This window comes from Taibaiella koreensis (genome assembly GCF_003545715.1).
In the GTDB taxonomy this organism is placed as follows: Bacteria; Bacteroidota; Bacteroidia; order Chitinophagales; family Chitinophagaceae; genus Taibaiella; species Taibaiella koreensis.
Window position 1 is genome coordinate 57,672 of sequence record NZ_QVNU01000005.1, and the last position, 57,671, is coordinate 115,342.

Annotated in this window: 40 protein-coding genes and 1 tRNA gene (2 of these 41 cut by a window edge); 20 read left to right on the forward strand and 21 right to left on the reverse strand. The window is 49.4% G+C overall.

The genetic code is table 11. The features are described from left to right. The 4 genes from DZK30_RS16665 to DZK30_RS16680 form a co-directional block, all read left to right on the forward strand. Window positions 1-547, forward strand: the final stretch of a protein-coding gene (locus tag DZK30_RS16665) for a SusC/RagA family TonB-linked outer membrane protein (RefSeq protein ID WP_118975311.1). It extends 2,618 nt beyond the left edge of the window; the window shows 547 of its 3,165 coding nt (coding positions 2,619-3,165); the start codon falls outside the window, past its left edge; the stop codon is at window positions 545-547. Window positions 548-578: 31 nt separating this feature from the next. Beyond that, window positions 579-1,985, forward strand: a complete 1,407-nt coding sequence (locus DZK30_RS16670; RefSeq protein ID WP_118975312.1) for a RagB/SusD family nutrient uptake outer membrane protein — start codon at window positions 579-581, stop codon at window positions 1,983-1,985. 39 nt (window positions 1,986-2,024) lie between these two features. Beyond that, window positions 2,025-2,951, forward strand: coding sequence for a glycerophosphodiester phosphodiesterase family protein (locus tag DZK30_RS16675; protein WP_162903166.1), 927 nt, complete (start codon window positions 2,025-2,027; stop codon window positions 2,949-2,951). A 384-nt stretch (window positions 2,952-3,335) separates the two neighbouring features. Then, complete coding sequence (locus tag DZK30_RS16680; protein ID WP_118975314.1) at window positions 3,336-3,971, forward strand: response regulator transcription factor; 636 nt, start codon at window positions 3,336-3,338, stop codon at window positions 3,969-3,971. Here the strand turns inward: DZK30_RS16680 and DZK30_RS16685 are convergent. Further along, window positions 3,934-6,918, reverse strand: coding sequence for a ligand-binding sensor domain-containing protein (locus DZK30_RS16685; RefSeq protein WP_118975315.1), 2,985 nt, complete (start codon window positions 6,916-6,918; stop codon window positions 3,934-3,936). The two genes, DZK30_RS16680 and DZK30_RS16685, sit on opposite strands and share 38 nt — an antisense overlap. A 209-nt stretch (window positions 6,919-7,127) precedes the next feature. Between DZK30_RS16685 and DZK30_RS16690 the strand changes: the two genes are divergently transcribed. From DZK30_RS16690 to DZK30_RS16700, 3 genes are all read left to right on the forward strand, one after another. Continuing rightward, window positions 7,128-8,996, forward strand: coding sequence for a hypothetical protein (locus DZK30_RS16690; RefSeq protein ID WP_118975316.1), 1,869 nt, complete (start codon window positions 7,128-7,130; stop codon window positions 8,994-8,996). Between the two features lie 106 nt (window positions 8,997-9,102). After that, complete coding sequence (locus DZK30_RS16695; RefSeq protein ID WP_118975317.1) at window positions 9,103-10,599, forward strand: T9SS type A sorting domain-containing protein; 1,497 nt, start codon at window positions 9,103-9,105, stop codon at window positions 10,597-10,599. 308 nt (window positions 10,600-10,907) lie between these two features. Beyond that, the gene (locus DZK30_RS16700) at window positions 10,908-12,857 is read left to right on the forward strand and encodes an FG-GAP-like repeat-containing protein (protein ID WP_162903167.1); all 1,950 of its coding nucleotides are present in this window, start codon (window positions 10,908-10,910) and stop codon (window positions 12,855-12,857) included. A 684-nt stretch (window positions 12,858-13,541) separates the two neighbouring features. On the opposite strand, the gene DZK30_RS16705 is transcribed toward DZK30_RS16700, so the two are convergent. The 3 genes from DZK30_RS16705 to DZK30_RS16715 all read right to left on the reverse strand — a co-directional run bounded on the left by DZK30_RS16705 (window position 13,542) and on the right by DZK30_RS16715 (window position 25,817). Beyond that, window positions 13,542-20,054, reverse strand: a complete 6,513-nt coding sequence (locus tag DZK30_RS16705) for an Ig-like domain-containing protein (RefSeq protein ID WP_118975319.1) — start codon at window positions 20,052-20,054, stop codon at window positions 13,542-13,544. Between the two features lie 1,716 nt (window positions 20,055-21,770). Beyond that, entirely contained in the window at window positions 21,771-23,270 is a 1,500-nt protein-coding gene (locus DZK30_RS16710) for a T9SS type A sorting domain-containing protein (protein WP_118975320.1), read from the reverse strand. Window positions 23,271-23,399: 129 nt separating this feature from the next. Beyond that, window positions 23,400-25,817, reverse strand: coding sequence for a tail fiber domain-containing protein (locus DZK30_RS16715; protein WP_118975321.1), 2,418 nt, complete (start codon window positions 25,815-25,817; stop codon window positions 23,400-23,402). 214 nt (window positions 25,818-26,031) lie between these two features. On the opposite strand from DZK30_RS16715, the gene DZK30_RS16720 reads away from it, so the two are divergent. Continuing rightward, on the forward strand, window positions 26,032-29,028 hold the full coding sequence (locus tag DZK30_RS16720) for a sensor histidine kinase (RefSeq protein WP_205529475.1): 2,997 nt from the start codon (window positions 26,032-26,034) through the stop codon (window positions 29,026-29,028). Here DZK30_RS16720 and DZK30_RS16725 read toward each other — a convergent pair. Beyond that, window positions 29,022-29,651, reverse strand: a complete 630-nt coding sequence (locus DZK30_RS16725) for a response regulator (protein WP_118975323.1) — start codon at window positions 29,649-29,651, stop codon at window positions 29,022-29,024. The two genes, DZK30_RS16720 and DZK30_RS16725, sit on opposite strands and share 7 nt — an antisense overlap. Before the next feature lie 642 nt (window positions 29,652-30,293). After that, a tRNA-Ser gene (locus tag DZK30_RS16735) sits at window positions 30,294-30,378 on the reverse strand. 135 nt (window positions 30,379-30,513) lie between these two features. On the opposite strand from DZK30_RS16735, the gene msrA reads away from it, so the two are divergent. Then, on the forward strand, window positions 30,514-31,188 hold the full coding sequence (msrA, locus tag DZK30_RS16740; RefSeq protein ID WP_118975619.1) for a peptide-methionine (S)-S-oxide reductase MsrA: 675 nt from the start codon (window positions 30,514-30,516) through the stop codon (window positions 31,186-31,188). 144 nt (window positions 31,189-31,332) lie between these two features. Here msrA and DZK30_RS26600 read toward each other — a convergent pair whose 3' ends face one another. The 7 genes from DZK30_RS26600 to DZK30_RS16770 all read right to left on the reverse strand — a co-directional run bounded on the left by DZK30_RS26600 (window position 31,333) and on the right by DZK30_RS16770 (window position 37,193). Beyond that, window positions 31,333-31,578 carry a class I lanthipeptide gene (locus DZK30_RS26600; RefSeq protein ID WP_205529476.1) on the reverse strand — a complete coding sequence of 82 codons (246 nt, stop codon included), beginning with the start codon at window positions 31,576-31,578 and terminating at the stop codon, window positions 31,333-31,335. A 61-nt stretch (window positions 31,579-31,639) separates the two neighbouring features. Next, window positions 31,640-33,007, reverse strand: coding sequence for an RIP metalloprotease RseP (rseP, locus tag DZK30_RS16745; protein WP_118975325.1), 1,368 nt, complete (start codon window positions 33,005-33,007; stop codon window positions 31,640-31,642). Window positions 33,008-33,067: 60 nt separating this feature from the next. After that, window positions 33,068-34,237 carry a 1-deoxy-D-xylulose-5-phosphate reductoisomerase gene (locus DZK30_RS16750; RefSeq protein WP_118975326.1) on the reverse strand — a complete coding sequence of 390 codons (1,170 nt, stop codon included), beginning with the start codon at window positions 34,235-34,237 and terminating at the stop codon, window positions 33,068-33,070. A gap of 143 nt (window positions 34,238-34,380) precedes the next feature. Continuing rightward, window positions 34,381-35,748: a porin gene (locus DZK30_RS16755; RefSeq protein ID WP_240432942.1), complete on the reverse strand. Its 1,368-nt coding sequence runs from the start codon at window positions 35,746-35,748 to the stop codon at window positions 34,381-34,383. Window positions 35,749-35,874: 126 nt separating this feature from the next. Beyond that, window positions 35,875-36,204, reverse strand: a complete 330-nt coding sequence (locus DZK30_RS16760; RefSeq protein ID WP_118975327.1) for an MGMT family protein — start codon at window positions 36,202-36,204, stop codon at window positions 35,875-35,877. Between the two features lie 72 nt (window positions 36,205-36,276). After that, the gene (locus DZK30_RS16765) at window positions 36,277-36,459 is read right to left on the reverse strand and encodes a DUF5522 domain-containing protein (RefSeq protein WP_118975328.1); all 183 of its coding nucleotides are present in this window, start codon (window positions 36,457-36,459) and stop codon (window positions 36,277-36,279) included. Between the two features lie 80 nt (window positions 36,460-36,539). Continuing rightward, a complete protein-coding gene (locus tag DZK30_RS16770; protein WP_118975329.1) occupies window positions 36,540-37,193 on the reverse strand; it encodes a tetratricopeptide repeat protein in 654 nt (217 codons plus the stop codon). 359 nt (window positions 37,194-37,552) lie between these two features. Here DZK30_RS16770 and DZK30_RS16775 point away from each other — a divergent pair, with 359 nt between their 5' ends. Then, window positions 37,553-37,792, forward strand: coding sequence for a hypothetical protein (locus tag DZK30_RS16775; RefSeq protein ID WP_118975330.1), 240 nt, complete (start codon window positions 37,553-37,555; stop codon window positions 37,790-37,792). 79 nt (window positions 37,793-37,871) lie between these two features. On the opposite strand, the gene DZK30_RS26520 is transcribed toward DZK30_RS16775, so the two are convergent. From DZK30_RS26520 to nusB, 6 genes are all read right to left on the reverse strand, one after another. After that, window positions 37,872-40,124, reverse strand: a complete 2,253-nt coding sequence (locus DZK30_RS26520; RefSeq protein ID WP_118975331.1) for a collagen-like protein — start codon at window positions 40,122-40,124, stop codon at window positions 37,872-37,874. Window positions 40,125-40,171: 47 nt separating this feature from the next. Further along, the gene (locus DZK30_RS16785) at window positions 40,172-40,684 is read right to left on the reverse strand and encodes a T9SS type A sorting domain-containing protein (RefSeq protein WP_118975332.1); all 513 of its coding nucleotides are present in this window, start codon (window positions 40,682-40,684) and stop codon (window positions 40,172-40,174) included. A 1,218-nt stretch (window positions 40,685-41,902) separates the two neighbouring features. Further along, on the reverse strand, window positions 41,903-42,400 hold the full coding sequence (gene ribH / locus DZK30_RS16795; protein ID WP_240432943.1) for a 6,7-dimethyl-8-ribityllumazine synthase: 498 nt from the start codon (window positions 42,398-42,400) through the stop codon (window positions 41,903-41,905). A gap of 254 nt (window positions 42,401-42,654) precedes the next feature. Beyond that, a complete protein-coding gene (coaE, locus tag DZK30_RS16800; RefSeq protein WP_118975334.1) occupies window positions 42,655-43,233 on the reverse strand; it encodes a dephospho-CoA kinase in 579 nt (192 codons plus the stop codon). Between the two features lie 21 nt (window positions 43,234-43,254). Then, window positions 43,255-43,617, reverse strand: coding sequence for a preprotein translocase subunit YajC (gene yajC / locus DZK30_RS16805; protein WP_118975335.1), 363 nt, complete (start codon window positions 43,615-43,617; stop codon window positions 43,255-43,257). Between the two features lie 201 nt (window positions 43,618-43,818). After that, entirely contained in the window at window positions 43,819-44,844 is a 1,026-nt protein-coding gene (nusB, locus tag DZK30_RS16810) for a transcription antitermination factor NusB (RefSeq protein ID WP_240432944.1), read from the reverse strand. 137 nt (window positions 44,845-44,981) lie between these two features. Here nusB and DZK30_RS16815 point away from each other — a divergent pair, with 137 nt between their 5' ends. From DZK30_RS16815 to DZK30_RS16840, 6 genes are all read left to right on the forward strand, one after another. Continuing rightward, window positions 44,982-46,277, forward strand: coding sequence for a hemolysin family protein (locus tag DZK30_RS16815; RefSeq protein WP_118975336.1), 1,296 nt, complete (start codon window positions 44,982-44,984; stop codon window positions 46,275-46,277). Between the two features lie 6 nt (window positions 46,278-46,283). Beyond that, window positions 46,284-46,760 (forward strand): peroxiredoxin family protein, encoded by a 477-nt coding sequence (locus tag DZK30_RS16820; protein WP_118975337.1) that lies wholly within the window; start codon window positions 46,284-46,286, stop codon window positions 46,758-46,760. A gap of 392 nt (window positions 46,761-47,152) precedes the next feature. Continuing rightward, entirely contained in the window at window positions 47,153-47,524 is a 372-nt protein-coding gene (locus DZK30_RS16825) for a hypothetical protein (RefSeq protein ID WP_162903168.1), read from the forward strand. 356 nt (window positions 47,525-47,880) lie between these two features. Next, window positions 47,881-48,699, forward strand: coding sequence for an MbnP family protein (locus tag DZK30_RS16830; protein WP_118975339.1), 819 nt, complete (start codon window positions 47,881-47,883; stop codon window positions 48,697-48,699). Between the two features lie 6 nt (window positions 48,700-48,705). Continuing rightward, a complete protein-coding gene (locus DZK30_RS16835) occupies window positions 48,706-49,752 on the forward strand; it encodes a cytochrome-c peroxidase (RefSeq protein ID WP_118975340.1) in 1,047 nt (348 codons plus the stop codon). An 11-nt stretch (window positions 49,753-49,763) separates the two neighbouring features. Further along, the gene (locus tag DZK30_RS16840; protein ID WP_118975341.1) at window positions 49,764-50,687 is read left to right on the forward strand and encodes a transporter family protein; all 924 of its coding nucleotides are present in this window, start codon (window positions 49,764-49,766) and stop codon (window positions 50,685-50,687) included. A gap of 111 nt (window positions 50,688-50,798) precedes the next feature. On the opposite strand, the gene DZK30_RS16845 is transcribed toward DZK30_RS16840, so the two are convergent. Continuing rightward, window positions 50,799-51,449 (reverse strand): murein L,D-transpeptidase catalytic domain-containing protein, encoded by a 651-nt coding sequence (locus DZK30_RS16845; protein WP_205529477.1) that lies wholly within the window; start codon window positions 51,447-51,449, stop codon window positions 50,799-50,801. A 138-nt stretch (window positions 51,450-51,587) separates the two neighbouring features. Between DZK30_RS16845 and DZK30_RS16850 the strand changes: the two genes are divergently transcribed. The 3 genes from DZK30_RS16850 to DZK30_RS16860 all read left to right on the forward strand — a co-directional run bounded on the left by DZK30_RS16850 (window position 51,588) and on the right by DZK30_RS16860 (window position 54,496). Further along, entirely contained in the window at window positions 51,588-52,361 is a 774-nt protein-coding gene (locus tag DZK30_RS16850; protein WP_118975342.1) for a M48 family metallopeptidase, read from the forward strand. Between the two features lie 352 nt (window positions 52,362-52,713). Next, window positions 52,714-53,319: a beta-ketoacyl-[acyl-carrier-protein] synthase family protein gene (locus DZK30_RS16855; protein ID WP_162903169.1), complete on the forward strand. Its 606-nt coding sequence runs from the start codon at window positions 52,714-52,716 to the stop codon at window positions 53,317-53,319. Beyond that, complete coding sequence (locus DZK30_RS16860) at window positions 53,312-54,496, forward strand: beta-ketoacyl-[acyl-carrier-protein] synthase family protein (protein WP_118975344.1); 1,185 nt, start codon at window positions 53,312-53,314, stop codon at window positions 54,494-54,496. Before DZK30_RS16855 ends, DZK30_RS16860 begins: the two co-directional genes overlap by 8 nt. A 320-nt stretch (window positions 54,497-54,816) precedes the next feature. On the opposite strand, the gene DZK30_RS16870 is transcribed toward DZK30_RS16860, so the two are convergent. Next, window positions 54,817-57,303 carry a TonB-dependent receptor gene (locus DZK30_RS16870; RefSeq protein ID WP_118975346.1) on the reverse strand — a complete coding sequence of 829 codons (2,487 nt, stop codon included), beginning with the start codon at window positions 57,301-57,303 and terminating at the stop codon, window positions 54,817-54,819. Window positions 57,304-57,525: 222 nt separating this feature from the next. Here DZK30_RS16870 and DZK30_RS16875 point away from each other — a divergent pair, with 222 nt between their 5' ends. Continuing rightward, on the forward strand, window positions 57,526-57,671 hold the 5' portion of the coding sequence (locus DZK30_RS16875; RefSeq protein ID WP_118975347.1) for a hypothetical protein. It continues 112 nt past the right edge of the window; only the first 146 of its 258 coding nucleotides appear in the window; the start codon lies at window positions 57,526-57,528; its stop codon lies off the right edge, out of view.

Here is a 57,671-nt window from a genome sequence, read left to right on the forward strand (position 1 = left end):
CGGGAAGATCACGACGGCAGACAGAACAGGTTTCGGTACTTATGCGCCTAAGCTGGTGTATGGCTTCCAAAGTACCTTCAGCTATGGCAACTTTGAGCTGAGCATCGGGCTGAACGGAATTGCAGGAAGGAAAATTTATGATGCCGGTTTATGGTCTATGGAATCGGGCGAATCCTTTGGGTTGGCCGATGAGTACTACTTCAATAACCGCTGGGACCCCAACGATAATCCCAACGGCACGCTGGCGAGACCTACTACCAATCTCTCTGCGAACCGCCTGAATGCAAAGGCGAGCAATCAGTTTATATACAATGGTGATTATTTGCGTATCAGAAATATACAGCTGGCCTACCAGTTTGCTATCAGATCGGGTGTGATCAGGAGCCTGCGCGTGTATGCTTCGGCAAACAACCCATTTACATTTACCGGTTATCGTGGATTTAACCCCGATGGCACTACCACCGATAATGTACTGACTTCAGGCTTTGCTTACAGCAATTACCCCATTGCCAAGTCCTATATCCTGGGCTTTAATCTTACGTTTTAATCATTAGCATCCTCAAATAAAAAGATACAAAATGAAAAACCGGAACCTACTGCTTTTTCTGATCGCCGTTGTGCTTGTGGCCACGGCTTGTACCAAAGAACTGACACAGATCCCCAACACCTCAAAGGTGCTGAACAACTTCTTCACTACCGAAAGTGAGTCGGAAGAATATGTCAATTCCGTATACGCAGGCCTGCAGGCACAGGGCCTTTACGGGCAGTACCTGCCCTGTCTTGGCGAGCTGCCATCGGATAATACCTGGGACCAGGTACCTGCAAACGATAACGGATGGGCAGGCCAGCTCGATCTTTTCTCCACCATTCCATCCAATGGTATTTTGTCGCAAAACTGGAAAGATGCCTATGTTGCTATTCAGCGCGCCAACGTAGTGCTCAACAGGATCGGTACTATCGCCTATCAGAGTGATAGTACCAAAACAGCAAGAATGGGAGCGATGAAATTTATCAGGGCCTTGCTCTATTTCAACCTGGTAAATGTTTATGGCGATGTGCCGCTGGTAACACAGGAAACCACCGATCCCAATACCTATTTCGGCCAGGGCAGAACGCCAAAGGATTCCGTATACGCGCAAATCATCAATGACCTCAGAGACGCTATAACACAATTGCCGCTTAAAGCAGACAAGACAGGCGGCGCCAGGAGATCGGCCGCACAATCTTTACTGGGAAAGGTCTATTTGACCCGGGGCCAATACCAAGATGCTGTCAATGTGCTCCAGGATGTGGTATCCTCCGGACAGCACAGTCTTATGACATCGCCGGATAAGGTCTTTGCCCTGAACAATGAAAATAATGCAGAGATCATTTTCGCGGTCCAGTTCGCTTCCGGTGTTAATGGTGGTACCGAAGGAAGCGCCATGCAGCAACAATTCAGTCCTTCCGGTTTTGAAAGCGGGGCAAAAGGGCACAACCTGCCCAACCTTTCTCTCTATAAACTATACGGGGCAGGCGATACCAGGAAAGGTGTTTATGTAGACACGACGAAGCAAGGGGTACCCTACTGCAAAAAATATTTTCCGAACACGGCCAACCTGATCGATGGCGGGAGTGATTTTGTCGTATTGCGCTATCCCGATGTATTGCTGATGCTCGCGGAGGCTTATCATGAGCTGGGTAACGCTGGTAGTGCCCTGGCGGCCCTGAACCAGGTGAGAAGCAGGGCCGGTCTGTCAGATTATGAGTCGACCGACCCTACCCTGCTGGGCGCTGAGATCGCATTGGAACGTCAGTTGGAGCTGGTAGGCGAAGGGCATCGCTGGTTTGATCTGCTACGCAAGGGCAATGCTGTTTCTGTCATGAATGCATGGTTCACCAGTCAGGCCATTAATATACGGATAGACAACCATAATCTCCTGATGCCTGTGCCGCAGGATCAGGTCAATACCGATCCCGCCATCAGGCAAAATGAGGGTTACTAATTACACTTTACGACAACGATGCTAAAACAAAACAGCTCAATGAAAAAAATCGCTTTACTTATTGCCTTTCTGCAGGCTGGTGCACTTTTCGCACAGGGAACAAAAACACCGCAGAATATCTTAAACCGGTTCCTGCATCCCGGCAATAACTACGTTTTGGTAGCGGCGCATCGCGGCGACTGGCGAAACGCGCCCGAAAATTCGATACATGCCCTCAACTTGTGTCTTGAAATGGGTGTGGACATTATGGAGACCGATGTGGTCAAAACAAAAGACGGTGTATTGATCCTGATGCACGATCAGAAGATTGACCGTACTACTTCAGGAAAAGGATTGGTGAGCGAGCTCACCTGGGATTATTTAATGGAGCTTACGCTGAGGCAGGGCCATGGCGGCCCGACGGAAGAGCATATCCCCACCTTTGAAGCTTTCATGCTTGCTGTCAAAGGCAAACCGATCTTAATCAACCTGGACAAATGCTGGGATATTATTCCGGATGTATACGCCGTGCTCAAAAAGACCGGAACAGTAGAACAAGGCCTATTTAAAGGCAATCTTCCGTTGCCCGAATTACGCAAGAAGTTTGGCCCCGTAATGGATAGTATCCATTATATCGCGATGATCAGCCCGGGTTCCTTTGAAGGCAATCCTAAAGGCGATCAGGCGCCATTAAATCTGATCGATGGCTTTTTCAATCACTATCGTCCTGCCGGCTTTGAGCTGGGCTTTGATAAAGAGCACTCACCAGTAGTAACGCAATGTATTCCAGGTGTCAGGGCTAAAGGGGTTACCGTATGGCTCAATGCTTTGTGGGCGTCCCAAAACGCCGGCCACGATGATGAAAATGCGATGTCGGATCCTGATGCAAACTGGGGCTATCTTTTACAGCTGGGAGCCAATGCGATCCAAACCGACCGGCCGCACGAGCTGCTGGAATACCTGCGCCGGAAACGATTGCACGATTGATCACCGGACCAATAACCATGAAGCAGGAATAGACCATAAAAATGAATCTGATTATCCTGATATAGGAAACACGGGGTAAATTTGTTCCGACGATGGTTGTTGAGCTCGTCGAAGCACCATTTCCTCTCTGACAGGCTCAAAGGATCGGAGCGCACTTTATTTCTTGTACCAATATAGTCACGAAAACAAGCTCCTGATAAGAGCTTGTTTTTTATAAGTGGCCGGTTCACCAAGCTACGGTAGTTGTTGCATCCGCGACGTGACCGTTTTTCTGAAGAGCGGGGATTAACCACTGGCCAATAAAATGTTAAAACCTCCGGTACTTATTGTTTGCACGCAGGAACTCTTATCAAACTTATACCTTCGGGCTAAATAAACCAATACATGAAGCGCTTCCTGGTCGCAGATGACCATTCTATTGTGCGTTTTGGGCTAAAAATGATGCTGGAAACATCGTTTCCCGGCTGCACCGTCGATGAGGCCTCCCATGGTGAAGATGTTATGGCCCGGATGCGGGAGAACAGCTATGAGCTGATCCTTCTCGACCTCATCATGCCCAATACAGATACCAATAACCTGCTGCACTTTATCAGGAGCTTTCACAGTGAGACCAAAGTGCTTGTGGTTTCGATGAATGAAGAGGCCCTGTATGGCCTGCGTACCATCCAGCTCGGGGCGCAAGGGTACCTGAAGAAGGACGCTCCCAAGGAAGAGCTGGAACAGGCTGTAAGCATGGTACTGTCGGGTAAAAGATATATCAGTAGTGAACTGGCTGATCTGCTGATCGAATCGTCGCTCGAAAAAAAGCCTTTGAATCCCTTTGAACGCCTTACCCCAAGGGAGTTCCAGGTGGCGACGCTGATGCTGCAGGATCTGTCACCCAAGCAGATCGGAGAAGCGCTGCAAATACAATACGGTACCGTCAGCACGCTGAAGCACCGCATCTTTGAAAAGCTGCACATTACGAGCCGCAAACAGTTGGTTACACTTGCTTCAACTTATCCTGTTCCGGGACAATAGGCGATCCGGATATAACCTTCTCCGATATTTGCAGGTTCTTTATAGCTATGGTTGTGCCCTCCCCTTTACGGCTTTGGATTTCCAGCCTGCCCCCGATGCGGGAGGTAAAATCGGCGATGAACTGGAATCCCAGGCTGGCATCGGGCTCCGCCGAGTTGTCCCCCGGTGAGGCGGCTATAAGCCGCTCGATCCTTTGCAGCTCAGCAGCAGGTATACCGTTGCCTGTGTCTGTGATCACGATGCTCCCCAGATGCTCCTCCGAAAGGATACAGGAGATCGTTATGGTTCCGTTACGGGTATTTTTATTGGCATTGTCCAGGATATTGCGCAGAATGGCTTTCAGCAAAGACCGGTTTGTTTGTACTTCTATACGTTCATCTACCTGGAGCAGCATATCGTTGCCGTTCAATGCACAGAGCTCTTTAAAAAAGGCCAGCAATTCCTCCAGTAACCTATGCAAGGCTATGGCTTCCGACCTTAGCTTGTAGGCTTCGTCCTGTACCCGTGCCCAGAGCTTGAATTCCTCGACGAACGAAAATATCTTGCCGGAAGTATTTTTAATTTCAAGGCTTATCTCAGAGGCTTTGTCGTGTTGCTGCCCCTGCAGCACATCATAGTTGAGCTGCGACAGGTAACCGAGGAAATGCAAAGGCGATTGCAGGTCGTGACTCACCATCAGCAGCATTTTCTCTTTGAGCCGGTTGGCATTGCGCAGGCTGACCGTACGGGCATTGACCTCTTCTCCCAGCTGCCTGTTTTTCGCAGTAAGATAAGCATAGCGGGCTTTGATGAAGCCCCAAACCCCCAAACATAAAGCTAGAATAAGCCCTATACGGAATAGCCAGGTCTGGTAAAAAAAAGGCGTTACGGTAAAGGTCAGGGATTTTATAATTACCCGGTCGTCACCTTTTTCAAAACCGCTTTTTTTTCTGAGCTGCAATACATAATGGCCGTAGGCCAGCGTATTCAAAGAGATCACACGATCGTTCTTGACCGGGTACCAGTTATTGTCGAAACCCAGTAAATTGTATTCCAGTATCTGGTTGTCGGGATGACCATAAAACGGGGCGCTCAAGGCTATCTCCAGGCGTTTGAAAGAGGGTTCCAAAATAAGCGGCCGGCTCAGCGCTTGCTCTTTTCCATCAACAGAGAGCTGGTCTATAAATACACCATATACAGGGCTTTCCTTCTTTATACTGTCCGGATAAAACTGCACCAGCCCGTCCAGAGATGGCAATGAAAACCGGCCATCTCCTAATATAATACCGGAAGGGATACAGTTACCATTGAATTCGTTGGTATTGAACCCCGATTCTTTACTGAAATACTGATAGTATACATTCCTGCTCTTTTTACCGAGGTAGTCCAGCAGGTCTTGCTTCCGGCACCGGAACAAGCCGTTGTTGGAGCTCATCCACATAAAGCCGCTTTTATCCTCCAGGAAAGTATGGGTATTTTTCAGATAGCCCTTCTGGTCGAGGGGAAAGGGATAAACCTTATTGTCTTTCAAAGCAAAAAAACCATTGCCTGTCGTACCGATCCACAATATCTTTTGGGGATCCAGGTACAAGGTCTCTATCATGTAGGATTCCAGGGCTTTGAAATGGACCTCTTTGCCCGTGCGGACATTGAGCTTCAGCAATGTCTTATCGCCGGCAATCCAGATCATATCGTTATTCTCATGGAGGAAATAGGCAATAGCCTTATCACGCAGGCGCGTACTCAGCCATTGTATGGTATCTCCCTTTAGCGTACCGATCCTGTCGCCCTGCGCGGAGGATATCCAGATGCTTTTGTCGGGTGCTTCCCTGAAACAGCCTGCACACTCGTCCTTTATCGGTATTTTCTTGAGCAAACGGAGCGCCGTATCCAGCTCGATGATATGGTGCTCATAAGCGTATACGGCATTCATCCAGTAGTGACCGCGGCTATCCCGCAGCAGGCTTCTGAAGCCCCCATCATGCCGGAGCAACGGATGATCATAAGATCTGGAAGAAAATGCAATCCCCATCTGCGTAATGACTCCGGAATCCCGGTACAAGGCTTGTGGATAAAAGCTCTGGGATTCGGTCCCGATCGTTAGTACCCGGAATTGTTTTTCCCGGAACAGGTACAGGCCATGTGTTAAGGAACCTACTACTTTAAGGTTCAGTTCGGGATAATCGCGGTAGGTCCTTATTCCGGGAATGTCTCCTACTGTCAGCTCCAGGCGACAGTGTAACTCATCCTCACCCGATACTTCAGCCCGGTATATATCGGGTCCCAGCAAAATATATAGCTTGTCACCTTGCTGTATCAGTTTATGCGGTATCGGATCAGCTGCCGAAACCGTTACCTGTCCTATCGCCCCTGTCAGTTTTACCTTTCTTATTTTCTGCTGGCTGTCTACAGAACCTATACCCCCGCCGGTACTCCAGTAATATAGCTTCCCGCCCCAATTGCCATACCCGCCTTTTTGATCAGGGTCTATATCGGGAACCGGCAAACGCCACAACAGGCGCTCGTCCCGGGCACGTACGAACCTGACTTCTTTAACGCCCATTTTGAAGTAACGAAGCCCCGGTGGATTGACGCTTTCTTCAAGCTTCCTATCTGAAACGGCAACAGGTTGGCCATAGGTATCAAAAGTGTAGATATACCGGTGCTCGTCTCTGAAATAGATAGAGCCATCCTTCGCCCGGCAGACAAGCGGAATACGGTTAGAGGTCAATATGGGGTAATGCTCGCGGTCATACAGCTTGAATTTTTGTCCGTCGAAACGGACCAAACCGCCTTCGGTCGCTATCCACAAAAAGCCGTTTTTGTCCAGCTCTACATCATCGGCGCTATTCTGTGGCAAACCATTCTCATTGGTATAATGCGTAACGCTGAATGCCGGCTGCTGCTGAGCACACAGGTAAAAGGCATTCAGGAGAAAGACCAATAGGAACGCTACGGTTTTTTGCATTTGGTTATGGCTGTGGTAACGCAAAGGTAAGCAGGCCTTGCTGATTTACTACCCATTTGTAGCAATAATGGATACAAGGTTGTATAAGGCTTATTGCTGCCGAAATCTCAGGAATGCCATTGACATTGGTATGCTATTGATACAAATCGTTTTAAGAGGAGGCGACAACTTTGCTGTGCCAATATCGGCCTGAACCAAACAAATTAAGAATGAAAAAAACTTACATCCTGATGGCCGGGGCACTAGCGCTGGCCTGCATTGAAGCAAAGGCCCAGACCAAGATCGGCGGAGCAGGAGCGCCCGATAACAGTGCTATGCTCGAGGTAACCGGCGGCGCCGGCAACAATAAAGGCGTGCTGTTTCCGCGACTGACCACAACACAACGCGATGCCATTGTAAGTCCGGCTACGGGTTTAATGATCTACAACACGACGAGCAACCAATTGCAGGTGAATACCGGAACACCCGCGGCGCCTATCTGGAGCATTTCCAGTGGCAGCAATGCCTGGACCACCAGCGGCAACGCCGGAACCGATTCCACAACCAACTTCCTGGGCACTACAGATACACAGCCCCTGATCATGCGCACCAACAATACGGAGAAATTGCGCATCACAACCGATGGCAATGTGGGTATCGGTGTGGCGGCGCCTACAGCGCAATTGCAATTCAACAATAGCATACAGCCACGTAAAGTGGTGCTTTGGGATGGCGGCGCCAATAATCCCAACCGTTACTTTGGATTTGGTGTGCTGAATCACGAGTTTGCTTACCAGGTGAATCAGCCCGGCGATGATCATGTGTTTTATACTGGTGGGCTAACAGATAGCACTTCTATTGAGTTGATGCGCATAAAGGGTAATGGTAATGTAGGGATCGGAACATCGACACCTGCTGCGAACCTTGATGTTAATGGTACAGCCCGTATCAGCAGCAGTACAGGTACCCCGACTGCAATCACCGGCCGTGATACTGCCGGGAATATAGGCAATGTAACGCTGGGCGCCGGCCTGACACTCAGCGGCGGTACACTCGCTGCCGCTGCGACCCAACCCGGATGGGGACTGACCGGAAATGCAGGTACCGATTCCACTATTGATTTCCTGGGTACCACCGATGCACAGCCGCTAATCATGCGCACCAACAATACGGAGAAATTGCGCATCACAACCGATGGCAATATAGGTATTGGCGTGGCGGCGCCTACAGCGCAATTGCAGCTTAATAATGCGCTGCAGCCCCGCAAAGTGGTGCTGTGGGACGGAGATCCCGGTACTGCTAATCCTAACCGCTTCTTCGGATTTGGCGTGGAAAATCACCTGATGCGCCACCAGGTAAACAGCACTGCTGATGACCAGGCATTCTTTGCCGGCGCTACCGATACCAGCACCCTGGAACTGATGCGCATCACAGGTAATGGTAATGTGGGTATCGGTACCAGTACACCTGCTGCGAAACTTGATGTGAATGGTACAGTCCGTGTTGGGGGAAGCGCTCCCGGCAATACCATGACCAGCCTTACCGGTCGGGATGCTACAGGTAATATAGGCAATATAACACTCGGCTCAGGCCTTTCTTTGAACAGCGGCACGGTTTCCGTGTTAACTCCTGCTGTGCAGCTTATAAAGGGAATACTTGTACCTAATGGCGTAGATGTAACGGCAGCCGTTGGAGCCAGTTGGCTCAATACCGGCGCCACGATCACACTACCTGCCAACAGCACCTATGTAGTTACTGCCGACATGATCCTTTCCACTGTTGCTATCAGTGCACCCTCTTCGGGTTTCGTACCCGCTGATCAGAGCCTATGGGTACGGACGAGCTTTGCAGATACTCCTACCGGAGGATCAAGTGCAGATCTGGTAGGAAACAATGTCCTTATCAGCGGTACAATCAGCTCCGGTATGCGCTATAGCATGCTGCATGGCGCCGTAACCATTACGAATGCAACCAATGCACCTAAGACCTATTACTACATCGTAGGTCAGGTGGAGAGCAATGGCTTTACACCGACGCTGTACGGAATTGGCGCCAACCAATGGTCCGAAAACCAGATCTATGCCATTCCGATAAATTAAGGATGTGTCCGCATTCCTACCGGAGCACGGGCGGCAAAAATTACTGATCCATATAGCTCATGGCTTCGTGTGTTCCATACATCCGGGGCTTCTTAAAAAATCTATCATGCAAAAACATTTATTCATAGCTATAGCACTGGCTCTTGGGGCCGATGGACTACAAGCGCAAACCACAACTTATGGTGGCGGCAATGCGCCCTATAGCGTCGTTGGCGGTTACAACAGCGACTATTCGCCCGACGGCACCATCGTGCTGTCAGATGGTGCTGTGAGCCTTTCGGGCAACGCCACCTATGAGCACGGCAACAACCTGCTGCAAAACGACGGCAGCTGGACATCTGCCGGCAGCCTGGATCTGTTTGCCGGTACCGGCAGCAATACTATAGGCGGCAGTTCAGCGCCTTCTTTTTACGATGCACAATTCAATATCGGGGCGGGTAATATTATGGCCATTACCAATGCCCAGGGCATACAGGTGAGCAACGAGCTCCAGTTTAACAATGGGATCACCACCACAGTGCGCAGCAATACCAGCGCCGGCGCGGTTCATTTTGCCGCCGGCGCCACCTATACCGGTGCGGGTACCGATGCCCAGCATGTAGACGGCTATGTGAGCAAGGCCGGCACTACCGCGTTTATCTTCCCGGTAGGCAGTGGCACCGATCTGCGCACAGTTTCTATTACAGCTCCTGCAGCGCCCACCGAGCTCAGCACCGCCTGGTTTGCCGGTAGTCCCGGTACCATTGCCGACCCCTCCGACGGCAGCACACACAGCATTACTGCAGTAGCAGCGCCACTACAATCCATCAGCGAAGCCGGTTTCTGGGACTGGATACCTGTGAGCGGCAGCGATGATGGTATTACCGTAACGGTATCCATACCCGATATCGGTGGCTTCGGCAATAGCACCGATCTGAGGCTGGCCGGCTGGGATGGTACCCAATGGATCGATCTGAGCGGATCGGCTACAGCTACAGGCAACCTGGAAAACAACAGCCTGAGCGGTACCATACCGGCTGGCGTCAATATTACAGCACTTGCGATAGGTAGCCTCAGCACACCTTTGCCGGTTACATTCAGCGCTTTTAATGTCGCTGCGCAAGGCTGCAGGGTGCTTATAGGCTGGCAAACTGCGCAGGAAATCAATAACGACTATTTCCTGGTAGAACGTAGTCGTGACGGTCGCACCTTCGACGCGATCGCGAAGATGCAGGGGGCCGGCAACAGTGCAGAACCCAATAGCTACAGCGCTTCGGATGAGCAGCCCTTCAACGGCAGGAATTACTACCGTATACAACAGGTAGATAAAGATGGGAAAAGGAGCTACTCCGGTATAAAAACAGCCGAGGTATCTTGTTCTGGCAGGGATGACATTCAGATATTCCCTACCGTCAGCAGCGACGATATACAGGTGCGTCTGCCCCAACGGTATGAGGGAGCCGCAATTGACTTGCTGACCGCGCTGGGACAAAAAATAGTTGTGCCGGTAGACAAGGAACACCTGCAATACCGGCTACATGTAGACCGGTTAACAGCGGGCATGTATATTATCCGCATCGTAAAAGGAAATGAGATCCATAGTTATAAGATCGTGAAAAGGTAAAGTGCGGCACTATTGGTTATAAAACGGCAAAACCCTTTCCTGTAAAGGGTTTTGCCGTTTTATGATATAGGTCCGATTTCTCATTGGTTGGTAGCCTGCTGTACAGTAACGCTACCCCGGCATTCCTCATTTATTTTTTCCGGAATAAAAACAGTTACCGTCGAGGTTAAAGTATGGAAGAAATACCGGATACATCATATTTCGCTTTACATTTGCGGGGACAACCAATTAACCAATTTTCCGCGCAGGGCCTCCTGCCTATTTTTCAGCTCATGACCAACCCCTTTACACTTTTACAGAGAGTTCGTTTGTCCATCGCATTCTTTTTCCCGGTTTGGGTACTGGGCCCAATGGCCTTTGGACAATTGACCTACAGCAGCCAGACGCCCTTTTACGACTTTACCGGCGCCGGATTTGCGCTGGTGCAAGTTGCCGATTTCAACAAGGACGGCTATGTGGATATTGTTGTTGGCACGGGAGTAGGCAGCGGCATTACCTACCTGCAGAACAGTGGTACCGGCACTTTCAGCACACCGGCGACCAATCCTTTTGCTGCCTTTACAGCCAGCACACCTGCTGGATTTACCCTGAACAATGCCAGCACCACTGTTGCTGATTACGATGGCGACGGCGACCTCGATATATGGTGCCGGGTCAATGGCGCCGGCGGCGATGTTTACCTCAGGAACGACAATGGCGTCTACAGCAGCCAGACACCCTTTTATGACTTTACCGGCGCCGGATTTGCGCTGGTACAAGTTGCCGATTTTAACAAGGATGGCTATGTGGATATTGCTGTTGGCACAGGCGTAGGCAGCGGCATTACCTACCTGCAGAACAGTGGTACCGGCACTTTCAGTACACCGGCTACCAATCCTTTTGCTGCCTTTACAGCCAGCACACCGGCGGGATTTACTTTAAACAATGCCAGCACGAGTGTTGCCGATTACGATGGCGACGGCGACCCCGATATATGGTGCCGGGTCAATGGCGCCGGCGGCGATGTTTACCTTAGGAACGACAATGGCGCTTACAGCAGCCAAACGCCCTTTTATGACTTTGCCGGCGCAGGATTTGCACTGGTGCAAGTCGCCGACTTCAATGGGGACGGCTATGTGGATATTGCCGTTGGCTCGGGTGTAGCGGGTAGTATTACCTATCTGCAGAACAGTGGTACAGGTGCTTTCAGCACACCGGCTACTAATCCTTTTGCTGCTTTTACGGCCAGCACACCGGCAGGCTTTACATTATACAATGCCGAAACTACCGCTGCCGACTTTGACGGCGACGGCGACTTGGATATATGGTGCCGGGTTAATGGCGCCGGCGGCGATGTTTATCTACGAGGATCCGGCGAGGCCCCACGGCTGATTACCAGCATACCCGCCAATAATGCAACGAATTTTGCCACCAACGGTAATATGACGTTAACCTTTAGCGAGGCCGTTGCGGCAGGGACCGGTAATATTTACATCCGTCGGCTTTCAGACGCCGTCGCGGTGCAGACAATAGCGGCCAATAGCGCTGCCGTAACAGGAACGGGAACAGCTATCCTCACCATTAATCCGCCAGCCGACCTTGCCGCCAATACAACCTATTATATCACCTTTGACCGCAATGCCATTGCAGACGTGGATGAAGGTCTGATCTTTGGCTACATTGATCCCCAAAAGAACATAAGGGTTCCTTACACCCAAAATAATTTCCTCCGTTTTACGACAACAGCTCCCTTACCCGTAACGCTGATTGATTTTACGGTAAGCCTTTCCGGCGAAAAAGCCCTGTTGGAATGGCAAACCGCTACGGAAAGGAACAGCCGTGATTTTACCATACAATACGGCAATGACGGCATCAGCTGGTCTGCTATCGGGAAGGTTAAAGCGGCCGGCAATAGTACCGGTATCGTCAACTATCATTTTTCGGACCCACAGGTCCTCCAGGAAAAAAATTATTACCGGCTGATACAAACGGACATCGACGGCAAACAAACAGTTAGCCCCGTACGATCGCTGCTCATCAACGGGCCGGCCGCTATGCTCGTCTACCCCAATCCTGCCAGCAATGAAGTAACAGTAAGGCTTCCGGGGAACGGCACGGCGACTATAATCGTTTATAACAATATAGGACAAGAAGTATACCGGAAGCAAGCTTCTGCTGCTTCTGCTCAACTGTCGCTGGCAACATTGCCCTCAGGTAGCTATTACCTGGTAATGCTTCAAAACGGCAAACAGTATACCGCACGCTTGCAGCACCTGTAAAATAACGGCAATGAGGACTAAAAAGCCAATGTCGTTTAGTTGAGGAACAAGGTATCTATAATTTTGCCCAGCAAGGCAATCCCTTAAATTAAGGGAATAGTGTTCTTTCAACGTATGTAAATACTTTTGAACAACTTAAGATATTGCCTTAAAGGGTACAGATGATTGAGGCCCGTTGTTAGCTACCAGGATATCCCTATAGCGAGAAAATGTTCCTGGTGAAGCATTCGCATCAGTACTTTGTGTCCTTTGCGTATAGCTTAGCGTCCTTCGCGGTTAACTATCCTGGCTTTTCCTCTTAAAGATACTTAAAAACGACATTGAATTAAAAAAGCTACAATCAGCTATGGGTGCTGATTGTAGCTTTTTTTTGAGTATATGCCTTGCGATCATAAAACAAGCGCTATTTTTTCGACAAAGAAAAACGAGGTTGTCTCAAAAGGGATAATTTTTGTCATATTGAGCGCAGTCGAAATACGGCAAAAATTATGTTTCAAGCCTGTTTACATTTCGAATCGCTCAATGTGACAGGCTTGAGGTCTTTTGGAGACAGCCTCATTTTTCTTTGTCCGGCAGATCGAATGTTGCCATCACGGTTGCACTATCTAACCTTTTATTTTCCCTGGTGGCATTTCTTTCCATTTCATCCCGGATAGCCTTTCTTACAGATTAAGTAGCGAACGATTATTGCTTGCTGATCTTAAACGTTTGACTGCGCAGATCGTCCTGATACTGGATGATGTAATAGCCTGCGGCTAATTCACTTACCGGAATGTCTATTTCAGAGCCTGTCATCGCCGTCTTATACAGTTGTTTACCGGAAACATCCATGATCCGGATGCTAGCCGCGCCGCTTACAGGCTGGGAAGTATGCAGGGTTAGCCTGGCTTTTGCAGGGTTGGGATAAACCTCAACAACGAAGAAGCCTTCCTTCACAACGGCATACGCAATATTGCTGTACTTACCACTGCCATCTTTATCCATCATTCTTAAACGATAGTAATTAACACCCGTTGCCGGTTGCTCGTCGATGAACTGATAACCGCCACCGTCAGGATATTTAGCCGGAACCGTGCCGATGCGGCTAAAGTGCTTCGCATCAAAGCCGCGCTCTACCTCAAAATGATCCACATTGTATTCCCTAGCGGTAGACCAGGTTACTTCGTTGCGGCTTCCGATATTCTTAGCGCTGATCTCTTTCAGGCTAACCGGCAAGGGTGTATTAGTACCGGAAGTAATAAAAAAGCCGCTGAAGCCGGAAACAGGGAAAGCAAGGGTCCAGTAATTGCCATTCCATGTAGTCGTGATCTGGCTATTGGCAACAAGCTCCTGCTGCGCTGCATCATACTGCCCGCCAGGACCATCGATACCGGAAGAAGGCAGACCGTGGAATTGCAGCACACTGATATTGGCCTTGCCGGCAGTATCTGCCGGTCCTGTAGGCAGTAGAGGCCAGCCTGAAGAATGGCTGGCGATATAGGTATTGTACGCATCAAACTCCGATTGCAAGGCGTATATTTTCACCATTGCCGTACCATTGCTGGCGGGTTGCAGATCGTAGTGGCGCTGTACATAGGGGCGGGCGTTGAATGCCTGTACAGTACCATCAATGGCCAGACCCGCATTGACCTGTCCCAGCACATTGCCTCCGTTTGTATCCACGATAGCAGCAATGGGCTGACAGCTCGCGTTGGCATAATTGTAGTCCATACCGTCTATGTGCATATTGCTGGCTGTAGCATTGGCCGTGGGCAGGCTATTGCTCATCGTCGTTACAGCGACTACACTATTTGCCGAAGTATCGTTACAGCCATTACTACCTGTAGCAATAAGGCTATAGGCGCCGGCATCGGCACTTGTGCTACCAGGCTTATTGAACAGGGCCGACGTAGCCAATGGAATATCGGCGCCATCCTTTTGCCATTGATAACCGGTAGCATTGGTTGCCGTTGCATTTAATACGATCGGGTTAGAAGAACATACTGTTGTGCCAGCCAAAGGCTCTGTTGTGATTTTGGCAGTAAGACTCACCATTTTGGGGCTTGAAGTTGTTGCGCAACCGGCGAAGCTGGTAACGATGGCGGTATAGCTGCCTGCAGTGGTCGGTATATAGCTGGTATCTGTAGCCGGCAGATATTTTTGAATACGGTTGTTACCATTATCCGTTACGAACATATTACCTCCAGCATCCAGCATTACGCCGGCCGGGGTTGCTAATTGTGTTGCACCGTTGCCTGATATTCCTGTTCCGGCAATGGTAGTACCCGACGATGCCCCTGGTGTCCATCGCTGGATCCGGTGATTGTTCAGGTCGGAGATATACAAGTTGCCGGTGCCATCGATATAAACATCAGCGGGTGTATTCAATTGTGCAGGACTGTTGCCTGCGCTGCCATTACCGGCAATTACCGTACCAGCACTGGCGCCCGGCGCCCATTTCACTACCCGGTTATTGGCATTGTCGGCTACATAGATATTACCCGCTGCGTCGAGACGGGAAGCGTAGGGAAAGTTAAGCGAAGTATTGGCCGTACCCGAGGTACCGGCGCTGTTGCCAGCCACGGTAACCCCCGAAGTCGCACCCGGCAGCCATTTTGAAACACGGTGGTTGTAACATTCGGTCACATATAGATTACCGCCGGCATCCATCGTCACGCCTATAGGTTCGCGCAACAAATGAGGGGCGGCACCTGCGCTTCCGGTAACACCGGCAACGGTAGTACCTGTGATGGCGCCCGGCGTCCATTTCTGTACACGCTGGTTATTAAGATCGGCAACATATACGTTTTGCGCTGCATCTACATAAATACCTTGCGGCCCATTGAGCTGATTGGCGCCGCTGCCCGGACCGTTACCGCCGGCTACAACAACACCTGAAGATGCGCCCAGCGCCCATTTGACCACCCGGTTGTTGCCCGCATCGGCGATGTAGATATTGCCCGCTGCATCAATAAAGCTGCGATTAGGGCTATTCAGTTGCGTAGGCCCGCTTCCCATAGAGCCTCCTGCGACGGTGGCGCCACCGGTTTGCCATGCCGCATTAGTTTGCGCAACGGTGCTTCCCGACTGCCATTGTATTTGTGCCGGTACCGGTGTTGCGATAGCCATCAGCTGGCCATCAGTACAATTTGTGCCGGCAAGGGTAACCACGGGATAAGGGTTTACTTTCAGCTTGATATAGGCCTTAGCTGTCGAAGCGGCACAAACCCCTGTAGTATTGGTCACGATTACGGAAACAGAATCTCCATTGACAAATGCATTGTTAGAAAAACCGGCCGCATTGCTCATTGCAGTTGCGTTTTTATACCATTGATAAGATGGTGTAACCCCATTGGTAACCGTGGTGCTTAATGTTAGCGTAGTACCGGCACATATTTCGCTGCCCGGATTGGCGCCGATCGCTACGGAAGGCAGGCCATTTACGTTGATCGTAGTATTGCCGCTTGCGGTAGCAACACAGCCTGCGTTACTTTTTACACTGACAAGATTGTATTGATAGCTACCTGAGGTTGCTGTGGGTGCAGCAACCTTTATGATAGAAGGCGGCGTCACCGGCCATGATGTCGTATAGCCGTTGTTCTGGTTTTGATAGGCGTTGATCGGAGCAGAAGAATACTGCACATTGCTGGCATCGCTAAGGATCAGCTGAAGATTGGCTTCACGCTCCCAGCAACAATCCTGGCGGTTTACCAGCTCTATGTGATCGAGAAGATAAGCAGCGCCGAGATCGATCTGCACATATTCGTTAGCGCCGGTGTTCTGAGAGTGCCAGTAATTGGCCGTATTGTTATCGGTAAGGTTAGTGATCGGGTACGGGCTATTGGTACTGTTGGCTGTTCCGCCTTTACCAAGAGCTACGTTATTGCCCGTTACGGCTTCAATGGCGCGTAATTCAGCCAGGTGCAGGTAGGCATCTGCCGCTGTGCTGTTTTGTTTTACACGGACGTAACGGATAGGGGTGTTTGCAGGTGTAGTGATCGTTTGATTGGTACCACCATTAATGTTATAAGTAAAGGTATAAGGTGGTGTACTACCCGATCCCGTAAAAGTAACGAAAGGAGCTGTCGCATTCATGCAGACAGTAGCCGCGCCCGTAATGGTTCCGGCAGGACTGGCATCAGTTATAGCAGAAACGGTATCGCTGGCAAGGCCCGAACAGCCCGCGCGGCTTACCTTAACACTGTAAATGGTGGTACCGGCGGCGGCAGTAGTCGTTTGTTTTTCCAGATTGGAAGCGATAGGCATCGCGCCCGTACCCGACCAGGTGTACATGTAATAGTCCTGTTGCTGTGTATTGCTGATGGTGCTCCAGTTAGCTTGCGCCGGCGTTCCCTTATCGTCGGCCAGGGAACCGCCGTTGAAGGAATAACGGGCAACAAGCGTTTTACCTGGAATAACTACATCTGACTTATTCTTAGCAACCATGATCTCCGCTGCTGTAAGCGGCGCATTCCAGATACGGACATTATCCAGCTGACCTGTAAAAGCGCCGAAACCGCCAATGCCGCCCGAACCGATGCTCGGGTACACATTAGGCATGGCACTGGTCAACCCCGTACCTACGAGCGTGCCGTTCACGTACAAGCTGGGTTGTTTGTTGGTATAAACGACAGCTATATGGGTAAAATCATTGGAAGGAAGCGTTCCGTTATAAGCGAGCAGGGAGGGCAGGTAAGAATTGCCGTGCTCACAAACGTTGATACCATTGGTGCCTACAGAGACACCGGCGCCGCCGTTGGTACCACTCTGGAAAGGCATAATCGCAAAGCACTGTCCGCTGGTTCCCGATGTACCGCCTGTCGCTGGCGCAATCGCCGTTATCGTATTGCTGGGTTTCACCCAGAATTCCATAGTGAAATTATTGGCCACGGAAGTGATATTGGCAGTACTGCTGGCCCCGCTTTGCGTACCGGAAAAAGTCGCTACTTCTTTTGACGGCGCCAGGCCCGAAGCATACAGGTCTATGGCGCTGCCCGCACAAGCGTTTGCCAGCGTATCGGAAGCAACAGCTATATAAGTAGGATTGACGGTAACAGTTACCGGCACGCGTGTAGTAGCGCCGCAGGCAATACCATAGCTGATGAACACTACACCCAGCGTATCCCAGGCCCCTTGTGTATGGATCACATTATTGCAATAGATCGGATTGGTATAGCTGCTGCCGCCACCGCCATCGCCGCTGGCAGTACCGCCGCCGCCACCATACCAGCCACCGCCGCCGCCACCGCCATTGTACTGGCTGGAGTAGGCTCCTGAACGTCCGCCCTGTCCGAAAGTGCCTTTAAGTCCCAGGTTAGTCCCGGTCGTTACGCCATTCAAAATGCCGGGGCTTCCACCTGTATTTTGTGTGGCGCCGCCGCCCACCTGCGCTACACCGGTACCGAGAGCCTGGTATCCGCCATCCTGCCCGGTAAGGCCGCCGCCGTTTCCGGTATTACTATTCAGGTTGCCGCCGTTGGTAGAATTATTACCGGTACCGCCGCCGCCGCCGGCTACCAGCACACGGTTCAGCAGGCCTGTTCCGCCAATACGGATATCAGTGGCATCGCCACCCCTGCTACCATTGGCTATTATACGGGCGCCGCCGCCATTAAAATTGCTTTGTCCGCCTACGTAGATATTCAATACCTGTCCCGGTGTTACATTCATCACGGTTTGTACGCGGCCACCTTTGGCTCGGTAACTTTTGGCGGCAGATGTCCGTTCCCCGGCAGAACCATAAGCGTCTATGTTTATACTGGTAACGCCCGGCGGTACTGTCCATGTTTGTACGCCGCCGGTATAGTCAAAGCTCCGGCTGAACTGCAAGGGAACGCCTTCGGCATAATAAGTTGTGGTTACAGCAGGTGTCACAGGCAATGAAGTATCAGAAGTCGTAGTCCCGACCAGGTTGCCTCCTGTGGGCGCATCGTACCATCTGGTAAGTCCCAGGTAGACAGCCGACAAACGGCTGATAGCCCCACCGCAGATCAAGGAAGGTGTTGCGATCACATTGGCAGCCTGGGTGCTGGCAACACTTACTTTTACTTCCTTACGCGCACCGCCGTTGGCCGATACCCAATAAGATTTATCTGTGCTTAAATTACCGGTATTGTAAGTAGCATTGGAAGAAAGTAAAGTTCCGCCATTGGCGGCATCGTACCAGGTAAACGGCCCGGTACCCGAAGCGGTCAATGAAGTAGCGGTACCACTGCAAATCGTCGTATTACCAGTAACGGCCGCCAGCTTGCTGACCGTAATTACGGAGGTGGCCTGCGCCGTACAGTTATTGCCGTCTGTTGCGGTAACAGTATAGGTGGTCGTTTGGGTAGGTACTACGGAAAGGGCGCTGCCGGCAGGGGCATCGATATTTCCCGGGTTAGCCGACCATGAATAGGTAGCGGTAGCAATGGAAGAACAGGTAAGATTAAAGATATCGCCTTCAGTCACGGTAGCATCGCCACCCGTGGTAAGGCCTAAGCTGGGGCGTACGGTCACGATCACCGTATCTGTTGTAGTGCAGCCAGAGCCGGTACCCGACACAATATAAGTCGTGGTGCCAACAGGGGACACATTTACGGAAGCGCCGCTGAGGTTGCCAGGATTCCAGACATAAGTACTGGCCCCTGAGGCGGTCAATGTGGTGGTAGCACCATAGCATATCGTTACATCTGAAGATGCGGTTGTCTTATTTACATTTACAGTAGTAGTCCCGGAAGCGGAACAGCCGTTGGCACTACCTGTAGCCGTATATAAAGTATTGGTAGCAGGGCTTACCACAATAGATGCGCCTGTAGCATTGCCCGGCGTCCAGGTATACGTGGTAGCGCCCGATGCGGTCAACGTCGTATTGCTGCCGAGGCAGGCAGTAGGGTTAACCGGTGTTACAGTTACCGTAGGCGTTTGGTTCACCGTTACAGCAACATCCGTCCGGGAGCTGGTTAAGCCGCCAACGGTCTGCTCTACATACCAGTGAAAAGTGCCTACTGTATTCTGAACGGGAATGGTGTAACCTGCGACAGAACTTTTGAGGCTGCCCCCTGCAGGAGCATCCCACCATCTGAACGTAGCGCCGGACGCACCGGTTGCGGTCAACGAGGTGCTATTGCCGGTACAGATGGTAGTGGTACCTGTAAATCCCGGAGCAGCTGGCTGAGCATAAAGATCTATCCCTGGCATACAACATGCCAGCAGAAGCAAAGTGGTTATTTTATTCATCGCGATTGGTTTCTTGACAATGCGAAGATACAATAGCAATTTTAAAATTTTATTAACACTCTATTTGCTTTTCAAAGATTCTTAATGAATAAAATAACCTTAAAAAAAATATCTCGTTATTTGATCATTATTAACAAATAAAACAATCAATTTATAAATATATTTCAAAGAACATTTTGAAATCCTGAGAAGATAATGTCATACAGGATATTACAAATGTTGTTGACAATAATTCTATAGATAAGAAACCTACCCCATCGACAGGAAATTTGCTTTCCGGATCTTTGAAAATTACAGGATGATACAAGTCCTGCCATGTCATAAGTCCTTGCTCCAAAGTCATAAGTATTGGGATCAAATGCTTTTCCAATTTCCCTCGTAATTAATGATACTATTGCTCCTTCCGCAGCTGACTTTCGTCAACTTCGACCGTCAATCTACAGGAAGAATAAAAGGCACAGGAATGGCAAAACCCTGGAAAGTATGTCACAGTAATAAGAGCCTTGGATATCATTGATCAATATGACTTGAAGATTATGGGTTAAGCAAAGCTTGCTAGCGGCTTGTATTCCTGATCATATCGTAAAGAACAACATCCAGATCATCCCCGGAGAAACATAATGCATGAGCACTAAGCCCCTCTTTACCAGAGTGTTTTTTGCCGCTTATCAACTTAATGATACCGGTAGTAAAGCGATGGTGATAACTGAAATAAAGTTGCAGCGGCTAATAAGACCTTTAAGGTTCACCAAATCTATTTTATGAAAAAGAAACAAGTAAATCTGAAGCGTCTTGCTATCAAAAAGAGCGTAATTTCTCACCTCGATGCAAGTGTCATCCTGGGCGGTGCTGCCACAATTACACCCATATCTTTTTGCGGGGAAATATGCCCAACGAGGCAGGCAAACTGTACAATGGCTGTAACTTGTAATGACAGCAACACGCCTGATGGGTGTGGTACAGTAGAGCGAACTATCTGCGTTGCTTGCTAATCACTAGCATCGTCTATCAGGGCCACCCATTTAAAGGGTGGCCTTCTCATTACCCGTCCAGCTCCGGCACATCATCTATGATATCCTGTTGTGGTGGCTACGTTCCTCTTCATTTTTGCTGGCGGAGGGAGAGGGATTATTTCATGATCCCTTAGTGGTGGGGACTACAGCAAAAATGAAACCATTCGCTGCACGCATTATTTTCTTATATTGACTATCCGGATAAAGGAAACAAAGTTTTGCACGTCTATATATATCAGCTGGGACGCTTTGCTTTACCCCTCTTTTTATTTGGTGTTACTATCTTTTCTTTTTTGCTCCGCCAAAAAAGAAAGAAAAAAGGCGGCAAAAAAACAATGCTCCGCTGTTTTTTTGGCCGGCGCACCCGGGCTTAAAAACAGATAGCAACTTTAATGCAGCATTGCCGGGCATAGGGTCATAAATCAACGTTTTAATAATTGACATAAAGGATCATTTCTTTATTGCTACTATTTTAGCTGGTTTCCTATATCCGGATAGTCAGATTTCTTATTTATGGATGTTTGGGCAAGCTCACATACTTTCATCATGAGACAAGATGTATCCTCAGAAAGAATAAGAAATGGTAAGATTATGAAAAGGATAGTTTGTCATAAGTTTTAAGTCATTCATTCCCTTTTGGAAAAGATATAAAAAGAGCCGGGTTAAAAAACCCGGCTTTGCTCATACTTATACCCAGCCAGTATTAGGGCTGATATAAGATCTTGAACGTTTCCAATCTGTTATCATGCTCTATTTTTAATAAATAGGTTCCTGCAGCCAGAGAGGAAAGTCGCACTACTCGAACTAAACCATCTTTGGGTATATCTGCCCGTACCTGGCGGCCATTGATATCGATCACCATGATCCTGGCTTGCTCATACCCGGAGGGCATAGCCACATATACAGTCCCCTCTGTTACCGTTGGGTATACACGGACTGCATGATTACCGCAATCGAAACCAAGGGCTTTTACAACAGTGGTGCTATGCTTTCCGTCAGCATCTATCTGCGCAACACGGTAGTAGTTCATACCGGAAACAGGGTGTTCATCAATAAAGCTATAGTCCTGCACTTCGGTGCTGTTGCCTGCAGCCTGTACTTTACCAATTACGTTGAAGCTGCGGCCATCGGCACTCCGTTCGATCTCGAAATGATCGTTGTTGTGCTCCATTGCTGTGCTCCAGTTCAATAAGGCCCTACAGCCGTCTTTGGCTACATCGAACTTGCTGAACAATACAGGAAGCGGGGTACCGATGCTGCCGATCCCGATAGCCGTAATACCGGCAATCATAGTACCGCTAAGCGTAGCGTCTTCATTTGTGCCGGTAGCTGTGGCGATGGTACTAAGGTTTATCCAGGAGGTACCATTCCAACCCACAAGACGAAGTTCCGTCGCTGATACGCCTGTTGCACTCAGGTCAGGTATGGAAACAGTAATGGTAAGCCCTGCCCCGGTACCGGATACCGGTATCCAGTCCCATTGACCGGTTGAGCTTACCGAGGTTATCGGCGCTGTAACAGCGGTAACAGGGTGCATTGCATTAGCATTGGAAGGATCGCCAGTCATACCAGGATTTCCGGGTATCCAGGCCACACTGTACTGGTCGGTGACAACTGCTGGTGCAGAAATGGAAAGCGTACGGATATTCGCTCCCCAACCTATCGGGAAGGTAAAGGCATCGTTACCGGTTTTGCTTACATAACCGTTTACATGCTGAGCATCAGTAACACCACCGGTATAGGTAGCATTGTCTGCAAAATGCAGGGAACCTGTGTTGGTATTACTTCTTACCGTAGTCGTAACACCATTGCTGAACTGTATAGCATTTTTCACTACAATGCCTTGTGCATTGGTAATGGCCATAATATTACCTGCACCATTGTTGAAATGAACATTGAAAAAAGAAGGAGCTGTACTGCCACTTATCGTATTGCTGTCTGCACTCAGGAACAAGTCCATGCTACCTGTAGCAGCAGTCCATGATCCGTTATTTTGCAACAGGTTATTACCATGCTCATAAGTAGCATTGTTCGATAGGGTAACGATGCCATCGGCCAGCACGATGGTACCGCCGGGCGAGTAGTCGCTGTTGTAGCCGCCGTCGAGCACATAGGGCGCATTGCCACCACCGTAGGTAGTATTCTGCGCCTGTGCTGAAACGGTAACTGCAGTGACCGCAGCTAAAATTAAAAGTCGTTTCATTTGGAAGAATGATTTAAGGATGAAGAGACCGGACGTACTGACCGCGATAAAGCCTTCTGTTTACCATAGCATAAAGAAGGACTTTATCATACGTCAGCAACATTCGTTTTGATAAATGGACGGCAAAACTTATTTACCGGCTACTTTTGAAGTACCTTCAATCTCATTGATACCCATCATTTGTTCCATTTGCTTTACGCGCTCCATAAGTTGTGCCGTTGCCACTTTGGTTTCTTTCAACGATTTGTTTTCGGCTTGTAATGCCTCAATCTCTACCTGTTGCTCCTGTATAGCTTTGGTCAGTACAGGGATCAATTCTGTATAAGAAACGGCCAGTGTTTTATCGGCATCTTTACCTTCTGTTACCAGGCCTGGCAATACTTTGGCTACTTCCTGCGCAATGAACCCGATCTCGTGGCGGTTATACTCCTTCTCCTGGATGGTGTTTTTCTTTTCGTATTCTACCGGACGAAGTGTCATAATTGTGGAAAGACCATGTTGTGTATTGCTGATATTACGTTTCAGACGTGCATCGGAAGTCAATACTACGCCACCGGCCCTTACGGTATTAGAAGCATTGATATCGCCTATTACATGTAGTTTGTAAGTGGGCGTGATTGTTCCGATTCCTACAAAACCACTGCTGTCGACAGACACAACCGGATTGTTCGGACCATTTACGTTGAGGGTAAGCCTTGATTTTAATGTTGTTCCGTCGCCGAGGTATACCGATTTAATACGGCTGATCTCAGCAAATGAACCATTGACCAGTGTGTTGAAACGCAGAGCACCTGCATTATCGCCGGTCTGAGCATTTTGCGGCGCCGCTGCTGTTCCGCGTGCTGTCCACATACCAAAGGCAGGAATGGTGGCGGTACCATAAGAAAAGATGTCGACATCATCGACCTGGCCCGAACCACCGCCGTCATTGATAAATGAAGCGGCAGACCTTGTTGTAGGCGCATTGTTTGATACGACTAAGCTACCGCCCTCCACCTGAAGCTTAGAAGCGGGTGCGTTTGTACCGATACCTACATAACCACTGCTGTCGATGGTCATGGCCACCGCGGCGCTTGTATAAAACGTCATACTGGATTTGTTGTTGGTGCCATTTCCCAAATAGGTATTGGAAATCAGGTTTAACGAAGCCTGAGCACCATTGACCTGTGCACCGCTGTATAAATTACCCATATTGTCGCCTGCCTGATTATTGGCCGGTGTGGCGAATGTACCACGGGAGGAGAATGTTCCGAATGAAGGGCCTGTAGGCACACCGTAGGATTGAATGACCACGTTGTCGCTGTTGCCACTGCCGCCGCCATCATTGATCACCTGGATAGCGGGGGTGGCGGTGTTGGCGGTGTTCGATACCTGTAATGCGCCGTTGTTTACATGCAGCTTGGTTGCAGGGTCTTTGATCCCGATACCTACGTTACCGGTGTTTTTCAAGGTGAACTGATCCAGTAATACCGTGTCGTTAACTGAAGGACGGGCCGACAGGTAAAGATTGCCCGCAAGCGCAGCACCGGGGCCGGAGTTGGTAAACAGGGCCACATCGTTGGCCAGGCCGCCCGCGTTGGTAAGGTTACGAACGATGCCATGGAGGTGATTGCCCAGGGTGACACGCATCCTGCCGGTTGTTGCCGTAGTCGATGTCACGCGGATATCAACATCTCCTGTATCGGCAACCTGCAGTTTTGTTTCCGGTGAGGCAGTTCCGACACCTACAAAACCACTGCTGTCGATCGTCATGCTGTTCATACCACTTACAGTAAAGTTCAGACTTCCTTTATTGTTTGTTCCATCTCCCAGGTAGGTTCCGAAAACCCGCACCGTGTTGGCGAGACTGCCATTCACCCGCGCGCCGAAATAAAGATTACCGATAACGTCTCCTGCCTGGCTGTTTTCTGGCGCGGCTATCGTACCACGGATAGTTTGTGTGGAAAAAGAGGGCAGTGTATTGACGCCGTAAGAAGTGATGGTGATATTGTCATTATTACCCTGGCCACCACCCTCTTTGATCACCTGGATAGCAGGGCTCCCCAATGCAATCGAATCGGAGGATATTCTTAATGAGCCGTTATTGACATGCAGCTTTGTCGCCGGTGCAGTGGTGCCGACACCTACATTGCCTGCAGGGGCTATCCTTACCTTTTCCGTGTTATTGGTACGGATCGTAAGCGGTTGGTTGTCGGTAGTACCGATAAAGTTGGTGGCCGGAGTAGTGCCGGTGTTGCCGGTAACATCCCAGCCGGAGTTGGTTGCGGTGGCAACAACCCATACCGGTGCGGCGGGCGTTCCCGTATTCACCTGCACCTGATTGGTCGTTGTATTATAGATCATAAGGCCGGTAGCCGGACTTGTGATGGCATTGCGCTGTGTAGTAGTCATTCTGGGCAGCAGCAAGCCTTTGTTGTTGCCGGTGCCGCTGGTCACTTCCAGCATGGCGCTTCCGTCAGGAGCACCAGGGGTGCCGATCTTGGTTTGCGCAAACGCAGGGCTTGCGGCGAGCAGTACAAGGCCCCCGAAAAGGTAATACTTTTTCATAAAAATAATGTTTTGGTTTAGCCGATATTGGCGGAACAAAGGTGAATGTTCCGGGAGAAGCCAATTGTATGAGAAGGTCAAAACTTCACCTGCTAATGTATCCGTATTTTTTTCGCTTTTCGCAATATGACTTTGTATGATTAATCACTACAAAGGCGTATTACACAGGTCAAGCATTATGTATTATTCTGCCTTACGGCTATCTTTGCCGGGTATGTGTTATCTCATTTGTAAAAAGACCGCACTGTTATTCATTACACTTCTTATAGCGCTGAACGTAACTGGTATAACATCAGATTACAGTGTAACACATTATACCAATGAGAATGGCCTGCCGCAAAACAGCATAAAGGGAATTGAGCTGGATAAAAACGGCTTTCTTTGGCTGGCAACAGAATCCGGGCTATTGCGTTTTGATGGCCGGCAATTTAAATTATATGACCGGAAGCACTTCCCGGTTATGGTATCGAACCGCATCATTGGATTTATGGGATTGACCGAAGATAATATGGTCTATTTCTATGATGAGCATCTAAACTACTATTCCTTTAATCAACAACAGGAATTAACCCGTATAGATGCAAAAGCAATTCGGAGAACACCGGACGGTTATGACCCACGGCAATTGGATCTGGATAAGATAAATGGTAAAGACGAAGGCTTTTTAGGTATCAGGGATACCGTTTTCTATATATCCGGTAACAAAAATTTATGGATACGTCGTTTACCGGATGTCAACCAGGAGGTATATACGGTCGTCGGACATTTGAACGAAAAGCTTTATTACCTGAATAAGCAGTTAAAAATTAAAAGTATTGATAAGAAAGGGAACATAAAGGACGTATTGCTAAAAGGCGTTCATCCCGATCTTATGGTAACTGGTCCTTACAATTATTGTTTTTTCCAACAAGCCCGGGACTTGTATTTATTAATAGGTAAAGGCATTTATCAACTCCAGGAGACGGGTGAACAGGAACTGACGGCGGACTTGATGCTGCAAACCGATGTTCCGGGTATCTATGCTTATCGCAACTACCCATCCCTTAATCTCCAGGCAATAGGTTCCTTAACACACGGACTTTACCTTTATCGAAAAAAACAATTTAAGACTTTGCGCTACCCCAATGGGTATGGTAATTTCTATTCACAGGCTGTTTACCGGGACACCGGCGTGCTGACCAACTGGGGCTTAATCTATCCTTCTTCTTCCAGGTTCGGTTATCCTTTAGGTATCAGGGATATGGGGAGAAGCTTACTGCGGGATGCCAGGGGACATTATTGGATAAACTCATGGCTGCTCCGGGATGGAAAGTTCTATAACGTTATTGAACTGGATGAACAGCTGAAAATGGTGAAAAGATACAGCGGGAAAAGTGCGCTCTGTTATCAGCAAACACCAGACGGTACGATATGGGTATTGACGCATGATGGGTACCAGTATCGCATGGGCCGGATCAGCGGAGATTCTGTAAAATTGATACCTGGTCTCCGGTCAAAAACGCCTGTTATCACTTTTCTGCCTGAGAACAATGAAGCATTTTGGATAGGGGGCGTTAACAGCTTCGTAAAGCTGAATGTACGTACGGGTAAGGAACAACACTACAAGAGTCTTGAACAATTTACTATCGAAACCTTATACCTGGATGCTGATAAAGTATTGTGGATCGGTACAACGGGTAATGGTTTCTTTGCCTTGAAGGAAAATAAGGTCTACCAGCTTCCGTTGGATAGCAAGAACAACCTGAGTAATGTTCACGCTTTCATTGAGGATAAAAGTGGTTTCCTGTGGATGAGCACCAATAACGGTTTGTTCCGCTGCAGGAAAGAAGAGCTTACCCCTTTTATAGATCATAGAACAGCTACTGTTTATTACCAATATTTCAGCAAGGAATCGGGTTTCAATACGAACGAATTCAATGGAAGTTGCACGCCATTTGCGGTAGTCCTGGGCAACGGAAAATTTTCATTTCCATCCCTGGATGGGCTTGTACAATTTTACCCGGACAGCATCAACGAAGTACTTCCTGTAAGCAAAATATTTGTCGACAAATTATTAATTGACGGGAAACCACAACTGTTGACGGGCAATAGGATCAGCATCGATCCTTCTTTCAAATACCTTGAAGTGCAAGTGGCTTCGCCTTACTTTGGACATCCGGCCAATCAAATGCTGGAATACAGGCTTACTGGCCTGGATAGCGCATGGCAACCTTTAAAAGAAGACAATACCGTAGTGTTCAATAATCTCGCCTACGGCAAGTATAACTTACAATTCAGGAAACGTGCCGGCTTTGGTAACAGCAACTTTGTTACAACAAGCGTACTATTGTCTGTTAAGCCGTTCTTCTACCAGACTATTTACTTTAAAGCCGCGCTATTGATCGCTATGTCCCTGCTGGTGTTCTTAATTGTAAAATTGCGGTACGCCTACCTGGTAAAACGTAATAAAGCGCTGGAACAGGAAGTGGAGCAACGTACACTTCATTTGCGTAGTGCCAATCACTTAAAAGAAAAGATACTGATGATGGTAGGACACGACCTTCAATCGCCGTTACATTTCCTTGGCTATCTTTCCGAATCCAATTACGATGCTTTGATGTCTAAAGAACACGAAAAAGCGGGCTTAATAAGCAGGGAGATGAAGAACACGACGAAGAAGATCTACGCCTTTGTTGACGAATTTAACCTTTGGGCAAGAGCACACGATGAGCGGTTCAATTTAAAGAAGATGGTATTTTCTTTAGATACGCTCCTTAATGAACTTCACGTTTTTTATAAAGAGATATTGGAGATTCGTGGCAACAGGCTTACGTTTACGATGAGCAGGGCGTATGAGTTGTATACCAACAGGGAGCTGCTCAAGGCAGTATTGCGCAACCTGGTGGATAATGCGAATAAGCATACCCGCGACGGTGTGATTGACATTTATTGTACAGAATACGAGCATGAAACGTGCCTTATCCGGGTATCCGATACCGGTAACGGTATGTCACCTGAAGTCCTGAGCAAGCTGAGAACATTGATCTCCGAAAGAGATAAAACCTTCGCTATAGAACCGGGCAGCAAGTTAGGCTACCAATTCATTATCGATTTTGCCGTCAGGTTAGGCGCAAGTATAGCCATAGACAGCGAAAAGAATAAAGGTACAAACGTTTCCATCTATGGTATAAGGTCCGGTGTTTCCACCTTCGGGACGTTGCATCATCATTGAAGACCGTAAATGGAAGCCAATTCATTCAGCTCCTTTCTTTCCCCGATTTCCAGCTTATCGTAAACACGTTGTTTCAATGTATTTACCGTACCATATTGCACCTGAAGTATTTCGCTGATCTGTTTTTGCGTAAAGTCTTTAATAAGATACATAGCCACCTGAAACTCCCTGGGACTAAGCCTTTCAAAAGGACTAATGGATGTACCCTCTAATGAATGTTGCAATAAGCTATCTGCCAATTCCTGACTTACATATTTTTTACCTGCAAGAACGGTTGCGATTGCTTTTGCAATTTCCTTTTTAGGTGTATCCTTTTTCAGATAGCCATGTGCCCCCAAATGGATGGAACGTAACCCATAAAGGGTTTCGTCATTCATGGACAAGATTAAGATTTTTACTATTGGATGAATGTTTTTTATGTAGGGCAGTAAAATGCTGGCGTCGGTGTTAGGCATTACCAGGTCGAGTAAGATCAGCTGATATTCCTTTTTCCTCATCTGTTCTATTACACTTTCCGCATCCCAGGCTTCATCAACGATATAATCCGGAAAAAATTCCTTAAGCATCATAGTTAATCCGAAGCGGACAATGTCGTGATCATCAGCGATTAAGATTGATTGCATGTTGGTTCGTTTGGCACCACGAAGGTAATTATTCAATTCGGTTTTGCACAGGCCGGCAAACGAGAAAACAACTTTAACGCTTTCTTTGGCTTTGCGTTATGTGAAAAGATACACAATGCTGAAAATACACAGCCTGCCCTACCCAAAAAACAAGGTGAAGCCGAAGGGCGGCATTTATTTAAGATATCCTGACTTGCTTAAGTGAACAGAATTCGAACTTCGATCGGCTTATAATGAGTGAATTGCGAGATGCACATCAAATTAATAAAACAACAAAACCTGCTACCAGAGCGGGTTTTGTTCATTTCGAAGGAGGGAGAAAGGGATTATTTCATGATCCCTTAGTGGGGGGACTACAGCAAAAATGAAACCATTCGCTGCGTTCATTATTTTCTTATTTATGAATGTTTGTTTGAGCAAGCTCACAAACATTCATAAAAACAAAAACCCGACTATCGTCGGGCTTCATTTTTGCTGCGGAGGGAGAGGGATTATCTGCGATGATCCCTTTAGAGGAGGCAGCAGCAAAAATGAAGCCGGTCGCTGCGCTCCTTGTTTTTTTGTTTTTTCAATTTGCTGAAATTGCATTTCGCAAATCATAAAAACAAAAAACCCGACTATCGTCGGGCTTCATTTTTGCTGCGGAGGGAGAGGGATTCGAACCCCCGGACCTGTTACAGTCAACAGTTTTCAAGACTGCCGCAATCGACCGCTCTGCCATCCCTCCGGGCGCAAAATAAAGACAAGCACCCCAATTTTCAAAAAAAAAGTGAAAGTATTTTTCAAAGCCTTTGCCACAGCGGCTTCCATAACAATCCGTTCACAGACCGATGCCGTATCTTTATGTAAAACCAACAAGATCATGTTTAAGAATTTCGTGAGAAATGCCTTGCTGTTGCTCCCTCTTGGCTTTAGCGCCTGCGCGCAGCAACCGGATATCAGCCATTCCCCTACTTTTGCAGAAATGAATCAAAAACAAACCGATCATAAAATGTCAGAACACAAAACGGAGATTGCCACTTTCGCCGCGGGCTGCTTCTGGTGCGTAGAAGCCCAGTTCCAACAGCTGGAAGGCGTACAGAAGGTAGAATCGGGCTATACCGGCGGCCATGTGGCCAACCCTACTTATAAAGAGGTATGCACCGGTACTACCGGACATGCCGAGGCCTGCAACATTACCTACGATCCTGCTGTGATCTCCTATGATGAGCTACTGGCGGCCTTCTTTATGGCCCACGACCCTACCCAGCTCAACCGTCAGGGTAACGATATCGGCACGCAATACCGCTCCGGTATTTATTACCACAATGAGGAGCAAAAGGAAAAGGCGGCGTATTATATCAAAAAGCTGAACGAGGAAAAGGCCTATGACGGTACCGTGGTGACAGAAGTAAAGCCCTACGGCGCTTTCTATAAGGCTGAAGATTACCATCAGAACTATTACAACCAAAATGGCGAGGAAGGCTATTGCCGCATGGTGATCCGGCCCAAGCTCGATAAGTTCAAAAAGGTATTTGCAGGTAAGCTTAAGCAATAAATAACCTTTACTCTTCAAACCAAAAAGCGATCCGGCCTCTTCCTGGCCGGATCGCTTTTTACTATCGTTCTATTTCAGAAAACTATTTCTTAAACCACCGGAACACATCCATGCCATTGGCATAGAGCATCAGGCACCTATGGTCTATCCCTGGCACCTATTACAAGCACTACCTTCTGTACACAGGAGACTATTGCCAGGTCCATCTACGGTTACTCCGCAGCGTGGCCTCGTTATCAATGTAGTCCAGGTAGGTAATGGCCAGGAATGAGTTTCAACTCGAGTTCCTATTATGTCCCCCCCTTTCACTACAGCTGAATGCGTAGGAGCCAATTCAAAAATAGACATTTTCTTCAGATGAAGTTTTTTACCCAAATGTTTCTTTTTCATAAGAATTAGTATTTATCGTTAAAAATAAAAACGAATATACCAAATAATACTATTAAGAAATTTATTTCTTGAAAATTCTAAATATATCCATACCGTTTGCATAAAGCATTAAGCCCAGAAGCAGAACAAGCCCTATAGTTGTGGCTACTTCAAGCACTTTTTCATTTACCTTACGCCCGGTGATCATTTCAATAAGAGTAAAAAGCACATAACCGCCATCTAACCCGGGGATAGGCAAGAGATTCATAAAAGCCAGTACAATTGACAGGAAAGCCGTAATGGTCCAAAACGCTTCCCAATTCCATTGCTGCGGAAAGATATTGGCCATTGAAGCAAAGCCACCTAACCCCTTGTAGGCTTTGGTTTTGAAATCAAGAATCAACCTAAACTGTCTGATATACTTGTTCAACTGTTCCCCGGCCATACGAATACCGGCGGGGAAGCACTCCAGGAAGCCATAACGATGGGTATCAAGCTTCACCATTCCCAGCTTTTCCATATCAAGTATTGACAGGCCACCTCTCTGTATACCCAAAGTACCCGAATCGCTTAGCTGGATCTGCGTTTGATAGGATTTACCTTCACGCACATAAACCAAGGACACAAGTTTGCTTTTGTTGGCCAGTCGAATAGAGTCAAATATTACGTTGTTAGCAATCGCTACACCGTCTAGTACAGTAATATAATCTTTTGCTTTAAGACCGGCCTTATCCGCACTGCTCCCCTTGGTCACCTCGACTATTGTAGGTGCATACGCCACACCAAAAAAGGCTTTACGTTTATCGATCATCTGCGAAATATAATCCTTGGGCAGGGTGATCACTTCATGCTTCCCATTCCTTTGTACTGTAATCGTTTTGGCATAGATTAATTCATCTATAATATCATCGTAATAATACACCTGTCTGTCATTTACAGAGAGGATATGATCGCCGTCCTTCAATCCGATCTTGTAGCCTAAAGAGTCCCGTATCTCTATTCCACCCTTCATCTGCGATACAGGCATCCGCTTTTCGCCCCACACAAACAAGATCATAGCATAAATAAGAATGGCCAGCAACACATTGACAATAATGCCGCCCAGCATAATGAGCAGGCGCTGCCAGGCTTTCTTGGAACGGAACTCCCAGGGCTCCGGCGGCTTGGCCAGCGCCTCTTTGTCCATGCTTTCATCTACCATGCCGGCGATCTTAACATAGCCGCCCAGCGGGAACCAGCCAATACCCCATACGGTATCACCGATCTTCTTTTTGAGTAGTGAAAAGGGAAGAATATTGCTGAAGGGAAAAAGGAAGTCGAAGAACAAATAGAATTTTTCAACCCTGGTCTTGAACAGGCGGGCAAAGAAAAAATGCCCTCCTTCATGTAAAACGATCAATAAAGACAGGGCCATTAAAAACTGGACTACCTGCACCCAAACTCCTGACATATATTTCTAAATAAGGTTGTTGATGTTGTTAGGGATAATAGCGAATGTACGGTATCGCTGTCAACTATACAATTGACTGTTCTTTACAAGACGTTCCGTAAGCTTGCGGGTCTCCGCATCTGTCTGCTCCAATGCTTCCAGGCTGGGATGCTCAATAAAGGCTATATCGCCCAGGGCCTGTTCGATAATATCATTCATTTCGAGAAAACCCACTTTGTTCTGCAGGAAGGCGTGCACCACGATCTCGTTTGCCGCATTGAGGATGCAGGTGGCATTGCCCCCTTTATACATAGCCTCTTTGGCCAGGGCCAGGTTGCGGAAGGTTTTATAGTCGGGCTGCTCAAAAGTAAACTTGCCGAAATCGCGGAAGTCGAAACGCTTGAAATCATTAGTCAGGCGCTGCGGAAAAGTAAGGGCGTACTGTATCGGCAACTTCATATCGGGGAGGCCCAGCTGCGCTTTCAGCGATCCGTCCTTAAACTGTACCAATGAGTGAATGATAGATTGCGGATGGATCACCACATCGATCTGGTCGTTCTCCAGTTCGAAGAGCCACTTCGCTTCGATCATCTCCAGGCCTTTGTTCATCAGGGTTGCGGAGTCAATGGTGATTTTGGCGCCCATCGACCAGTTGGGATGCTGCAGGGCATGATCTTTCTTTACATTGACGAGAAAGTTAGGCTTTTTGCCCAGGAAGGGTCCGCCCGATGCCGTAAGGATCACTTTATCCACGCTGTCAGCACGTTCGCCTACCAGACATTGGAACAAGGCCGAATGCTCGCTGTCGACCGGCAGGGGAAGAATATTCTTTTCCCTTGCCTTCTGCATCACGATCTCTCCGGCTACTACCAGCGTTTCCTTATTGGCAATAGCAACCTGCTTGCCGGCATCTATGGCGGCCAGGGTCGAATGCAGCCCGGCAAAGCCTACGATAGCGGCCAGCACCATATCCACGCTTTCCCATTGCACTACATCGCATAGCGCTTTGGCGCCGCCAAACACTTTTACGTCGGTAGCGCTGAGCGCCTGCTTCACTTGTTCGTATTGCTGCTCATTGGTTACCACTACGGCATTGGGCTTATATTTTATCGCCTGTTCCGTAAGCAGGGCAGCGTTGTTGTGCGCGCTCAGTATCTCGACCGAAAACAGGTCGGGATGCGCGTCCACAACGCCAAGGGCCTGCGTACCTACAGATCCGGTAGAACCCAATATAGCTAATCGCTTCTTCATAGATTGGTCGCAAAGGTAAAGAATTGAGGGGAACAAAGTTCAGCGCTACCATTTAAAGCAACAGGGCCAGGGAATGGCCTTTTGCACCAAAAAAATACCCCGGAAATGATACCGGGGCATTGTACAAAACGATGTTAAATTATCTAGAAGCTAAATTGCGCCCTGCAGGTAAAGATACCATCCTTCAGATCTTTGTCGTAGCCTGTGAGCGCCGTCTTTTCGTTGATCGGATGCTCGTACCAGAACACAAGCTTGAGGTACGCATTGATGTAATAAAGATAGCCGCCGCCTATCGTGTTGTAGCGGATATCGGCCGGCGACAGCCCCTTCTCCTTACTGATCTGTTTACCGCTGACGCGGGTATTGGGATCGTACCAATCGAACTTCAGCACCACCTGGTGCTGCCAGCTGCCCAGGTGCTGCAGGAAATAAACATAAGCGCCATCGAAAGGACGGGTTGCCAACGGCAAAGCCGCTCCTGCCCCATCGACAGGATAAGTGCCTGGCGTGGTACTGTTGGTCAGGCTTGCCGTTTGCAATCCTCTTATGTACTCGGCACGGAATTCAGTTTGCCCGTTACGGTTGGGAATTACCAGCTGAACATCGGCGCCAAAGTAGCGCCGGCTTCCATTACGGCCGATATTGGAAGCAAGGGAATCGGATTGCATTCTCCATATGCCATCCTGCTGCTGCATGGTATAGAGGCGTGCATTCTGATTGGTGATGCCGCCGAAATAACCGCTAAGTCCCCCCGATATCTTGGCGCCCATCGACTTGATCAATGTTTGCCGTCTAGAGCTTATCCTGAAGACAATGTCCTTATGGCTGTCGTACTCCATGGGGCCGGTAAGTCCCTGGCCGTTGTAGACGCCGAGGTCTATAGCAAACCATCTCATTTTGGAAGTGGCTTTCCGGGGATTGAGGCTGATCATAAAGCCCAGGTCGCGTTCCGTGTTCATGATCGTTTGCGACATGCGGCCACGCTCCGGCGCCTCCCGGAAGATGGAAGACAGCAGCACCTCATGGCCGAAAGGCCGCGCCATCATACCAGCCGAGAAATGGAAGAGCTCCCATTTGTTTTCGTAATAACGCCCCCAGAAGTCGCGGATATTCACACCCCGTTCTGTACCGTCAAACTGGAACAGAAAGTAAACTGAGGGCTTACCGTCTTCGGTATAATGCGCAAAGTCGGTACGCAAACGGCCGCGACGCAAGCGGAAACGGTTGTCGGAGTTGGCGCCCCAGTCCCCACCCTGGAATATATTGGGACTACCCTTGGATTCGGCATACTGAAACTGCGGCTGAAGATAGCCGCTGAAGCCGATCTGGCCGAACTTATTGTACAGCGACAGCATATTCTTACCCATGCGGGTAGAAGTATCGATCATGTCTGTCAATAGCTTGCCGTTGTACAACGACGATTGTATGTCCGTTTTCAGGTTTTGGGAGAAGGCAGTTGAGCCGCTAAGCACACATAAAATAAGCGAGTAAAAAAGTAAAGTTTTCTTCAAACGTCAGATTTTTGGCCGCTAAAGTATCCGAATATTGTTAATCGGTTGTTTATGTCGTCAAAAGAAACAATTACTTAACCTTAAAGATACATTGAATTAATGTAATGATAATAATTTGGTAACATTTCATTCATCGGCCAACGATGCCGGGTCCCAGAACAGCCTATCAAAATCCACCACCTTATCATTTTTTACCCGTATCCCTTCCTGCTCGAGCAGCTCCTGCATTCTTGTAAGCGTAGCAAAATGGTGCTTGCCGGTCAACAGCCCCTTGCTGTTAAGTACCCGGTGCGCCGGCACATCGGGATAAGGGCCGGCAGCATGCATGGCCCAGCCTACGATACGTGCCGAACCGCCCGTTCCGATACACCTTGCGATCGCACCGAACGAGGTTACCCGCCCTTCCGGAATATGCCTTACGATATCAAATATGAGGTCGAATAATGCATCCTTCATAAGTAAGGACTATATAATTGGTGATAGAATTTAAAGGAAAGGTCCGGTATCCGGGCAAAGCCTTTTCTATGCCTACCGTTCCGTTTTCTCCTTCAGCAGTTGGGTCCGCCGCGGCTCCGGTACATTTTGATAATCATAGGGGCAATGCCTGCAGCCATTGCCGCAGCAATAGCCGCGGTGCAGCAGGTAATGTGCCGTCAGCACCATTTTCCCTTCCTCGTTGAAATAATAATCGATCCCTTCTTCGATCTTCATCTGTACCCTGGAGTTAAAACAAAAAAGGTTGTCCACTGCACGCAGCCGACAACCCCTTGTATCTGACGACGGAGCGCCGGCTATCCCGGTATCCGGGACATATACTTTTTCATTTCATTCAATTGCTCCACGATCTGCTCATTCTTGGGCTTGGCTGCTTTTGCTTTACCATAGTAGAATTTAGAGCCTTTAAAATCGCGACGCTGCAGGCAGATAGAGGCTAGCTGCAGGTAAGCGGTGGCATTGCTATCCGCATCGGGCAAGCCACTTTTTACGGCTTTACGCAAATGCTCGTAAGCTTCTTTCATATTGCCTTTACGATAGGAGATGGAGCCCAATTGCAGCAAAGCGGTGCCCTGGAAGTCCTTGTCGGCTACGCCGGCTTCCAACCCTTTGCGTAGTTCTGCCTCGGCGGCATCCAGATCGTCGCCCATAGTCGAAAAATTGGCTTTCAACATATAATAAGCAGACCGGATGGGCTTGTACAGCAGGTTGGGGTATTTTACCCTCTTCAATATCTTTTGTGCACCCTCCACATCACCGGCTTCGATATAACGCTGCATAATGGTAACCGGTCCTACCATAAAATGGGCCACCACCATCAGCACCGCGATCAGCATGGGCAGCCAGCCCAACCACCAGGTTACTTTAAAGCCCAGCAAAAATCCCAGGGCAAGCATGACTACTGCAAGGCCTAAACGGTTGAATACAATAAAACGACGTAACGCGAACATAAAAGGGTTTCAATTGGAGCGCAAAGGTAGTACAATTAATGCCGCCCGGCAAGAGGCGGCAACAAAGGCCCTATCCTATTTTAGCCATGGCCTATAATTGCCTGCGAAAGCATATTGCACATTTATTAACAATTCAAAAGAGCGTCCCGATAAGGATAAGCGCTTCCAGATCGCTTTATTTCTTTACATAAAGCATGAACAAACATATAAATATTCGTTTGACTTACTGCTGCTTACAGTAAAATAACCGTTCGTAAACAATTTAATACCGTTTGTAAAATTCCATTACATTTTTAATTATTCATTTTGCTATTTCGCAACATTGTACAAATATTAACAAAACAAACAAATTGTATTTCATGAAAAAATTTGCCCTCATTGCAATGATCGCCTTCGTTGGCGCATCCTCTATCACCTTCACCTCCTGCAGCAAGAAGAAAGATTGGAGCTGTGACTGTACGATTTCCGGTTTAGCAGGCGGTACGCCCATCCTGGACAAGAAAAAGGGTGATGCAGAAAAAATGTGCGACGACATTGAAAGCCAGGGAAACACTTTGATCCCCGGAAGCACTACCTGCTCTCTGACAGAAAAGAAATAAGTTTTATCATCTTATTCGATAAAAAGAAAGGTCGGGAAATTCCCGGCCTTTCATTTGAATAATAACAATGTAGAAGAGTTTATTTACTTGCTTTTTTCAGCTCGGCTCCGGCAGTACCGGGAGCGGACGCCGCTTTGGTTTCCCGTACAGGCGGATGTTGCTCAAACTTGCCTTCTGCAACCTGGTGTTGCCTGGGCAGGGTAACGGCATCTATGCTCTTGCTTTCAGGCTGTCCCCACTCTGCGGCATGCAGGTAGTGTCCTTTCATTTCCGGCTCTTTCTCCACTTCGGCCACTACACGGTGTGCATTGGCATATTTATCGTGACGGATACCGGTGATCTGCCAGCTTACTTTTACTTGCGGTGCATTGGTCTTGATCAGGAATTGACCATTGTGCATTTCCTCCGCGATGATGGCCTGGGCAAATGTCCCGATCACGGTCAGCTGGTAGCGGAATTCTTCGTTCAACGCTTCAAAATAAGCAGGCATTTTCACCACAGCGACACCTTGCGCATCGGTAGTTACATTACCGTTGTAGATATTCATCATATCGGGGCTTTCTACGAAGCTATGGTACAGGTATTTGTTCTCCGGGTCCAGCGGATGGTCGATCTTAAAGGTACCGCTGCCCTTGGCTATGGAGCCGGTGATCTGGACATTGCCGGAAAAATAACCGGCATAATTGGTCGTTGCGCCGGAAGCAAAGCCATATACCCCATAACGTACAGTGGGTACGGTAGCGCCACCCACGGTTTGCGCATTACCATAGACGCCATAAGTATTACCGATACCAGTAGTCGCGGCAAAGGAGGCATTTTTATTATAGCCTACAACACCTATGCCGCCTACCGAACCGCCCATAACGCCGGCCGTATTGGCCGATCCGTAAACGCCGAGGTCCTGGTTACCCACGCCAAATATAGTATTGGCATCCTGGTTGTTCACACCGTTGTAGCCGGTACCTTGTACGCCCACGCCATAGTTGCTGCCGTTGTAGCTGCCAAACACACCCGCTTTAAGACAGCCCTGAGCGGTATAGGAGTAACCGGATATGGTCGCAAAAGTATCGATGGCCGGTACCGGAGTAGCCGGCTGGGTCACCATTAGTCTGCCTGTAGGTGTGCTGGTACCGAAGCCGGAAGAACCGGTGGAAACCACAATACCACGACCGGTAACACCACCGTCAAAGAAGCCGGCTACACCGGCGCCGGTAGCCACACCCCAGATACCGTTACCGGTACCGCTGCTTACCCCTACGGTACCGCCGAGGGTACCGGTCGATAAGCCGTACACGCCATTCTGTGTGCCACTCACACCTATCACACCAATGCCGGTAGTAGATTCTCCATAAATAGCACCAGCTGTAGCAATGCTGGTTGCGGGGGTACCTGTAAGGGTAGCCCGGGCTGCATTGCCAATACTGCCTGCAGTGATCTGGAACTTGATATTGGGGCTCAGCGTGGGTGTATTGAGGCCTACGCTGGTACCGTCATCGGTGAGCTGGGAATTTACGCCTGTCGTGGCCGTACCGAATTTGATGAGTGTATTGGCTGTACCGTTGATATTGGCCGAGCCGGCTGGACCAACAGGACCCACGGGGCCAGCAACACCGGCTGGACCTACCGGGCCTACGGGGCCAATGGGACCAATAGGGCCTACAGCACCCACAGGACCAGCTGCGCCGGCAGGACCGGTAGCACCCACGGGACCTACAGGGCCTACGGGACCAAGGGGACCAGCGGGGCCCACAGGACCGGCAATACCCATAGCCCCGGCGGGACCTGCAGGGCCTACAGGACCAAGCGGACCATCGGCGCCGGTAGCACCTATAGGACCAATGGGGCCTACGGGACCCACAGCTCCGGTAGCACCCACGGGTCCATCGGCGCCGGTGGGGCCGGCAGGGCCGGTAGCGCCTGCCGGTCCGGGCGTACCGCTGGCGGCATACATAGCATAGGGCACGCTAAGCAGCTGGCTGGCGCCCAGGTCGGTATAATTGGTACCGCCGGCCGGGTCCAGTTCCACTTTGATATATTTATCACCAGTCGACCAGTCTACGTCGCCCAAGGTGCCGGTAACAGGTGTACCGGCGCCGATGGCAACGGAATACAGGCCATAGGCATTGGTAACGGCCGATTGGGTTTCGACATAAACAGGCGTACCGGTCGCACTGTCGCTCAGGATGCTGATACGCATCCCTAAGCTTTGGCTGACCAGCGGCGCGCCGGAGCCATTGCGCGCAATACCCTGGTAGTTGAATTTGGCGGGGATCTGTGCCTGCGCCAGAAGGAAGGAAGAGACCAATAAGGCGCTGAGTAGTATTTTTTTCATTGTAAGGGTTTTTCAGGAATGGGAAAAAAGGTGATGGGGATTAATGGTTATTGTATTTTCTGGATCTTAAATGTGCCGTTACGCGACGCTCCCTGCTGTTTCCAGGTAATGCTCAGGTGGTATTGCCCCTGCGCATATGCCGCCATAGAGATCTCCTGTCTTTCATTACCGGCTTGCAGTGCAAACTCACGGCTGAAGAGTTGCCGGCCCAGGGCGTCGTAGAGTACGCAGCTAAGCTTGCCGGCTTTATTAAAACGGGGCTGGAGCAGCAGGATCGTTGTGGCCGGATTAGGGAATACGAGCAGGTCGTTGGCGTCGAGGCCCTGCCCATGCACCCCTACACCATCGTCGTGAAAGGGTTGCAATACGCCGGGAGTAACGACAAGCGTGGGTGAGACGAAGCTATTGCTGCCGATGCCGCCGATAGCATATTCATAGCTGTTTCCGGTGATCTGCCTGCCGCCACCGGAGGCATTCAGCTCAGCCGGGCCTATGCTTTGTGCCCTGGCCTGAAGCGCCAGGCAGCACAAGCCGGTACATATCATGTAAATTGGTTTCATACGATAAGGTCGATAGGTTAAAAAAAATGAATGTTGAAAGGAAAGGCCGGTCTACACTTCAGTTACATATTCCGCTTGGAGAACGTTGATCAAAGGACGGGCGCGCACCGCCGGTTGACAGGTACAAAATTAAATTTATCATGCTATATAACAAATTGCCAACAAAAGCGCTGCAATCTAAAACAAGACTAATTGGTCCCGTATTTAACTTATTATCAAATAGTTAAGAAGCAATTCGCCACACCATACATATTTGAAAAATACGTATTAAAGCGGAGGCTTTTGGCCATTAAAAGAGGGCTAAGAGGAGACATTTGAATTGTTTTTTTATGCAAAAAAGCATCTCACCTGTAGCTTTGTTTTAGCTCGAATACCAACAATTTAAGATTTGAAATTGCCCACCAGGAAGGTATAACCGCAAAGGGCGCTAAGAGGAGTGTGAGTATTGCGTATTGAGATTTGAGTATTGAGATTTGAAATTTGGAACCTAAGACTTGAAAATCGCCAACTACCAATTGCCCACCAGGAAGGTAACCGCAGAGGGCGCTAAGATGAGTGTGAGTATTGCGTATTGAGATTTGAGTATTGAGATTTGGAACCTGGAATTTAAGACTTGAAAATTGCCAACTGCCAACCGCCAATTGCCCACCAAGAGATAACCGCAAAGGGCGCTAAGATGAGCCTGAGTATTGAAATTTGGAACCTGGAATTTAAGACCTGAAAATTGCCAACTGCCAATTGCCCACCAGGAAAGTATAACCGCAAAGGGCGCTGAGCTTTATGCAAAGGGCGCAAAAGATGAGTGTGAGCCTGAGTATTGAGATTTGGAACCTGGAATTTAAGACTTGAAAATTGCCAACTGCCAATTGCCCACCAGGAAGGTATAACCGCGAAGGGCGCAAAAGATGAGCGCGAGTATTGCGTATTGAGATTTGAGTATTGAGATTTGGACCTTGGAATTTGAAAATTGGAACCTGGAACTTAAGACTTGAAAATTGCCCACTGCCAATTGCCCACCAAGAGATAACCGCAAAGGGCGCAAAAGATGAGCGCGAGTATTGCGTATTGAGATTTGAGTATTGAGATTGGGACCTTGGAATTTGAAAATTGGAATTTGGAATTTAAGATTTGAAAATTGCCAACTATCACTGGAAATTGCCAACTGCCAACTATGCTTTGGAATTTGGAACTTAGTATTTTGACCTTGGATTTCCCAGCTTACAGGCTGTTCTTCATCTTGATCATCTTCAGCGCGGCGATCATTGCCTCTTCGCCTTTGTGTCCATGGCTGCCGCCAAGGCGTTCCCAGGCCTGCGCTTCCGTATCCAGGGTCAATACGCCAAAGATCACCGGTATAGGCAAGCTCAGGTTCAGTTGCAAAATACCTTCGGTTACCGCTTTGCACACATATTCGAAATGCGGCGTCCCCCCACGGATCACCGCGCCGAAAGCGATAATCGCCTCGGGCGCTTCCGTAAGACTTTCTCGGCTTTCCCATACCGCCTTGCAGGCAAAAGGGAGCTCGAAGCTACCCGGTACATATATCTCGTGCGAGATCACCGCGCCGGTTTCTCCGGCAACGCGCCTTGCGCCCGCGATCTGCGCAGCAACGATCTTATCGTTCCATTCGGTAGCCACGATCGCCACCCTGGGATTGTCCATATCATCCAGACCGGTGATATCAAGCAAAGTGCTGCTTTCAGAAGATTGAGCCATGTGAAATGTGAGACGTTAGATGTTAGACGTTAGATATTAGACTTTAGATATTAGATGCAAGAGACAGGAATCAATGTAAGCGATTGTAGGTATTAGGTATTACGTATTAGGTATTAGGTACTTGATACTTGATACGTAATACGTAATACTTGATACCTGATACTTGATACCTGATACTTGATACGTAATACGTAATACGTAATACTTGATACGTAATACTTGATACCTGATACTTGACTCTTGATACCTGAAATTTACCCCCGCAGCAACTTGTCCAGCGCCAGCACCTGTTCAATAACAGACAGGGTACCGTCGTTGCGGATAATATGATCGCAGCGGCTCATTTTCTCCTCCTCATTCATCTGCTTATCCATACGCGCTTTGATCGCCTCTTCGCCGGCATTATCCCGCTGCATAGCCCGCTGCAGCCGCAGGGAGTAAGGCGCATAGACACCGATCATTTTGTCCATTTCCTTATCGCTGCCGCTTTCAAAAAAGATAGCAGCTTCCTTCAGTACATAAGGCGCCTGCTGCTTTTGGGCCCAGGCATTGCTGTAAGCAATGGTGGCAGGATGCACCAGGCCGTTCAATTGGCGAAGCTTTTCTTCATTGCCAAAAACCATGGATGCCAAAAACGGCCGGTTGAGCCGGCCGTTCTGATAAGCTTCTTCACCAAATACGCGGCTGATCTCCTGCCTGAGCCGGGCATCATGCTCCATCAAGTATTTTGCCGTATCGTCGGCATGCAGCACCGGAACACCCAGCAGGCTGAACAGCTCAGCTACCAGGCTTTTGCCCGATCCGATACCGCCGGTCAATCCTACTTTCAGCATAGGGATAAGCTCGTAATCAAATTATTTTACTGCTGCTACAGAAGAAGCGGCGGTAGTTTGACCGGTACGCTTCAAGTAAGCCTGGGTCATTTCCATGGAAATAGCCTGGCGTTCGATAGTAATATTGGTGTTGCGGTCGATCTCGATCACGATCGTGCCGTCTTCATTGGTCCGTATAATACGGCCATGAATACCGGAAGTGGTAATGATCTTATCGCCGGTACCCGTGCTTTCGGCAAATTTCTTCTGCTCTTTTGCACGCTTCTGCTGCGGACGGATCATAAAGAAGTACATCACCACGATCATACCCACCAGCATGATCGGCATCATTGCCCCACCGCCCGGTTGTGCCTGAAGCATAACACTTGCAAAGGTTGTTGTCATTTTAAACTTAATTTTTAGAATTGAGGTGCAAAGGTACGGAGAAAAATGCAGGCGACCATAGGCGCCCTCTTGTTAATGTTGCCTTGTATCAATTATGTAGACCAGGAGCGCATCCTCGCCGGCAAAGAGCCGGATGTGCTGCCGCCCCTGCCCTTTAACCTTATAAACCAGACGAATACGATCGTTATGCGTATCAGCCGGTTATTTTGTACGTTCTATTTTACGGATCTTGTTCTCGCTCAGCAACTCTTTCAGCAGGTTGTCCAGTACCCCGTTCACAAACTGTCCGCTTTGCGGTGTGCTGTAGTTCTTGGCGATCTCGATATACTCGTTGATCGTTACCTTGGTAGGAATAGTGGGGAAATAGAGTAGTTCCGACACGCCCATTTTCAGCAGGATCATATCGATCTGCGCTACCCGCTCGGCATCCCAGTTTTTCAGCTTGGGACGGATAAGCTCCATGAGGTGCGCATCTTTTTGCAATACGGTCTTGAGCAGGCTATAAGCGTATTCCCGCTTTTCGGCGGAAATGAATTGCAGGAAGTTAACATTTTTAGGGCTGCGGAAGTAATTGTCGATCAGCATCACCACCATCTCCTTATCATCTTCCCAGCCGCTCCACTCGTCGCCTGTATGTTCCTGGAAATCCTCGTTGCCGAGCATTGCTGTACGCCATATGTATTGCATGATCTGCTTTTCACCGGCAGCATTGCGGCTTTGCTCGGCCGTATACTCCTTATAAGGCTCCGAGCTGACCAGCGACTGGTAGATCTTTTTTACCCATTCCTCATCGATAAAACGCTCCAGCTTGTCTTCCTTTACTTTTTCCAGGAAGGTGGCGTTACCCAGCAGTTCCCACAGAAAAGTATTGCCGGCGATCTTGGTATTCACCTCCAGGTCTTCCTGTGTAGGCAGGTACTTGGAAGCCCGCTGCCGGGCACTGGTCTCGGAAAACTGCGCCACTTTGCTCACATAGAGCAGCATCAGCGCAAACAGGTCGGAGGAACGTTGTATTTTTTCCACCAGCACCTTGATCCCGTTCTTTTCGAGGGCGGGCAGGTCGGTAGAAAGTTCCTTTTCTACACCGGAAGGATTTTCGGCGTAAGCCTCCAGGGCATACAGCGATTGCATTACTTTGACCCTGATATTTCTGCGACTGATCATATTTGAAGAAAAGGAGGCGAAGGTACGCATTCCGGCGGGCATAGACAAAAAACGGGATCTCATGCTCAAATTTTCCCCCTCCAATCCCTTAGCGCCGGCCGGTTTTCACCCAATAGTATTTCGACGCGAAAGGCCTGCATCATGATTATTCTGGTAAAAAACCTATTTTTGTCAGAACACACACTACCACATCACAATCTATGAGCGTCACTGTCGCCCTCATCCTTTTTTGCCTGCTGCTTATCGTCATCTTTACCGGCGTTGAATACGCGTATCTCGCTTCCAACAAGCTTACCATTGAGCTTAAACGGAAGCAGGGCCGTGCTTCGGGCAGAATACTAGGCTCCTTCTTCGATTATCCCGAACGTTTCTGGAGCGCCACCGTGATCGGCTTTTATATCGTACTGGTCTGCTTTTGCTTTTTCTTTTCCAAGCTGACCACCATGCTGGAAGAAAAATATCTGTCGCGCACAGGTCTCAACCTCCGCTTTGAAAATTACCAGAACCCTGCCTTTTACCTGCACCTGGCCATTGATTTTGTCTTGGTGACCTTTATCATACTGGGCACTATCGGCATCATTGCCAAAAGAAGCTTCGAATTCCACCCGGAGGCCAAGCTCAATACCTGGAGCAAGTTCATCAATATCATTTGCGACATTACGGCGCCCTTTGCTACCGTTTTTATCGGCGTATCGGAATTTATTTTGAAATACCTGTTCAATGTGCGCATCAACAAGAAGGAAAGCATTTTTGAGCGTACCAATACTGTGCAGTTCCTGAGGCATGCTACACACGGCCATGCTGTAGACCTCGACGAGGCCAACAAAGAGCTTTTTGAACGTGCACTCGACCTTACCAAAGTGAAGGTGCGCAAATGCATGACGCCCCGTAACGAAACGACCGCCGCCGATATCAATACTTCGGTGAAGGACCTGCGCGACAAATTTGTCGATACCAAGTTGTCCAAGATCGTGATCTACGAAGAAACACTGGACACTGTGCTGGGCTATACCCATCACCTGGACCTCAACCGCCGCCCACAAACGATCCAGGAGATACTCCACCCCATTCCTACCGTACCGGAAACCATGAGCGCGATCGACCTGATGCACAAGTTCACCAAGGAACGGAAGAGCATCGCCTGGGTAGTGGACGAATTTGGCGGCACCGCCGGCTTCGTCACCATGGAAGATGTGCTGGAAGAGGTCTTTGGCGACATCAAGGATGAATACGATACCGAAGAGTTTACCGAGAAGCAGATCAGTGACAACGAATACCTCTTCTCCGGGAGATTGGAAGTAGATTATCTCAATGAAAAATACGACCTGGATATTCCTTCCGACGAAGCGGACACCCTATCGGGCTTCATCATCACCAATCATGAAATGATACCGAAGCAGAAGGAACGCATCATTATCGACAACTATGAGTTTGAGATCCTGATGGTGACCGATACCCGCATCGAGACCGTAAAGCTGAAAATACTGAACCATTAAGCTCCCATGATCCGCAAATACATACTGCCGCTGCTTTGGGTTTGCCTGTTCATCAGCATCGATGTGACCGCACAGCAGAAGACGGCGCCCGACATGCATTTCAAAGACACGGAGGAAGCTGCTGTAAGCAATAAAGATATTCCCAAAGGCAAAGCGCTGATGCTGCTCTATTTCCGCTCCGACTGCGACCATTGCGAGCATACAGCGCAGCAGCTGAAAACCACAGCCCGTCAATATCCCGCTACTATTTGGATGGTGAGTGCGGAGCCTATCCCCACCCTGCGCACCTTCGAGGACATGATGGGACTCTACGATATCGGCAACCTGCGCGTGATGCAGGATCATACGCAATCTATGCACCGCTGGTTCGAATTCACGAAGCTACCGTTCATTGTGCTGTACGATAAGAACGGCATACAGAAGGCCGTGTTCGACGAGCTGCCCACGGCGGCTACTGTAAAGAAAATGCTGGCGGTACGCTGAGGCATTTTCAGTTGGCGGTACAACGCTTTAAGTATCTCTATCTTCGTTACTTTTTTGCTTCTCCAAAAAAGTAACCCAAAAAGGAGCCCCAAAAATAATGCTCCGCTATTTTTGGGTAGCCCCGCACCCGGGCCATGAATGGTCATGGGACTTAGGGAAGTGTACTTGGGACAAAGGATTCACGTATCAGCTTCATGTTGATCTATGAAGTACAAGCTTGCCGAGCTCAGGTTTTCGCAATACCAAGAGCATATCATTCTTGCTGCAGACAAGGGTTTCCTGCAGGATGGATAGCAATTAAAAAGATTTTGAGCGGTAAGTGATTTCTCCCCTATCTTTGCACCCGGATATCAGGTCTTTTTCTACACAGACAAGCCAAACCATCTACCCCTTTGAGAGTTCCGGTAATCATAGTGCTCATTGCTGCCCTGCTCACTCAATCGATGAGCAAGGGTATCATTGTGCTCAGCTATTTTACCAACAAACAGGCTTACGAACGCTATTGCGTAAATAAAGCCCGCCCCCAGCTGCATTGTGACGGTAAGTGCCAGATGGCCAAAAAGATCAAGGCCGAAGAAGAGCGCGATCAGAAAGATCCGCTGAAAAGCACCACTTACGAAACCGTCCTTATCCTGCAGGATCATTTTTTCCGCATTCAACCCGAGTACTTTCCCTTAGCGCTTAAGGAGCACGTTTATCCCCTGGCTATCGGGCATACCCGCGATATGTCCCGCAGCTGCTTTCATCCGCCCAATGCGGCCTAATCTCCTTCTCTTTCTTTTCCTTTGAATGGCTTTGGCTATAAAGCCAGGTATTGCTATGCTTTCGTAACAGGTATTCCTGTATCGTATTGCCGCGCCCATGTTTCATCGTAAGGTAACTTGATGCGGTAACGAAGCTTTGTCCCGGCCGCCTGCCAGCTGCGGTCCAGGCTGGGCGCTGCTGCTATCATCGATGCCGTTCCGCGGCCGTCGGCGGGGTATGTTATTCCCTGTGGCTACCCCGCATGCCATCTTGCCAAGCGTATGCCATGGTATAAAGAAAAATCGAGGAGGACACGATCTGAGCGATACGCTCTTTTATTTTCATCTCCTTTAATGCTTCAACAAACAAGATCCAAATGAAATCTGCTTATAAAATTATTACCCTTGCTTTCGCGGCGCTGCTCGTACTCGCTTCCTGTAAAAAAGAAAAGAACGAACCTGGATTCGACGACCAGAACCTGGCGCCGCTTTCCATCGAGTTTGACAATATCGTGGGCGGGCAAAACCTCTACCTCAATACCGGCTCTTATACCGATGCGGCCGGCGAGTCTTTCTCCGTCAGCCTGCTTCAGTACTTCATCAGCAATATCAAGGTGCGTAAAGCCGATGGCACCGAATATGTGGTACCCCAGGACAGCAGCTATTTTCTCATTAAAGAAGGCGACGAAGATCTTTCGCATGCCGTAGTGAACGTACCCGAAGGCGATTACACTACGCTTACATTCACGGTAGGTGTCGACAGTCTGCGCAGCACCATGGATGTGAGCAAACGCACCGGTGTGCTCGATCCTTCAGGCAGTATGGCCGATGGTATGTACTGGGGCTGGAACAGCGGCTATATCTTCTTTAAGATGGAAGGCTTGTCGGATGCTGCGCCGGTTGATCCCAGCGGGCAGCATAAGTTCCGCTACCATATCGGCGGCTTCGGCGGATACAATGCGCCCACGATCAATAATATCAAGACCATTACACTGGATCTGAGCGAAAGAGGTGTGGCGAAGCCCCGGAAAGACCGGAAGGCCAATATACACCTGATGGTAGACATCAGCAAAGTATTGAGCGGCAGCACTACGGTAAGCATTGCCGCTAACCCCGAGGTTATGTTCAGCGACTACAGCGTCAACATTGCCAACAACTATGCCCAGATGTTCCGCCATGATCACACCGAAAATTAAAGGATCATGGACAGGAGAAAAATAGGTATTGGCCTGTCGCTGCTGCTGCTCATGGGGCTGGCTGCCTGCCGCAAGGAAGTGCTGGAGCAGCTGGAAATTGCCTTTCCCGGTTTTGTAAAGCCGGCCAATTTTCCCGAACCGGCCTATCATTTCAATACCAATGCGGTGACCCGGGAAGGTTTTGAGCTGGGTCGCAGGCTGTTTTACGAACCCAGACTAAGCCGCAACAATACCGTCAGCTGCGGCAGCTGTCATATACAGTCGGCGGGCTTTACACATCATGGGCACGACATCAGTCATGGTATCGACGACCGTCTGGGCAAGCGTAATTCGCCGCCCATCATGAACCTGGCCTGGAACACTTCGTTCATGTGGGATGGAGGCATATTCGACCTCGACCTGCAGCCTGTAGCGCCCATTACAGCGCATGAGGAAATGGATGAAAAGGTGGACAATGTGCTGGCCAAGCTGCAGGCGCATCCCGATTATCCCGGCTTGTTTGAAAAGGCTTTTGGCAGTAAAGAGATCACTTCGGCCAATTTCCTGAAAGCGCTGTCGCAATTCATGTTACTCTGTGTGAGCAGCAATGCCAAATATGACAGCGTGATGCGGCAAGAGGGGCCGGCCTTTACCAATGACGAAGCGGCGGGCTATGCTTTATTCAGGCAGAAGTGCGCCGCCTGTCATACCGAACCGCTATTCACCGATCATTCCTTCAGGGACAATGGTATCGGTATCGGTTACAACCGCGACAGCGGCCGCTATCTTGTAACCCTCAACGAGGCTGATCTGTACCGGTTTAAGGTGCCCAGCCTGCGCAACCTGGCGTATACAGCGCCCTATATGCACGATGGACGCTTCTATACGCTGGAAGCCGTGCTGGACCAGTATTCGGAACAAGTGAAGCATACGCCCAACCTTGATCCGCTGTTGCAGCAGAACGGCGTAACAGGCATCCCGCTTACGGCGACGGAAAAGAAGCAATTGCTGGCTTTCCTCAACACCCTTAACGATAAACAATTCGTGACGGACCGCTTACTTTCTGAACAATAAACATCAAACAGATGAAAAAAGGATTGCTCTTACTTTGTCTTTTGCTGGCCGGCATCCCCTATGTACAGGCCTGCGATATATGCGGCTGCGGCGCAGGCAGCAGCTACCTCGGTATCCTGCCCGACTTCACCACCAGGATCATAGGCATACGGTATCGCTACAACAGTGTGCTGACACATGTGGCGCCTGAGGGTATTGCCTCCTATCTTACCGCCAGCGAGCGTTATCACACGGCCGAGCTGTGGGGCGGCTGGACCTTTGGTAATAAGGTGCGCCTGATGGCCTCCGTACCCTTGGGCTACGATACCCGCAGGAGCCAGGAGGAAAATGATTCCAAGACCGGCCTGGGCGATATCAACATCCAGGGTTTTTACCATTTACTGAGCCGGAGAAGTACGCTGGGTGGCAGTAAGCTATTGGTCCAGGACCTTTGGATCGGCGGCGGCGTCAAGCTGCCGACAGGCAAGTACGAGCCGCTGGACATGGACGAATCGGGCAAAAGCGCCAACTTGTTCCAGCTGGGTACCGGTAGCTTCGACTTCCTGCTCACCGGCATGTACGACATCCGGCTGCAGGATGCGGGCCTCAACCTGAGCGCCAGCTATAAGTACAATACAGCCAACCACTACGACTATGACTATGGTAATAAATGGAACGGCAATGCCCAGCTGTATTACAAATTCCGGATCAAACAACAGGCCACAGTTGCTCCCAACCTGGGTATGAGCTACGAGCGGTCGGCGCAGGATCTTAACGAAGGTTACAGCGTGTATACCTCCGGTGGCTATGCCCTGTACGGCACTCTGGGCGCAGAATTACAGTACCGGAAGATCGCCCTGGGCGGCAACTGGCAGCCGGTGCTGGATCAAAACCTGGCGGCCGGTGTGGTCAAGGCGCAGAACCGCATGATGCTGCACCTGTCGTTGATGTTCTGATCCCTATGTTCAATGGTAGAGACGTTGCATGCAACGTCTCTACCATTGAACATATATGCAACGTATCTACCATGGGGTTGCATGCAACCTCTCTACTACCATGAGGCATCGTCAGCGGTACAGCCACAGCAGTACCGGGCGTTTGCTGCCGCGCAGCAGGGAATCGAGCGTAGTCATATAGGCATTGGATACAGCAGGGCAGCCCCAGCCTTCGGGCGTGCCGTCGGGATACACTTCCTGGTCCGGGATGGCATCCCAGCCATGCAGCACGACCTGCCGGGCGAGCGCATTGCTGTTGGTGGGTTCCAGACCGTGCAGCAGGTAATTGACGTGGATTCCCCATTCGCCATAGCCCCGCTTACCCACTTTATATTTGCCCAGCGAAGAGCAATGGCTGTCGGGACGGTTGCTGAATACCGGCCGTTCCCGGCTCCGGTCTTTGCCCCAGGGACCGGCGCCGCAGCCATGACTTACCAGGCCGGCCACGACAAAGGTATCCTTACTAAAATCCCAAACGACCAAGCGTGCCTTACCGGAATGAATATTCATATCGGCCAGCAGGCAGATACGGGTATTCATGCCTTCCCGGGCACAAAAAGGCTTTGCCAGGCGGGCCTGCTGCCGGAAATGCTGCACATCGATGTGCCTGAAAGGCGTCTCAAGCCCGGTAGAATATGTCGACTCACCGGCTGCGCCGGCGCCGCAACCGATATAAAAGGGCAAAAACAGCAGTATCAGGCTATTGAAGATACGGGTAAACACAGGGGTCAAGAATAAAAAATGAAGTCTTCTTTTCCGAAGTTAGGTAATATCCGAATTGCAAAACCTATCTAAAAATGAGTGTAGATTCAAAACCTTACTGCATTTTTGCCGGACAATTTGCATCATAAAACAAAAAACATGAAGAAATCTATCTTTACCCTGATGGTACTTTCCATCGCTACGGGCGTGACACATGCCCAATTCAAGCTAAACACAAAATCCATAGGCGCCGCCGAAAAAGGTGTAAAAGCCGCCACTTTCAGTGATGCCGATGCCGCCAAACTGGCTAAGGAATCTGTTGACTGGATGGATAAGAATAACCCGGTAGCAGCAGACAACGATCCTTATACCGTACGCCTGAACAAGATCTTTGGCAAGCACAAGAACGAAGATGGTCTTACCCTCAATTACAAAGTGTACAAGGTTGTGGACATCAACGCCTTTGCCTGCGCCGACGGCAGCATCCGCGTTTTCTCTTCGCTGATGGATATGATGAGCGACGAAGAGCTGCTCGCGGTGATCGGCCACGAGATCGGCCATGTGAAGAACCACGATACCCGCGATGCGATCCGCGACGCCTATAAACGCGCTGCCGTTGCCGACGCCGCCGGCTCGCAATCAGGTGTGGTATCCAACCTGACCGACAGCCAGCTGGGCGCGATGGCTAACGCCATGCTGGAATCCAAGTACAGCCGCAAGCAGGAGTCACAAGCCGATGATTATGGCTATGATTTCATGAAAAAACACCAGTACAATGTAATGGCTATGGCCAGCGCTTTCAAAAAGCTGCAGTCCCTGAGCTCTGGCGCCAAGCAGAGCAATATGGAAAAAATGATGAGCTCTCACCCCGACAGTGGCGCCCGCGCCAAAGCAGTGGAAGAAAAAGCTAAGAAAGACGGACTGTACAAATAAGCGTGTCTGTCATTCCTTTTCAATACCAGGACTGCCTCTGCCAGGGCAGTCCTTTTTTGTCTTTATTATCCTTGAGCATACCGAACTTTTTCCACCGAAGGTAAAGGACAGCTATAAATGGTGCTTCGACGGGCTCAGCAGTCGTTATCAGGACGAATTTGACTCATGTTTCCTATATTGGAGTAGTCAATCTATTTTATTTGCGGCGTCGCTGCTTCGCCATAAGGGAAAACCGTTACGGTCACAACGGAGAAGAAACCTTTTTTCAGCAGAAGAGTTGATTTTGTTATGATCCCTCCATTGCGTTATTTTGCTACCTGAATTACCTATCCGGCAAAACAGACGCTTTACTTTGTACCTACAGCACTACATACAATGGCGGCAGCAACGGGTGCTGCGTGATGGTCATCTTCTTTACGAAACGGCGGAGCAGGACATCCACGCCATTGCCCTGGCACTATACCAGCAGTCCGGCATCGGCTATCCCAAATTTTTCAAGATGGATATCCTGAGCCGTGTGGCTTTCCTCGCAGCGGAATGGGCATTGCCTATTGCGCTAACGGTTGATCGCGACAAGACCGCTACCGTGCTTAGCAGCGCCTCGGGCTGCCTGGAGGTAGACCATAGGTTTGATGAAAGCCGGCAAACACTGGCCAGCCCCTCTTTGTTTGTCTACACCCTGCCCAATATCATGCTGGGCGAGATCGATATCCGCCATGGTTTTAAAGGCGAGCAGATGTGTACGATCTCTGAAAGCGCCGATCCCGCCTGGCTGGACTTTTATGTGAGCGATCTGTTGCAGCACAGGGGAACGGAAGCTTGTCTTTGCGGACATATCGAAGCGGCAGCAGATAAGCTTTCTGCTACCATGCTGTGGGTAAGCAAGGACCGGCCGGCAGATGGCAACGCCCTGCCCTTTCACCTTCCCGTGTTGGAACAAATTTTCAATTATGCCTAATCATGCTTATATAGCCGGCAGCGGCATCGTTACGAGTATTGGTCATACTGTAGCTGAGAACCTGGCTTCGCTAAAAGCAGGCCTCGCCGGCATAGGCCTCCCCGAACTGCTGCTGACGCAACATAGGTTGCCGGTAGGCGAAATAAAGCTAAGCAATGATGACCTTGGCCGCCGCACCGGCGCTGACACCCGGCTGCCGCGCACCGCACTCCTCAGCATTATGGCGGCACAAGAGGCTTGGCAGCCGCTGGCGGATAAGGCAGCAGGACTGCGCATCGCCTTCATTTCGGCCAATACTGTGGGCGGCATGGACCTTACCGAATCGTTTTACGCAGCTTTCAGAAAGGATAAACAGGCCGGCGATCTGGAGGCAGTGCGTCATCATGAATGTGGCGCGATCACTGAGCTTACGGTGCAGGCGCTGGGCCTGTCCTGCTGGAGCACCACCATCAGCACGGCCTGCTCCTCCTCGGCCAACAGCATTATGATGGGCGCTAAGCTTATTGAAAACGATCGTTATGATATTGTGATCGCAGGCGGCGCCGACAGCCTGTCCCGCTTTACCCTGAACGGCTTCAACTCGCTGATGATCCTGGATAAGGAATTGTGCCGTCCATTCGACGAGCATCGCCGGGGGCTCAACCTGGGCGAAGGCGCGGCCTACCTCGTGCTGGCAGGCGAGAAGGCTATGCAGCAGCTGGGCGTGCAGCCCCGGGCTATTGTTTCCGGCTATGCCAATGCCAATGATGCGCATCACCAAACAGCCTCGTCGCCCGAAGGCAAGGGCAACCAGCTGGCCATGAAGCAAGCGATCGCACAGGCCGGCATTGCCCCGGACCAGGTAAGCTATATTAACCTGCACGGTACCGGTACCGAGAACAACGACGCCTCCGAAGGCGCTGCTGTGCAGGCCGTGTTTGACCAGGTACCGCCTGCCAGCTCCACCAAGGCCTTCACGGGGCATACCCTTGGCGCGGCTGGAGCCGTTGAAGCGGTTTTCTCCCTGCTGAGCCTGCAGGAGCAGATATGCCTGCCGCACCTGCGCATGACCACACCCATCAGCAGCCTGCGCTGGCAACCGGTAACGGCCCTGCAGTCCCTGCTGGTAAAGCATGTGCTGTCCAATTCCTTTGGCTTCGGCGGCAATTGCTCTTCCCTGGTATTGTCGGCTGTTTAATCTTTAGCGATCTTATTTTTCCTTTATACTGCAACAAAAACCCTGAGCTCTTCGAGAGCAGCCTGGATGAAACAGCCAAAGCTCATTTGCTGGAAACCATACGCTGGACACGGTTCCTGGCCATTTGTCTCATCATCGTTATAATACTGTCGGGTGTTTATATTGCCCTTACGTCCTACACGCTTTTTGCCATGATGTTTCATCTCGCAGCGTCGCAGCGCCGCAGCGGGAAAATGATTTGCTGAAACAAATTACCTGAAAAAGCAAAAAGCCGGAACGTGTTGCAGTCCCGGCTTCTCTTTTATGGTTATTCTTTATGGCTACTGACCACCCATGCTTTGCTGACCATTACCGCCGCTCTTCAGGTCATTGTTGTCTACTTTCTTCTGCTGCATAAAATGCATTTTCCCGAAGTTGAGCTGGAAAGACAAGCGCACACCGCGGCCATAATAGGTGGAATGCATTTCGTAATCGGCATTCTGGTATTGGTACTTGGTGGTCATGTGCACTTCAGGCGTAAAGAAGTTCTCACCGGCCAGGTTGAGCGTTCCTTTGCCTTTAAGCACGGTCACCTGTAGGCCCAGGAAGTAGTAATACCAGGTGGTCTGGTAACCCTGCAGCTGGATCTGGTTGCCGTTGTACATAGCATATCCGGCAATGGAGAAGCGCTCCGAAAGCTTGAAGCTGGTGTACATGCTGGCGGTATACTGCCATCCTGAATTTTCAATATTCAGCGAGGGGCTCTTCAGCATTTTGTAATAGAGGCTGCCATTGAGATTGACCATCCAGCGGCCGAAGAAGGTTCCCGACCCAAAAAAATCAAGGCCTGCAGTATTGTTCTTCGCCACATTTTGGTAAGTCGTATGGCTTACGTTATCCGCATCTACGGCGGTCACGTTCTCGATCCCATTGCCGGTGTAGCGGTAAAATGAGGAGAAGTTGAGGCTGGTATTGCCGAAAAAAGTGCTGTAGCCCAACTCGATATTATGTGTCTTTTCCGGCACCAGCAGCGGGTTGCCCTGCGTCAGGTTGTACCGGTCGCTGTAATTGATATAAGGATTCACATAGTCGATGGACGGCCGTTCGATCCTCATATTGTAAGACAATTTCAGCTTGCTGTAATCGCTAAGGCCATAAGCAAAGCTAAGATTGGGCAGCAGGTTGTTGAATTGCGTTTTGAATGCGCTACCTGCTTCCTCTTGGTGGCCTTTGATATCGGTAAACTCATAACGTGCGCCCGCAATCATGCTCAGCTTTTTGCTGAGCGGCGTCGAGAATTGCGCATAAGCGGCGCCCACCTGCTGCACATAACCCAGCCGGTTGGTCCTGAGCGGATCTACCGCAAAATCGGTAGCATTAGGCGTCCAGAACTCCAGCTCGTAATCGCTTGAGATATTCCGGTTGATGTATTTGAGCCCCGTCTCGATCTTCTGCTTCGGATTCTTCAGCGGATGTACATAATCGGCCTGTATGGTAAACTCGTTGTTATGGTTCTTGTTCGTATTACGCTCTTTATAGTTGACAGCATCGTCCGTCATCCCCTTCCCTTCCAGTTCGTATTTTGAAGTAGTCGAATTAATGGAATATTGCGCGAGGATATCCAGCGTTCGTTTGGGATTGTTGCGGAACTTAAGCGAGTAGGCCGCATCGAATCCTATATTGTCGCGGGGTGACTCGGAATAGGTATTCCGGCGTGAATCGGCCGTATCGACGGGCGCAAAGTGGTTGAACAGGCGTGTGTTCTGTGTCCAGTTGCCGGGGTTATAATTGATGCCGGCCTGTATGGATTGCAGCGAGTCGATCTGGTAATCGGCATTAAGGCGGCTCCAGTAGAAATTGCCGCCACCGTTGAATATAGTCTTCTGGATCAGGGTTGCCTGGGAGTCGGTGCGGGGAAAATCGGTTCGCTCCGACATCATGTCGATCACCATTTCCCAGCGGCTGGCGCCTGCATTCAGGCCCAGGCCAAAATTCTTATTGCGGTAATTGAGGTTGAATCCGCCATGACCGGTCAACAGTTGCTGCGGCGCATTATAGCTAAGCGCGCCGAATACCGAACCGCTAAGCCCTTTCATTACATTCTTCTTCGTAATGATATTGATCACGCCTGCAGCGCCCTCGGCATCATAGCGCGCGCCGGGACTCGTAATGACCTCCACCGATTTGATATTGTCCGACGGGATCTGGCGCAAAGCATCCTTAACGCTCGAAGCAATGAGCGTCGAAGGCTTGCCATCGATCAATACCCTGATGTTGCGGCTGCCACGCAGCTGTACATTGCCTTCCAGGTCTACAGTTACCATAGGCACCTTGCGCAGCAGCTGATCGGCGGTAGTGCCTTTGTTGGTAATATCTTTGTCGGCATTATAAACCATACCATCGGGACGCTGCTCTACCAGCTGACGGTAATCGACGATCTGCACTTCCTTCAGGGCCGTATTGCCGGCATTCATATTGACAATGCCCAGCGCAAGGTCTTTTCCGGAAGGTTCCACAACGACGGTGCGTTCCAGTTTGGGATAACCGACATAATAAACGCTTAATGTGTATTCGCCCGGCTGTACATTCCGGAAAGCGAAGTAGCCCGCACTGTCTGAATTGATGCCATCGGAAGCCTGTTCACCTTTTTTGATCAGCATCACAGAACTGAATTCCAATACCTGGTTGGCAGCCGAATCTTTAATGGTCCCCGATACGGTAACCCCACCCTGTTGCTGCGTCGTAGCATTCCCGGTCGGGTTCCCAGTTTGAGCCATAGCGCCGGAGAGGTAGCAGGTCAGCGCTATGGCGAGTAATAGTCTCGTCATATTTAGGGTTTATTCCCGGCAAAGTTACCAATGTCCCGGCTATAGCCGCTACCGCCAAAAGGGGGAGAAGTATATTCTGAAAAGGCGTTTTGTCCCTAACATCAGCAGTACAAATGCCGTTGCCAGCCGGTATTCAGGGTAAACCCGCAGTATTCAAAATACAGATTTGCGTCTATTGCCGTACGGCGGTAACGGCACTACCTTAGCGCACAAAGAAGACACATGAAAAAGAAAAACACAGGCAACAGGCTATCCCTGATCAAAAAGAAAATCATTTCTCTTTCAGCTGGTGCAAATCAGGTGCACGGCGGTATACAGCAGGATACACTATTGGGTTGCCCCCAACCCACCGGCTCGCCCACCTCACC

Coding starts and splice junctions, on each gene's coding strand:
- DZK30_RS16765 (WP_118975328.1), bottom strand. CDS start 36,459: ATGAAGATCGAAGAAGGGATCGATTATTATTTCAACGAGGAAGGGAAA.
- rseP (WP_118975325.1), bottom strand. CDS start 33,007: ATGTCAGGAGTTTGGGTGCAGGTAGTCCAGTTTTTAATGGCCCTGTCT.
- coaE (WP_118975334.1), bottom strand. CDS start 43,233: ATGCTGAAAGTAGGATTGACCGGCGGTATCGGATCGGGCAAAAGCCTG.
- DZK30_RS16695 (WP_118975317.1), top strand. CDS start 9,103: ATGCAAAAACATTTATTCATAGCTATAGCACTGGCTCTTGGGGCCGAT.
- DZK30_RS26520 (WP_118975331.1), bottom strand. CDS start 40,124: ATGAAAAAAATACTACTCAGCGCCTTATTGGTCTCTTCCTTCCTTCTG.
- DZK30_RS16675 (WP_162903166.1), top strand. CDS start 2,025: ATGAAAAAAATCGCTTTACTTATTGCCTTTCTGCAGGCTGGTGCACTT.
- DZK30_RS16690 (WP_118975316.1), top strand. CDS start 7,128: ATGAAAAAAACTTACATCCTGATGGCCGGGGCACTAGCGCTGGCCTGC.
- DZK30_RS16860 (WP_118975344.1), top strand. CDS start 53,312: ATGCCTAATCATGCTTATATAGCCGGCAGCGGCATCGTTACGAGTATT.
- DZK30_RS26600 (WP_205529476.1), bottom strand. CDS start 31,578: ATGAAAAAGAAACATTTGGGTAAAAAACTTCATCTGAAGAAAATGTCT.
- ribH (WP_240432943.1), bottom strand. CDS start 42,400: ATGGCTCAATCTTCTGAAAGCAGCACTTTGCTTGATATCACCGGTCTG.
- DZK30_RS16715 (WP_118975321.1), bottom strand. CDS start 25,817: ATGAAAAAGTATTACCTTTTCGGGGGCCTTGTACTGCTCGCCGCAAGC.
- DZK30_RS16835 (WP_118975340.1), top strand. CDS start 48,706: ATGGACAGGAGAAAAATAGGTATTGGCCTGTCGCTGCTGCTGCTCATG.
- DZK30_RS16670 (WP_118975312.1), top strand. CDS start 579: ATGAAAAACCGGAACCTACTGCTTTTTCTGATCGCCGTTGTGCTTGTG.
- DZK30_RS16760 (WP_118975327.1), bottom strand. CDS start 36,204: ATGAAGGATGCATTATTCGACCTCATATTTGATATCGTAAGGCATATT.
- DZK30_RS16870 (WP_118975346.1), bottom strand. CDS start 57,303: ATGACGAGACTATTACTCGCCATAGCGCTGACCTGCTACCTCTCCGGC.
- yajC (WP_118975335.1), bottom strand. CDS start 43,617: ATGACAACAACCTTTGCAAGTGTTATGCTTCAGGCACAACCGGGCGGT.
- nusB (WP_240432944.1), bottom strand. CDS start 44,844: ATGAGATCCCGTTTTTTGTCTATGCCCGCCGGAATGCGTACCTTCGCC.
- DZK30_RS16775 (WP_118975330.1), top strand. CDS start 37,553: ATGAAAAAATTTGCCCTCATTGCAATGATCGCCTTCGTTGGCGCATCC.
- DZK30_RS16785 (WP_118975332.1), bottom strand. CDS start 40,684: ATGAAACCAATTTACATGATATGTACCGGCTTGTGCTGCCTGGCGCTT.
- DZK30_RS16710 (WP_118975320.1), bottom strand. CDS start 23,270: ATGAAACGACTTTTAATTTTAGCTGCGGTCACTGCAGTTACCGTTTCA.
- DZK30_RS16725 (WP_118975323.1), bottom strand. CDS start 29,651: ATGCAATCAATCTTAATCGCTGATGATCACGACATTGTCCGCTTCGGA.
- DZK30_RS16830 (WP_118975339.1), top strand. CDS start 47,881: ATGAAATCTGCTTATAAAATTATTACCCTTGCTTTCGCGGCGCTGCTC.
- DZK30_RS16750 (WP_118975326.1), bottom strand. CDS start 34,237: ATGAAGAAGCGATTAGCTATATTGGGTTCTACCGGATCTGTAGGTACG.
- DZK30_RS16815 (WP_118975336.1), top strand. CDS start 44,982: ATGAGCGTCACTGTCGCCCTCATCCTTTTTTGCCTGCTGCTTATCGTC.
- DZK30_RS16705 (WP_118975319.1), bottom strand. CDS start 20,054: ATGAATAAAATAACCACTTTGCTTCTGCTGGCATGTTGTATGCCAGGG.
- msrA (WP_118975619.1), top strand. CDS start 30,514: ATGTTTAAGAATTTCGTGAGAAATGCCTTGCTGTTGCTCCCTCTTGGC.
- DZK30_RS16820 (WP_118975337.1), top strand. CDS start 46,284: ATGATCCGCAAATACATACTGCCGCTGCTTTGGGTTTGCCTGTTCATC.
- DZK30_RS16770 (WP_118975329.1), bottom strand. CDS start 37,193: ATGTTCGCGTTACGTCGTTTTATTGTATTCAACCGTTTAGGCCTTGCA.
- DZK30_RS16680 (WP_118975314.1), top strand. CDS start 3,336: ATGAAGCGCTTCCTGGTCGCAGATGACCATTCTATTGTGCGTTTTGGG.
- DZK30_RS16840 (WP_118975341.1), top strand. CDS start 49,764: ATGAAAAAAGGATTGCTCTTACTTTGTCTTTTGCTGGCCGGCATCCCC.
- DZK30_RS16720 (WP_205529475.1), top strand. CDS start 26,032: ATGTGTTATCTCATTTGTAAAAAGACCGCACTGTTATTCATTACACTT.
- DZK30_RS16850 (WP_118975342.1), top strand. CDS start 51,588: ATGAAGAAATCTATCTTTACCCTGATGGTACTTTCCATCGCTACGGGC.
- DZK30_RS16685 (WP_118975315.1), bottom strand. CDS start 6,918: ATGCAAAAAACCGTAGCGTTCCTATTGGTCTTTCTCCTGAATGCCTTT.